Genomic DNA, 56,791 nt, shown 5'->3' on the forward strand with positions numbered 1-56,791 from the left:
TTCGTCGCGTTGATCTTCTGGTACGCGAAGAGAATGGATGGCATCGACCGCGAGTTTGATGTCCACGAAGAGTGAGGGGAGGAAACAGCATGTCACTGAATGCCTGGATTTGGCTGATCGTCGGGCTTTCGTTCGCGCTCTATATCGGGATCGCGATCTGGGCCCGCGCTGGTAGCACTTCGGAGTTTTACGCAGCAGGGGGTGGGGTTCCGCCGGTGATGAACGGGATGGCGACCGCTGCCGACTGGATGAGTGCCGCGTCGTTCATCTCGATGGCTGGCCTCATTTCGAACTTGGGTTACGGCGGTGGCGTCTTCCTGATGGGATGGACGGGGGGTTACGTCCTTCTGGCGATGACACTTGCACCGTACCTGCGCAAATTCGGTAAATTCACCGTGCCGCAGTTCATCGGGGATCGGTATTACTCCAAAACCGCTGCGGTCGTCGCGGTGCTTTGCCTCTTGATCGCGTCGATCACCTACATCATCGGGCAGATGACCGGTGTTGGCGTGGCGTTCTCCCGCTTTCTCGGGGTCCCCAAAGAGATGGGGATCTACATCGGGATGGCGATCGTCTTCATGTACGCAGTTTTCGGCGGCATGAAGGGGATCACCTACACGCAGGTGGCGCAATACATCGTGTTGATCGTGGCCTATACGATCCCGGCGATCTTCATCTCCGCAATGCTCACCGGCAACCCGCTTCCGCAGTTGGCGTTGGGCTCCACCTTGAAGGGCTCAGACGTCTACCTGCTGGAGCGCCTGGATCAGATCGTCACCGAGCTGGGTTTCGGGAAATATACGACGACCACGGTGGGGAGCACCCTCAACATGTTCGTCTATACCCTGAGCCTGATGATCGGCACCGCCGGCTTGCCGCACGTGATCATGCGCTTCTTCACCGTGCCGCGCGTGAAAGACGCGCGCGCTTCAGCAGGCTGGGCGCTCGTCTTCATCGCGATCCTCTACACCACGGCGCCGGCGGTCGGGGCGATGGCGCGCTACAACCTTTTGGCCACGGTTTATCCCGCTGCGCTCGAGAACAAGCCGATGGTGACCGCTGACCAAGGGATCCGCTACGAAGAGCGCCCCGATTGGATGAAGCGTTGGGAAGTGACGGGTCTGCTCATATTCTCCGACAAGAACGGAGACGGCCGCATCCAGTACTACAACGACAAGACCAAAGACGAAGCCGCGAAGCAGAAGTTCGAACAAGCCGGCTGGAAAGGCAACGAATTGACGGTGGACGCCGATATCATCGTGTTGGCGAACCCGGAGATCGCGATGCTTCCGAACTGGGTGATCGGCTTGATCGCAGCAGGGGGTCTGGCGGCTGCGCTCTCGACCGCTGCGGGGCTTTTGATGGCGATTGCGGCAGCGATTTCGCATGACCTGGTGAAAGGGGTGTTTGCGCCGAACATCAGTGAGAAAGGTGAGCTGATGGCGGGCCGAATTGCGATGGCGATCTCGATCCTCGTTGCCGGCTACCTGGGGCTCAACCCGCCGGGCTTCGCAGCAGGGACCGTCGCACTGGCGTTCGGTTTGGCCGCCTCTTCGCTCTTCCCGGCGATCATGATGGGGATCTTCTCGAAGAAGATGAACAAAGAGGGGGTGATTGCCGGGATGATCGCCGGTATTGTCGTGACCCTCTTCTACGTCTTCGCACACAAGGGGATCTTCTTCATCAAGGGCACCGAGTATCTCGACCTGATCGGCGGGCCGAACAGCTTCTTCGGGATCACGCCTGAGGCGTTCGGTGCGGTGGGGGCAGCGGTGAACTTCATCGTTGCGTTCCTCGTCGATAAGTTCACACCGGAACCCCCGGCGCACATCCAGGCGTTGGTGGAAAGCGTCCGCGTGCCGCGCGGTGCCAAAGCGGTGGATGGCGCACACGTCCACTGATCGTCCGGTTTGGTCCCTGCCTCAGTTGGCCCGAGGCAGACAGGCCAGACCACTTGCCGGAACTCCGGTATAATGCGCAGGCCGCCAACTTCGGTTGGCGGCTTGTTTTCTGAGGATACGACCTATGGAAAGCATCCATTTGACCGTCTCGCTTGCGATCAATTGGATCCTCTTTTTGGCACTTTTTCCAGTAACCTTCGTCTGGTTACGCCGCGCGTTTCGTATCATCGTCCAGCGCGACTACTCCGAAGTGGCATTGAAAGGGGGAGAGCCGCCGCCCGATCCGGAACGGTGGGCGCCGTACACCGCGGCAATCAATCTCGTTGCCGGTGCGGTCACCGCGTATGTGATCTATGGTGTGATCGTCTTGGCACTATCGTTCGATACCTGGACCGCGATTGCGGGAACGACGATCTGGTTGAAATTGATCCTGGATTTTGCGCTCAGTCGACACGCCCATTGGCGGGCGAAGCAGGCGCTGAAAGCTGAGCGCGCGCAGAACGCGCCCAACGATTGACCAGCACGGCGTAGCCGGTTGCCAATACGGTAAAGAGTACGAGTGAAAAAAACGAGAGATTGAGGAAGCTGAGTGGAATGCCCCAGAGGGTGATCCGGCTCATCGGCTCGGCCCACCAGACGATCGCGAAGTTGTAGAGGAGCCAGACAACGAGTTCTGCCCATGTCAAGCAACGCGTGCGTTGCCAAAACGCTTTGCGGATCGTTTCCGCCCGCGCGTTGCGTTCGTCGTGGGTCAGCATTGGCATCGTGACCGCGCCTCAGCCCGAGAGAAAGCAGCCAAAAGAAAAGGGCGCTTGGTTGCGCCCCTTTCGCGGCTACGGCATGGCTTCGTAGAGCGGCAACGTCAGGAATTCGGGGAATTCCGGATCCAATGCGATCTTCTCGAAGATTTGCGCCGCTTGTTCATACGTTTCCAGCGGTTCGCCTTGGGCGGCGACCACCGCTTTCACCTTGTCGAGCTCTTCCGGGATCAGGGAGCGGACGAGCTCTGCGGTGACCTTGCGTCCGTCGGTCAAGATCCCTTTTGGGCTATAGACCCATTGCCACACTTGCGAGCGCGCGATCTCTGCGGTTGCGGCATCTTCCATCAGGTTGTGGATCGCGACGGCGCCGTTGCCGTTGAGCCATGCGCCCAGGTAGTGGATCGCCACGTTGATGTTGTTGCGCAGCCCCGCTTCGGTGATCGGCTGTTCCGGACGGAAATCGAGTAGCTCCTTCGCCGTGAAGGTTTCCGTACGCTGTTTTTCCCACTGGTTGGGTTTGTCGCCGAGCACCGCGACGAACTCTTCCATCGCGATCGGCACCAAACCGGGGTGGGCGACCCAGCCGCCGTCGAAGCCGTCGTTCGCGTCGCGCCGCTTGTCTTTGCGCACACCTTCGAGCGCACGCGCGTTCGCTTCCGGGTCGTTTTTGATCGGGATCAGCGCGCTCATGCCGCCGATCGCCGGGGCGCCGCGCTTATGGCACGCTTTGACGACCGAAAGGGCGTAGGCACGCATGAAGGGAACTTCCATGGTGATCAAATTGCGGTCGGCCAGGCAGAAGTCTTTGTTTTTCTTGAACTTTTTGATGCAGGAGAAGATGTAGTCCCAGCGCCCTGCGTTGAGACCTGCCGAGTGGTCACGCAGTTCATAGAGGATTTCTTCCATCTCGAACGCGGCCAGGATCGTTTCGATCAGAACAGTCGCTTTGATCGTGCCCCGCGGCAGTCCCAATTCGTCTTCGGCGAAATGGAAGACGTCGTTCCACAACCGCGCTTCGAGATGGTTTTCGAGCTTCGGCAGGTAGTAGAAGGGGCCGGCGCCGCGCGCGATCTGCTCTTTGGCGTTGTGGAAAAAGGCCAAGCCGAAATCGAAAAGCCCACCAGAGACGCGTTGCCCGTCGACAAGAACGTGTTTTTCGTCCAGGTGCCAGCCGCGCGGACGGATTTGCAGCACCGCGATTTTCTCATTCAGTTTGTATTCCTTGCCGTTTTCGGCAACGAAATCGATCTGACGGCGAATCGCGTCATAGACGTTGATCTGCCCTTGGATCTGGTTGAACCAGTTGGGACTGTTCGCGTCTTCGAAATCGGTCATGTAGCTGTCCGCGCCGGAGTTGAACGCGTTGATCACCATCTTGCGATCCGACGCAGGGCCTGTGATTTCGACGCGGCGGCATTCCAACGCTTTGGGCACCGGTGCGATCTTCCAGTCGCCTTCGCGAATGTGCGCCGTTTCGGGAAGGAAATTGGGCATTTCCCCTGCGTCGATGCGCGCTTGCCGTTCGACGCGCGCGCGCAGGAGTTCTTGCCGCCGTGGTTCGAATTTCCGGTGCAGTTTGGCTACGAATGACAGCGCCTCTGGTGTCAGAATCTCGTCGAAGCGTGGGTGCATCGGGGCGTTGATCGTCACGCCGTCAGGTAGTGCAGACATCGTTTTTGTCTCCCTAAGTCACAATGAACGGATTTTTCCGCAACGAGTTGCGTTACGCGGCTCCATAGACGGAAACGAAATAATAGCAGGTGAGCGCGGTTCCGACGAAGAGGACGAAGGTGCGAAGCCACTTCGCGGGTAAGCGTCGCGCGACGCGACCAGCGAGATATCCCCCGACGCTGGCGCTCATCGCGGTGACCACGAGGTGGGGCCAGCTCACCGCACCGCCGATAACGAAGGTCGCCGCTGCTACCGTATAGATCGCCGCTGAGAGCAGGTTTTTGAGGGCTTGGATTTCATGGATGTCTTCGATGCGTTGCAGCGCAATCGCCGCGATCATTACGATCCCCATCCCTGCGCCAAAGAAGCCGCCGTAGATCGCGACGAAGAACTGGAACAGACGCGCACCCGGGTGGGCAATGCTGCTGCCGGGGGGCGCTATGACGGTATCGTTTCGTTTTGCGGCGCGCAAATGGGGCGAGAGGGCAGCCGCAGCGATCTCCCGCTCTGTCGCAAGCCAGCGGTTGATACGTGGTGCTGCGGCAAAAAGGAGCGTTGCAATGAGCAAAAGCCAAGGAATGAGTGTTGCGAAAGTTCGGTTGGGGGTGAAAAGCAAAAGCACAGCACCCAGCGCGCCTCCGATCAACGCAATCACGACCATTACGACAAGGTGGTGGGCATAGCGGCGCAATTCGTGCCGGTACGCCCAAGCGGTGAAGAGGCTCGCTGGCCAGAGCGCCACCGAATTGGTGGCATTGGCGACAACCGGGGGCAAACCGGCTGCGAGCAGTGCCGGAAAGGAGAAGAAGGTGCCGCCGCCAGCGAGCGCATTCATCGCCCCCGCGGCGGCACCGCCCAGAATCACACCGAACCACGCGGTGAATGGGGTGTCGAGAAATTCCATGAGGCGCGTACGAGCGTCAGACCGCTGCGCCCAGGAGGTAGTCCCTCATTTTGAGATCTTCCTGGATCACATGGTGGATCAACCAGTCGCGCAACAGTTGTAACAGCGCTTCTTTATTTTCCTTGGGTAGACTATCGGCTGAGGTTTGTTGGGAGTGGGCCAGCAGGATCTTTTCGGTCAGGTCGTTGAGGCGCCGGACGAGCGTTTCGTGGGCTTGCGCGTGCTTGTGAAAGTGGGGGTAGTCAATTTTTCGCATGACCGACTCTTCACGCGCAAAGTGATCACGCGTGTAGTCGTGAAGCGCGTCGAGTGCAAGCGTAAGCACCCCCATCGAGGCATGCGTGACAAAGAGGGATTGCACCTCGTTGATGAGTTCGATCAACCGCTTGTGGTCTTCGTCGATCTTTTCATGACCCACCGCGAGTTGCGGACGCCACTCTAAGGGCGTAAAACCGGATTTGTCGTTGGCCATGGAACGCGCACGGTAGCAAAGATGGATATACAGAGATTATACTGATCGCTGCGCGTTGTCAGCAGGTCGTTTGCGATGCCTCCACCTTGTCCCTTGTGTGCGTCAGAAGTGTTGCCCATCGTTTGGCAAAACCGAATGTGTCGTGTCGTTTGGGTGCAAGACCCTGAGTATCCGGGATATCTCCGTGTGATCTGGCAGCGGCACGTCGAGGAGATGACCGATCTTTCCTGGGCTGAGGCGAACCATCTGTGGCGGATTTTATGGGGCGTCGAGCGTGCCCTCCGCGCGGAGGCGCAACCCGACAAGGTCAATCTGGCTGCGTTCGGGAACGTGGTGCCGCACCTGCATTGGCATGTGATCCCTCGTTACCGAGACGATCCCCATTTTCCTGAGCCCTACTGGGGGCGACGCGTCCGCAATCGCCCGTCCGTTCGGGCCGTTGCGACATGCGAAACGATGCGTGCCGCGCTGACTGCCGAATTGGGGCGCGGCGAAGATGTCGCGTTGGTGTGAGGTTTTACGGTACAATTGCGCCCGATCGGAGGCGTGGCCGAGTGGTTTAAGGCAGCGGTCTTGAAAACCGCCAGGGGTTTGCGCCCCTCGTGAGTTCGAATCTCACCGCCTCCGCCATCCCTTGCATACCGACGATCTGTTTTCGTGCCAAGGAACGCTGAAGGGGTTCAAAACTTCTCCGGTCGTAACACGCCCACTTCGAACGTATAAGCCACCACGGCGTAATGGCGGAAGTAGTGGGTCAGAACGTGATCGAGAATCGCGTCGGCAACTTCCGGCGAACAGAGTACCTCGATGCGGACCGTTTTCGCGGCTTCCCATTCGCCGCTGCGGGAACCGCGGGAGCCCTGACCGCGGACTTCACAGACGCTGTAACCATGGGCACCCAGGCGCATCACGTCGGTAGTGAGCAGCCCTTCGATCGCTTCTTCGGCAATGATCACGACGAGTTGTCGGGTAGCGCGCGTTTTCATCTCGTTATCCAATGATCTGTTGGGATACGAAATAATACAGCGGGATGCCAACCAGAATGTTGAAGGGGAAGGTGACCACGAGCGATGCGCCGATCGAGAGCGCCGGGTTGGCTTCGGGCACGGCGATACGCATCGCGGCCGGGGCGGCGATGTACGAGGCGCTTGCGGCGAGCGTCGCCAAGAGCATCGCGCCGCCTGCGGAAAGGCCGGCGATTGCCGCGGCGATGAATCCTAGGGTAGCAGAGATGAGCGGCATCACGACACCGAAAACCGTCAGAAATACCCCGGCACGCTTCAGCGCGTCGATCTGCCCGGCCGCGACGAGCCCCATTTCCAAGAGAAAGAGCGATAGCGCTCCTTTGAAGCCGACGAAATAGAACGGTTCGAGCGGGGCGATCTTTTCGGGGCCGGCGAGCCAACCCACGACGAGTCCCCCTGCCAAGAGCACGATACTTTTCCCTAAAAGGACCTCGTGCGCGAGTGGTCCCCAGCGGACGGTTTGGAGGTTACCCATCCGCGCCAGAAGAATCCCGACGATGATCCCGGGGATCTCAAGAAGGACGAGGAAAAGCGGCGCGTACGCTTCGAATGGGACGTTTTTGGCGCGGAGAAAGTCGAGCGCGACCGCAAACGTCACCGCGCTCACCGAACCGTAATGACCGGCGATCGACGCGGCGTCGGGCCGCGGCAGTCGACCCAAACGGGTGAGGATGGGAAACGCAACGAGCGGGATGAGCACGCCCAAGAGGAACGTTACCCCTGCTTTGGGTGCGACTTCGAAGAAAGGCTCTTTGGCAAGTTCCACACCGCCTTTGAGACCGATCGCCAGGAGCAGATAGATCGAAAGGGCTTCGTAGAGTTGTCCGGGGATTTTGAGGTCAGAACGCGCGAGTCGCGCCAGAAAACCCAGTACGAAGAAGAGCGGAACCGGATCGAATGCCATGATTGCTTCCGACGAAATGATTGTAATTCATAATTATAACGCCGTGCGCGCCGCATAGCTGTCACGCGAGTGCGCAATGCGCACCCCTACGGCGCGGGCGTTTGGGTAAAAATCTGGTTTGGCAAGCGTCACCTCGACCCAATCGATTTTCGGATCGTGGCGAAAGAGGTGGTCGATGAGTTCGGTGGCGAGCGATTCCAGGAGATCGACGTGGGGCTCCGTGTGCCAAGCGGTGATGCGGTCGACGGCGAGCGAATAGTCGATGCACGCGCTGAGGTCATGCGGACGGATCGGCAGCGCGCCGCGTGCGCGAACGGAGACGAGTAAGCGTTGCGGGGCCAGCCGTTCGTGCGGGCAGAGCCCCACCGGGACGACCACTTCCATCTCGTCGATGAACACTTCGTACATAGGCATTCGTCTTCAGGCGTATCGGCGCGATTGTAGCGGCATTGTTTGAGAAGGCAAAAAACGGGGCGGCGCAAATCGAGCGAGCCGCGGTCGGCAGAAATCGAAGCGGTCGATATGGGCTTTGTTGTGCGAAAATCCTAGGGTCACGGTGAGAGCGAGGGAAGATGTCACCGCACACAGTCGATATCGTCGTTCTGGCTGCGGGAAAAGGGACGCGGATGCGTTCGGCGCGGCCGAAGGTGTTGCAGCCGCTTGCGGGGCGGCCACTTCTTTTTCACGTGCTCGATACCGCAGAAGCGCTCGCTCCCGCGCAAGGCGTGGTGGTGGTCGGTCATGAAGCGGCGCAGGTAACCGCTGCGCTCGCGGCGTGGTATTCGCGCCAGAGGGTGTCTGCAAGCAATGGGAACGGGCCGACTGCGCCACAGAAGGCGCCCGAGCAAACCGGTTCAGACATCTGGCGCACGGTGGCGCAGACGCCGCAGCTTGGCACCGGCCATGCGTTACAGGTAGCGCTACCGGCGCTCGCCGATTCGCCAGCACGATGGGTTCTGGTCCTCTACGGTGACGTTCCGCTCATTCGGCCGTCGACGCTCGTGCGGCTCGTCGCCGCGGCAACCGCGTGCGACGGGGTCGCGCTGCTTACGGTGACCCTCGAAAATCCGAGCGGGTACGGGCGAATCGTGCGCGATGGCGCAGGTGGTGTTGCCGCAATCGTCGAAGAGAAAGATGCAGACGCAGCCACACGTGCGGTTCGCGAAGTCAATACCGGTGTGATGGTCTTGCCGAAAGCGCGTTTGGCTGCGTGGCTCGCCGCGCTTACCCCCAACAACGTGCAAGGGGAGTATTACCTCACCGACGTGGTGGCGCGTGCGGTGGCCGAGGGGGTGCCGGTGGTTGCGGTGCAACCGGAGACGGTGGAAGAGACGCTCGGGGTCAATGACAAGCGGCAGCTTGCGGAATTGGAACGGATTTTCCAACGGCAGACGGCGGAACAGCTTCTGGCGGCGGGGGTGACCCTGCTCGACCCAGCGCGGTTCGACGTGCGCGGGGAGCTTACCTGCGGGCGTGACGTGACGATCGACGTCGGTTGCCTCTTCCTGGGCGAGGTGGTGTTGCACGACGATGTGGTGGTGGGCGCGCACTGTGTGCTGCAGGACTGTGTCGTTGGGCCGGGGACGCGCATCGAGCCCTTTTCTCATATCGTTGGTGCGCGGATTGGCGCAAACGCAGTGATCGGCCCCTATGCCCGCATTCGGCCCACGACGGTGCTCGCCGATGGTGTGCATATCGGCAACTTCGTTGAGGTCAAGAATTGCGAAATCGGGGAAGGGAGCAAAGCCAACCACCTGAGTTACCTGGGGGACGCAACGGTGGGGGCGCGGGTCAATATCGGAGCGGGAACGATCACCTGCAACTACGATGGGGCGAACAAACACCGGACGGTGATCGAGGACGATGCGTTCATCGGTAGCGACACGCAACTGGTTGCGCCGGTGCGGGTCGGGCGCGGCGCAACGTTGGGAGCGGGCACGACGCTCACCAAAGATGCGCCGCCCGAGGCGCTCACCCTATCGCGGGCGCCGCAACGGTCGATCGTGGGCTGGAAACGGCCCCAGAAGAAACGATGAGCGGTTGGCGTGCGCATGCGGCGTGGCGTGGTCCGGCGGGGGTAGCGAGCGCGGCCGATGGTAACGAACGACAAACTGAGGAGGGCAAAGCACGATGTGTGGGATCGTTGCGGCAGTAGATGCTCGCGGAAGTGTGGTCGATTTCTTGCTCGATGGGCTCACGCGGCTCGAATATCGCGGGTACGACTCGGCGGGCATCGCGGTGGTCGATGATGCCGGGACGCTTCGGCGCGCACGGGGAACGAGCCGGGTTGCTGCATTGGCAGAGTCGGTGCGCCGCCAGGGGCTCAGCGGGCGGGTGGGCATCGCCCATACCCGTTGGGCGACCCACGGGGCACCGACGGAAGCGAACGCCCACCCCCATGTGGTGGGGAGCGTTGCGCTCGTTCATAACGGGATCATCGAAAACGCCAACGCGTTGCGCGCCGAATTGTGCGCGAACGGGGCGGTTTTCGCGTCCGAGACCGATACCGAAGTGATCGTCCACCTCGTGGCGCAGGCACGCGCTTCGGGAGCGCCGCTTTTTGTTGCGGTGCAGCAGACGGTGGCGCGGCTTCATGGTGCTTTCGCGATCGCGGTGCTCGACGCCGACGATCCGCAGCGGCTGGTCGTGGCGCGTCGCGGTTCCCCGTTGGTGCTGGGGGTGGGTGAGGGGGCGAACTACGCCGCGTCCGACGTTTCGGCGTTGGTCTCCCGCACGCGCCAGGTGATCTGGTTGGAAGAGGGGGATGTCGCCGAATTGACCCCGTCGTCGATCGCGGTCGTTTCCGCTGACGGGGCGTCGGTGGAGCGCCCCATTCGTACCACGGCGCTCACCGCGGACGCGGTGGCGTTGGGGGGGTATCGCCACTACATGCAGAAAGAGATCTTCGAGCAGCCGCAGGCGATCGCCAACACCGTCGGTGCGATCGGCGGTGGGGTGGCGCTGGGGCCCGCGCTTTTTGGCGCGGCCGAGCCGTGGCTTGGCGAGGTCGACCGGGTGCTGATCTTGGCGTGTGGCACCAGCTACCACGCTGGAATGGTGGCGCGCTACTGGCTCGAAGCGGTGGCGGGAATCCCAACGGTGGTGGAGATCGCGAGCGAATTCCGTTACCGCGTCAGTGTCCCCGATCCGGCAACGCTCGTGGTGGCGATTTCGCAATCGGGCGAAACCGCCGATACGCTCGCAGCGCTCGAACACGCGCATCAACTGGGGATGACGAAGAGCCTGGCGATTTGTAACGTCCCCGAGTCCGCGTTGACTCGCACCGCTGCGGCCACTTTCCTTACCCATGCCGGACCAGAAATTGGTGTGGCATCGACGAAAGCCTTCACGACCCAGTTGGTGGCGTTGGCGCTCCTTACCTTGACGATGGCGAAGCTGCGTGGCCGGCTCACTCCCGAAGCGGAAGCCGAGCATCTGGCGCGGTTACGCCATGTGCCGGTGGCGTTGCAAGCAGTGTTGGCGAAGGAAGCGGAGATCGCTGCGTGGGCGGCCCATTTCGCCGATAAAGCGCATACGCTCTTTCTGGGGCGTGGGGTTCATTGGCCGATCGCGATGGAAGGGGCGTTGAAACTCAAAGAGATCAGTTACATCCATGCGGAGGCCTATCCCGCGGGCGAACTGAAGCATGGGCCGCTTGCGCTCGTCGATGCTCGCATGCCGGTTGTTGCGGTGGCGCCGAACGATCAGTTGCTCGACAAGCTCATGTCCAACCTGGAAGAGGTGCGCGCACGCGGCGGCGAACTCTACGTCTTCGCCGACCAGGGGGTGAGCATACCGCAGGTGCCGCACCTGCACGCGATCCAGCTGCCCGAACACTACGGGCTCTTTTCCCCGATCGTCCATGTGGTGCCGTTACAACTTTTGGCGTATCACGTGGCACTCGTGCGGGGAACCGATGTCGACAAGCCTCGGAACCTGGCAAAGAGCGTGACGGTGGAGTGAGCGCAGCAACGCGCTTTTCGCCCGTGCCCGGTGCGCGGGCACCCCTGCCCTGAAGGAACAGACGCGAGAAGGGCTTAAGGGATCAAGAAGACATGCACCCGCCGCGGTCCGTGGGCGCCCAACTGGATCGTCTGCTCGACGTCTCCGGTCCGTGAGGGGCCGGCGACGAAGTTGATGGTGCGCGGCAGCCGTTCGCGCCAATCGGTTGCATCGTCGCCCAGTTCGTCGCGCAGCAGCGCCCAGAACTCCTCGAAATGGGCGACGATGCGCGACTGCGACAGCAGCACGAGGTGATTGTCGGGCACGAACCGGTGGGTGATGGGATGCACGGGGGCGGAGAGGAAGACAAGACTGCCCACTTCGGCAACGCCAGCGTACGCTTCGCTCACCGCGGTTTCGGTGGTGACGGTCGCCGGTTCGCAACGCAGTTGCCACGCAGCGGGCCAAGAGAGGTTGAGGAGGGTGCCGCTTGCGTGCGTGGGCGGTGCAGCCCCCACTTCGGCACACCACGCCGCGACCGCTTCGGGAAGGGCGTCGCGGGAAGGAAGTTCACATACCGTTCCGGCGCGTGCGGTCCACAGTCGCTGCCACCGTTCCGTGATGGGTTCGGAAAACGCCAGCCGCGGGTGGGGCGCGCGCGGGGTGATCGCATTGGCGCGTGCAGCGGGATCGGCAGTCTCAGCCGTGCCGCTTTTGCCCAACGCGGTGCGGATCGCCGTCAGAATGCGTTCGCGGTTGTTCATCGCTCGACTCCGTCGGGATGGTTACGTTTGGCGTGCCAGAGCTCGAGGAACGTCCGCCCCGGTGGCGCAGGAAGGTCACGAACCGCAAACCAGCCGCGCGCGAAGGGAAACCAGCGGAGGGTTTTGCGCCCTCGCGCCCATGCGGCGAGTAGCCTGACTTGGATCCGCTCTGCGGCATGGTAGAGCGCCGGGCGCGTAGCGAGCCAGCGCCAAAGGGTGAGCGCACGCCCTTCGAGCGCGGGACGAAGCCCCGCTTTGTGCTGTTCATGGCGCAGGCGGCGCAGCAGGTCCGGCAAGGGGATTTTCACGGGGCACACTTCTGCGCAACGACCGTTTAGCGTGCACGCGTTGGGAAGATCGCGCGCATTGTCGAGGCCAGTAAAGAGCGGGGTCAATACCGACCCCATCGGTCCAGGGTAGACCCAACCGTACGCATGTCCGCCAATCGCACCATAGACCGGGCAATGGTTCATGCACGCGCCGCAGCGGATGCAGCGCAACATCGGGCGGAACGGGCCGTTGAGCATCCGGCTGCGTCCGTTGTCGACGAGTACGACGTGAAACGCCTCAGGGCCATCTTGGTCGCCCGGGCGACGCGGGCCAACGGAGTAGGTGGTGTAGGTTTCGCTGTCTTGTCCCGTCGCGGAGCGTGCCAGCAAGCGCAGAAAGAGCGCCACATCCTCGAGCGTGCCGACCACCCGCTCGATTCCGGCGGTGACGATATGGATGCGCGCAAGCGTCTGGGTGAGGTCGCCGTTCCCTTCGTTGGTGACGATGAGCGTCTGTCCCGTCTCGGCTACGAGGAAGTTCGCGCCGGTGATGCCGACGTCTGCTTGGAAGTACTTTTGTCGCAGCTGCAACCGCGCCTCGGTGACCAGCCCTTCGACGGTCGTTTGCCGCGGCGTGCCATGCGCGGCTTCGAAAAGGTCGGAGATCTGCTCTTTGGTTTTGTGGACCGCGGGGGCGATGATGTGGGAAGGGGCTTCCCCAGCCAGCTGGATGATGTATTCGCCGAGATCGGTTTCGACGATTTCGTACCCCGCTGCCTCCAGCGCCTCGTTGAGCCCGATCTCTTCGGAGACCATCGATTTGCCCTTGGTGATCACGCGGGCATTCGCTGCGGCGCAGATCTCCAAGATGATGCGGCGCGCGGTGTCGGCATCGGGCGCCCAATGGACGACACCGCCGTGGCGGGTGACCTCGGCTTCGAACGCGGTGAGGTAGGTATCGAGGTCGGCCAAGATTTCATCTTTGCGCCGGGCGCCCGCTTCGCGTAACTGCTCAAATTCGGGGACGAGCGCAACCGCTTTCGCGCGTTTGCCGATGAAGCCATCCGCGGCACGGGATAGCGCCGCCTGGAGATGAGGTTCATGGAGCGCAAAGACGGCTTGTTCGCGAAAGCGGCGCGGTGAGCGGGGTTGAGCCGGTTGGCAGGATCGTGCGGTTTGTCCAGTCATAGGGTACACTCCGAATGCTAACCCACCAAACCCGGTCCCGTCGCGAGTCCCGCCACGACTTCCAGCGTGTGGTAGACCCGGACCGGGGCATGGATGCGGGCAAGCCGCCCGGCAATGTTCATCAGACAACCCAGGTCGCCGCCTAGGAGCACCTGCGCGCCGCTCTTCAAGATGTTTTGGACCTTGCGTTCGACCATCGCCTCGGAGAGTTCGGGATATTTGACGCAGAAGGTGCCGCCGAACCCGCAACACACCTCGGCCTCCGCCATCTCCACGAGTGTCAGCCCTTCGATACGGGCAAGGAGTTGGCGCGGTTGTCCCTTGATCCCCAGGCTGCGCAAGCCGGAACAGGAGTCGTGGTAGGTGACGCGATAGGGGAACCGGACCCGTGGGAGTTGTTCCAATGGAACCTGTTGGGCGAAGTAGCTCAGCGCTTCCCACGACTTGGCTGCGAGCCGTTGCGCACGTTCCCGCCATTCGGGATCGTCTTTGAGCAGTTCCGGATAGTCGTGGCGAATCGTCGCCAGGCACGAGCCCGAAGGGGCGATGAGATAATCGTACGGTTCGAACGCGGTGATGGTTTGCTTCGCAAGCGCGCGGGCGGCATCCCAGTCCCCTGCGTTGTAGCCGGGCTGCCCGCAGCAGGTTTGCGCGAACGGGACTTCGACGCGGTGCCCCGTGGCTTCCAAGAGTTGCGCAAGCGCCATCGCGATGTTGGGGCGAATGGTATTGACCAGGCAGGTGACGAAAAGGCCGACGCGGGGTTGGGTAGCCATAGTACGAAAACACGAGCGGGAAGACCCGCCCATTATACTGAGCAGGAGGCGCACTTGTCGATCGGGAACAGAAATTGGGTGCGACGCAAGCAATGGGGAATCGTGTGGCGCCTAGCGCTGCTCTGCGGTTGGTTGGGCCTTGCGCAGGCGCAACCGGTGGCTGAGGACGAAACGGCGCAAGCGTGCGAGCCAGCCAGTTCTATCGAGGCGATCTGGCGGCCGTGGCAAGCGGTGGTGGCGCCGTTGGTGCGCGAAGCTCCCGCGAAAGTGGTTGCGCGCGAGTCGGCAACCGTCGCGCCGGAAGTCGCTGGTCGAATCGAAAAACTCCCCGTGCGCGTGGGGGACCGGGTGGCGGCAGGCGATGTGGTCGCGGAGCTTGACGCGTCGCTGTTGCGCTTGGCGCACGACGAAGCGGCGGCGGCCTATGCCGCGGCGCAAACGCGGGTGGCGCAGGCGAAACGGTTACTTGCCCAAGCAGAGCGGTTGCTCGCCGAACGGGTGGGCAACCGCGACAACGTGGCGGCTGCCGAAGAGCAGCTGCGGATCGCCGAACGGGAAGCGGCCGCGCGGGCGGCGCAACGTGCGCAAGCCGAATGGCGCTTGACGCACGCGGTGGTACGCGCGCCGTTTGCCGGTGTGGTCACCGCGCGCTTGGCGCAGGAGGGAAACTGGGTTGCTGCCGGACAGGGGATCGCGGTGGTGACCTCGGCCGAGCACGAAGTGGTCGCGCAGGTGGGGGACGATCAGGCAGCGGAGCTTGCCCATGCTGCCGCGTCACCTCGCTTCGTACCGTTCGTAACCGGACATTCATCCGCGCTCACCTCCGATCCCTCTTCCGATCCGGCCGCGGAAATCGCGCTCACCTGGGTCGCAACCAATGCGGTGCGTGACGCGCCAGGGCAGCGCACAACGGTGCGATTTCGCGTCACGCACCCCCATCCGTTGACCGCTGGAACCGTGGGGCGGATTCGCTGGCAATCGTCGGCGCGCATCGCGCCGCCAGAAGCGGTCACGACCTTCGACGGGCGCGTCGGGGTCTGGGTGCGACGTAACCCCACTGCGCCGCCCCATTTTCTGGCGCTACCGGACGCCCTTCCGGGGCGCAGCGCCGTGGTGGCGTTACCGTCTGGGTGGCTGCCTGAGGAGACGCAGATTGCGGTGGGTCGCCAGGGGGTCCTTGCGTGGGCAGAGGTGGGTGCGCGTGCGCCCCGATCCAAAAGCGGCGCGGCGTGCCAGCGGTGAGAGGGTTCATGCGCACATTGCTGGGCAATGGGCCGCTGGCGAACCTTGCGTTTTTGCTGGTCGTCGCGCTCGGGGTCGCTGGTTACTTGACGATGCCCCGGGCGCGCGACCCCGAAATCAATTTCAACTGGGTCAATGTCTGGACGGTCTACCCGGGGGCGAGCGCCGAGGATGTGGCAAGAGAGATTACCGAGCCGCTTGAAGAGGCGCTACGCACCGTCTCCCATATCCGCTATCTGGTGTCGACCTCGCGGGAGGGGCTTTCATCGATCCTGGTCCGTTTCGAGCGTCTGGATGATGCCACCTTTGCGCGCCGCGTCGAAGAGGTGCGGCGTGAGGTGCTCAACAAAGCGAACGACCTGCCGGAGACCGCGAAAACCCCGCGAGTGATGGAGATCACGACCTCGAACGGTTTCCCGACTGCGATGCTCGCGTTGTACGGACCGGTGGGCGGGGAGACGCTGCGGGCGACCGCGGAGCGGATCAAACGGGACCTTGAGCGCCTTTCGGGGGTGGATCGCGCGTTGGTCTTCGGCTTTCGCGAACCGGAGCTGCAGATACGTTTCGACCCGATCGCATTGGCGGCGCTGGGCGTTGCCCCTGTGACGCTCGCGGATCAAGTGCGCGCCTGGTTCCGCGATCTGGCTGCTGGGCGGGTGCGGATCGCTGGCGAAGAGTGGCTCGCGCGGGTACAGGGCGAAACGGTTTCTGCCGAGGCGCTCGCCCAGTTACCGATCCAAGTGGCGCGTACCAACGACCCGGTACCGGCGCTGCTGCCACTTTCCCATCTTGCCGAGGTTCAGGAAGGGGCGGAGCGCGCCCGTCAACTCGTCCGTTTCCACGGTCATCCGGCGCTCCTTGTTTCGATCACCAAAAAGGCGAAGGCGAACACCCTTCAGCTTTTGGACGCGCTCAACCGCTATATCGACGAGCACAATTCGGGGCTCGAAGCGCTGGGGCTGCGGCTTGCGCTCGTCGACGACCAAACGCCAGAGACCCGTGCGGCAATCGGTGTGATGGAGCAGAACGCGCTGGTGGGCCTTGCGCTGGTGCTGGTGATGGTCGGGTTTTTTCTCGGTCGCCGCTTGGCGCTCTTGGTTGCCTCTGGGATGGTCTTTGCCCTGGCCGGAACGATGGCCGTATTGGCCGTGGGTGGCAGCACCCTCAATTTGACGGTGCTCTTGGGGGTGGTGATCGCGCTGGGGATGCTGGTCGATGATGCGGTGGTGATCGTTGAAGCGATTCACGACAAGATCGTGCAGGGGTTACCGACGCAGCAGGCGGTCTTCGCCGGATTGCGCGAAGTGGCCGCGCCCGTGGCAAGCGCCGTGCTCACCACGGTGGCGGCGTTTTTGCCGCTCATGCTGCTGCCCGGTATTCTCGGCGATTTTTTGCGGATCGTTCCGGTCGTCGTCACCGTGGCGCTGGCGATGAGTCTCATCGAGGCCTATTGGATGCTTCCCGCGCACATTCTGGCGATGCGCGCCGCGTTCGATCGGCCGCGTTCGCGTTGGGGGGTATGGCGTGCGCGCTTTCAGCGCCGCTTGCGCAATCGTTATGGTCGGTGGTTGGTGTGGGCGCTACGCCGACCGAAACGGGCGGCGATGCTTGCGTTCCTGGCGTTCGCCGCTGCGGTGGCGTTGGTGGCAAGTGGCGCCGTTCGGGTGCAGTTTTTTGCGTTCGAAACGATTCGACTTTTCTACATCCATGCCGATTTACCGGTTGGAACGCCGCTTTCGGAGACGCTTGCGGTTGCGGACCGGATGCGGCAGGCGGTGGAAGCGACACTGCCTGCCGAAGAGCTGCGCGCGGCGGTGGCGATGGCGGGCGTGAAATTCACCGATACCGAACCCCTCTATGCCGACCACCATGCCCAAGTGATCGTTTCGCTCAACCCTCGGCAAGCAGACGGACGAACCACCGAAGCGGTGATCGAGGCGCTGCGCGACGCGGTGACCGCCGCAGCAAAACCCTACACGGCGTCGTTCCTGATCGTCAAAGGGGGGCCGCCCGCGCAGCGCCCGGTGAGCGTCAAGGTGCGCTCCGACGACGACGCATCGCGCAACGCCGTGGTGGCGCTCGTCAAAGGGTGGCTTCGCGACATCCCGGGGGTGAAGGACATTCAGGATGATCAGGCGGCCGGGCGCCCCACCGTCGAATTGCGTTGGCGCGCTGAGGCATTGGCCGACGCGAACCTCGACGTCGCCACTGCGACCCGAACCGCGGCGCTTCTTGCCGACGGCGAATACGTGGGGGAGACGCGCCGTGGCGGTGAGACCTGGCGCGTGCTCGTCCAGGCAAAGCCGGCGCAATGGCCCAGCGTCTCCTCGTGGCTCGAGCTGCCGATCGTGACGCCTTCGGGTGGTGCGGTGCCGTTATCGGCGTTGGCCGACGTGACGGTGCGCGAAACTGCGGGCGTGGTACGCCGCTACCAATACACCCGTTCGGTGACGGTGGAAGCGGAACTCGACCGCGCGGTTGCCGAGACCCAAGCGGTGAACGCAGAGCTGCTGCAACGCTGGCAGGCGGTCGCAGCGCACTATCCCAACGTCACGCTCGACTTCACCGGCGAACTCGACGACATCAAGGAGAGCCTTGCGGCGTTGCAGAAAATCTTCCTAGTTGGGGTAGGGTTGATCTACCTCATTTTGGCCACCCAGTTTCGCAGCTACGTGCAGCCATTGCTGATCCTGGTGACGGTGCCGTTGGCGTTCACCGGCGTGGTCTTCGGTTTGGCCGCGTCCGGGTTGCCGCTCTCGCTCTATACGATGTACGGGGTGGTGGCGCTCACCGGCATCGCGGTCAATAGTGCGATCGTTCTCGTTGCCGCGGTGAACGACCGCCGCAGCGCCGGCATGAGCCCGATCCACGCCGTGGTGACTGCGGCGCGGCGGCGGATCGTACCGATCCTCATCACGTCGGGCACGACCATCGGGGGGCTCTTTTCTCTGGCGACGGGTCTGGCCGGACACTCGCTCCTCTGGGGACCGGTGGCTTCGAGTATCGTCTGGGGGCTGGGCGTTTCGACGATCCTCACCCTTTTCGTGGTGCCGCTCCTGTTGCTCGCGCTGTTGCGGGTTCAAGCGAAACGGGCCGCAAGGTCCTGAATGGTGGGCGATGGCTTTCTGACTCGAAAGTCGTTACAATCCTGCGCGAATCACGAGTCGCACCGATGAGCCCACCCACGATCCTCCCCCAACAGGCCAATCCGAACCCAGCGCCGTTCCTGCCGATGAGTCGCGCCGAAATGGACGCGCTCGGGTGGGACGCCTGTGACGTCATCTTGGTCACGGGCGATGCGTACGTCGACCACCCCAGCTTTGGCATGGCGCTCGTGGGGCGGCTGTTGGAAGCGCACGGCTTGCGCGTCGGGATCATCAGCCAGCCGGATTGGCACAGCGCCGAACCGTTTCGCGCGCTGGGACGGCCCCGCCTCTTTTTCGGGGTTACCGCCGGGAACATGGATTCGATGGTGAACCACTATACGTCGGATCGCCGCATCCGCAGTGACGATGCCTACACCCCGGGGGGCGTGGCGGGCAAACGCCCCGACCGCGCGGTGATCGTCTATACCCAGCGGTGCCGCGAAGCCTTTTCCGGTGTGCCGGTGGTGATCGGCGGGATCGAAGCGAGTTTGCGCCGCATCGCCCAGTACGACCATTGGAGCGAAAAGGTGCGGCGCTCGATCCTGCTCGACGCGAAAGCCGATTTGCTGCTCTACGGCAATGCCGAGCGCGCGCTGGTTGCGCTCATTACCCGGTTGCAAGCAGGCGAACCGCTTGAGTCGATCCGTGACCTGCGGGGGTCGGCGTTTGCGGTGAAGCCAGGTTGGCTGCCCGGTCCCGAATGGGTGGAGCTTGACGCCACCGACCCCGATCGCCCGGTCGAGCAGCCCAAAGGGGCGGCGCGTGAACGCACGGTGATCCGGCTGCCGTCGTTCGAAACGGTGGCAGCAAACCCGTTGACCTATGCGCACGCGTCGCGCCTCCTCCATCTGGAATCGAACCCATTCAACGCGCGCGCGTTGGTGCAACGGCACGGGGTTGGGCCGGGGGCGCGCGATCTGTGGGTCAATCCGCCGCCATTACCGCTTACCACGGAAGAGATGGACTTCCTCTACGAACTCCCCTACGCGCGCCGCCCTCATCCCAGCTACGGCAACGCACGCATTCCCGCGTGGGAGATGATCCGTTTTTCGGTGAGCATCATGCGCGGCTGTTTCGGTGGGTGCACGTTTTGCTCGATCACCGAACACGAAGGGCGGATTATTCAAAACCGCTCGCACGAATCGATTGTGCGCGAAATCGCCGCGATTCGCGACAAGACGCCCGGTTTTTCCGGCCACATCACCGATCTGGGTGGCCCCACGGCCAACATGTACCGGATGCGGTGCAAGGACCCTGCGATCGAATCGCGCTGCCGACGCCTCTCGTGCGTCTATCCGGACGTTTGCGAAAACCTGGGCGGGACTGACCACCGGCCACTCATCGCGCTCTATCGTGCGGCACGGCAGGTGCCTGGCGTCAAGCTGGTGACGATCGGTTCCGGCGTGCGCTACGACCTGGCGGTGAAAAGTCCCGAATACGTCAAAGAGCTGGTGCAGCACCATGTGAGCGGGCGGTTGAAGATCGCACCGGAGCACACCGAACCGGAGCCGCTCGCGCACATGATGAAACCGGGGGTCGATACCTACTTCCGCTTCCGCGCGCTCTTCGAACGTTACTCGAAAGCCGCTGGAAAACGGCAACAGCTGATCCCGTACTTCATCGCGGCGCACCCTGGAACCACCGACGAGGCGATGGTGAACCTAGCGCTTTGGCTGAAGCGAAACGGCTTCAAACCCGACCAAGTTCAAACCTTTTTGCCAACCCCCATGGCGTTGGCGACCGCGATGTACCATTCCGGACGCAACCCACTGAAACGGTTGGCAAACGGGGGGGTACCGGTCACCGTCGTGCGCAAAGGGCGGCAACGGCGGCTGCACAAAGCCCTCCTGCGCTGGCACGACCCCGCCAATTGGCCGCTCATTCGGGAAGCGTTGCGCGCGCTGGGGCGGCGTGACCTCATCGGGTATGGATCCAATGCGCTGGTGCCGCCGGTCGATCCCCCTGCGCGGCGCCAAAGAACGGGCGCTGGGCAGCCCGCCAAACGATCGCCCAAGCGCGCATCAGCACCACAAAAACAGGGAGTGAACCGTCCGTGAGCAGAGAACCTCGACGCGCTGCGCCTGAGGAACCGGCGTGGCGCGAAGCGTTGCGTTTGATGATGCCGTTGTCGCTTGGCTTGATCCCGTGGTCGATCGCCACGGGGCTTGCGATGCGCGCCTACGGGTTGAGCGAAGGGGAAGCGGCGGCGATGAACCTCTTCGTCTATGCGGCAACGGCGCAATTGGGTACGTTGCCGTTGATCGTTGCCGGCGCCCCGATCGCGATCGTCTGGCTTACCGCCGCTGTGCTCAATTTGCGCTTCGTGATCTACAGTGCAGCGATCTCGCCAGCGTTTCACCAGCAATCGTGGGCACGGCGTGCGTTGGGCAGTTACTGGCTAGTCGATGCGCTCTTCATTGTTCTGGGGCCGCGCCTCAATGCCGAGCCCGACCCGGAACGGCGTTGGCGCCTCTTTTTCGCAGCCGGCCTCTGGTGTTGGGGGCTGTGGCAGCTTTTCGGGCTGATCGGGATTTTTGGCGCGGAATGGTTGCCGCGTGACTGGCCGCTCACCTTCATGGGCACGATCGCGCTCTTGGTGCTCTTGGTGCCGCTCGTCAAGGAGGCGGCGATGCGCGTCACCGCGCTCACTTCGGCAACGGTGGCGATCCTGGCGTATGACCTGCCGCTCAAAAGCGGCGTGGTGATTGCGGTGCTCGCCGGGCTGGCGGCTGGAGGCGCGTGGACCTCTTGGCAAGCGCGTCGCCAAGGAGCGTGAGTATGGCAGATGGACACGGCGCTTGGGGATGGGGGTATCTACCCATTTTTTTGCTCCTCTTTTGGGCCACCTGGCTGACCCGCGGCGCTTTTTTGCTGTTCGGGGAAAAGGTGCGATTGCCGCAATCGGTGCAGACGTGGTTGCGCTATGCGCCTGCGGCAGCGCTCGGCGCGCTGGTGGCGCCGGACCTGTTTCTGGCCGGTGGGGCGGTCACGTTCAAACCGGAACTGGTTGCGGCGGTGGTGGTGATGGTCACTGCGGCGTTCTGGCGCAACCCATGGGCCCCTTTCGCGTTGGGGATGCTCACGCTCGTGGCGTTGCAAAACGCGTTCGGTGGATAGCGCCATGCCGGAATTGCCCGAGGTCGAAACGGTCAAACGGGGGCTCCTGCCGCTCATCGGTCAGCGATGGCGGCATGTAACCGTTCGCCGGGCAGATCTTCGCCGTCCGCTCGATGCTTCGGCGTTTTCGCCGTGGCGCGATGCCACGGTCTGCGCCGTGACCCGGCGCGCCAAAGTGGTGGCGCTGGAACTGGTGCGCGCTGACGGTGCGCGCGCCTATTTGCGCTTTCACCTAGGGATGAGTGGGCGGCTCTACTTCACGGATCCCGCGTCTGAATGGCTGCCCCACGAACATCTGGAGCTCGCTTTTTCTGCGTCGGTCCTGCGCTTTCGCGATCCGCGCCGCTTCGGCTGGTGTGACCTGTTGCCAGCCGACGACTATGCCAGTTGGTCCGCAACCCTCGCGCCGGAACCTTTTTCGCCCGAATTGACCCCGGAATGGGCGATGCGCCGCGCCGGACGTTCCAGCATCAAAGCGGTGCTGCTCTCCGGCCGGGTTGTCGTGGGCGTGGGCAACATCTATGCGTGTGAAGCGCTCTACCGTGCCGGGATCGCACCGCAGCGCCTAGCGGCAACGCTTTCCGCGGAAGAATGGGCGAAGCTGATCGCTGCGGTGCGTGCGGTGCTCGAGGCCGCGATCGCTGCCGGCGGGACCAGTTTGCGCGACTACGTCACCGTCGATGGCGCGCCGGGGTGGTTTCAAGTGCAGCTGGCGGTCTATGGGCGGGCGGGACAACCGTGCGTGCGCTGTGGGACGCCGATCGAACGGATCGTCCAGCAAGGGCGCAGCACCTGGTGGTGCCCGCGCTGCCAGGCGGGGTGATCGGTCGAATCCACGATTTTGTGCTACTCTTTTTACTTTCCAGAGCGTTTTGAGTGGAAATGGCACTGGGTCAATACCTCATCGATTTCGACACATGGCGGGGGGCGGTTCGCGCAGCGCTCCTCGACCTGCAGCAGGCGCTTACCGATGCCGGAGTGGCAGGGCGTGAGCGCGTGCGCACCCGGTTGCTCGAAGCGTTCGACGCTGTGGATACCCAACGGCTGCGGGTCGCGTTCCTGGCCGAATTCTCCCGCGGCAAAACCGAACTGATCAACGCGCTCTTTTTTGCCAACCATGGCGAACGGGTGTTGCCGTCGCGAACCGGCCGCACCACGATGTGTCCCACCGAGCTCGAATGGTTCGACGGCGCCACACCCGAAGTGCTCCTCCTGCCGATTGCGGCGGCGCGCGATCTTACCTTGCGCGACGCGCGCATGCACCCGGAGCTGTGGACGCGGCGGCCGTTCGACCCGCACGAGACGCAGAGCGTCCTTGCCGCTACCCAAGGGGTTTCCGCAGTCGAACAGGTTTCGGTCGATGAGGCGGAGTCGCTCGGGTTTCGGATCGACCCAAGCGGCGAAAACGGCCTTGAGCCGCAACCCGACGGAAGCGTACTGGTTCCTGCGTGGCGCCATGCGATCATCCGCTATCCCCATCCGCTTCTTGCCGCGGGGCTCGTGATCGTCGATACCCCCGGACTCAACGCGATCGGAGCGGAGATCGACCTCACCCTGTCGCTCTTGCCCGAATGTCAAGCGATCGTCTTCGTGCTGGGCATCGATACCGGGGTGACGCGCAGCGACATCGCGGTTTGGCGCCGGTTCATCCACAGCGGTGGCGACCGCTCTGCCGCAACCTTGGTGGTGCTCAACAAGATCGACGCGCTCGAAGATGGACTGCGCTCAGGTGCCGAGATCGAGCGCGAAATCGACGAACGGGTTGCCGATGTGGCGCACCATTTGGGCGTGTCGCCCACGCAGATCTTTCCGCTTTCGGCGCAACGCGCTCTGGTGGGGCGCATTCGGGACGATGAGGCGCTCGTGGCGCAGTCGCGGATCACCGAATTCGAAGCGGCGCTCTCCGAAGTGCTCGTCGATCGTCGTCTGGAGATCAGCGAAATTCACCTCAACGCCGCGTTGGAGGGGCTCCTTGCCGCAACCGGGATCGAAGCCAAATTGGCGCAACTCCACGCGCAACTGGAGGAGCTTGAGGGGCTGCGCAGCAAAAACCGGGCGCGCATGCTCTATCTCCTCAAAAAGGTGCAGAGTGAAAAAGAGGAGCTCGATGCGCTTGCCGAACGGAGCAAAGCGGCAAAAACCCTCTTTGCCCGTGATGCGAAGGCGCTCCTCGAGCTCATCGGTCGTCGGCGGATTCGCGCCGAGGTCGAGCGGGTGGTCGCGGCGCTCCAGCAGGCGACCTTCTCAGCGCAGATGCGCACCGAAATCGAACGCTTTTTCGACCGCATCTCAGAGTGGCTCGAGGAGGGCAACCGAAAACTTGCCGAACTGAAAACGATGGTAGACAAACTCTACCACCGCTTTGAAACGGAGTATGGGCTGACCTGCGATCCCCCGTCGGAACCACCGCAGTACGAGCCGTTTATCGCGAGTATCCAAGATGTTCGCCAAGTGGCGCTCGAACAGGTGGCGGGGTGGGGGTTTCTTTTGGGGCATGGCAAAAAGCGGGTGATCGAGCAGTTTGCGTCGCTGGTTGGGCGGGAGATCGAAGCCCGGTGGGAGCGCCACTACCGTCAGTTCCTGGCGTGGGTCCGGGTGGTGATGGTGCCGATGGACGAGGCGTTGGCCGAACAAGCCGAAGCGCTGGAGAAGCGGATGCAAGGGCTGGAGCGCATCCGCGATTCCGTCGACACCCTAGAACCCCAAATTGCGGCGCTGGAAGCGGAATGCCAAACCTGGCAGAAGCACCGCGACCGCATCGCCGCTGCGATCGACGCGGTGCGTGCTGCGGCGGGGCTTTGAGCGCTTCGGCACCAACCCAGCGCAGCGGTTGCCGCAACCCCTTCAAGCCCAATTCACGACGCCGCTTTCAACCAGGATTCGACTTGTGCGCGTGTGGGAATGCCGCCCGCATGGACCACTTTTCCGTCAATGACCACGCCTGGTGTGCTCATCACCCCGTAGCGCATGATCTCGGGCAGTGACTCCACTTTTTCGAGTCGAATCGACACGCCCATTGCTTTGGCCACCGATTCGATCAGCTGCACCGTATTCTTACAATTCGCACACCCCGTTCCCAAGACTTTGACTTCCATCGCATGCTCCTTTCACCAAACGATCAGGTGAGCAGAAAGTTGAAGAGATAACCGACGAACAAAATCCCCATGGCCACGACGCCAGCGAACGTCGCGATCAGGGGCAATTTCAAAACGTTACGCAGAATGAGCATCTCCGGTAGCGAGAGCGCGATCACGCTCATCATGAACGCCAACGTCGTGCCCAGTGCGGCCCCTTTGGTGATGAGCGCTTCGACCACCGGGATGATCCCCGCTGCGTTGGTGTACATCGGCACACCCAATGCCACCGCAGCGGGAAGCGCCCACCAAGGTGCCTCTTTGCCAAGGAGCTTCACCATCAGCTCCTCTGGGACATAGCCGTGGATTCCGGCGCCGACTCCGATCCCAATGAGGACGTAAGGCCACACTTTGCCCACGATTTCCCGGACATGGCGCAGCCCTGCGGCAAGACGGTCGTTCCACGTCAGTGTGTTCCCTGTGGGCAGCGCAGCTTGCCCCATGTGAATCTCGCGCACCCAATCCTGGAGAAAGCGCTCCATCTTGAGCTTGCCGATCACAAGCCCTGCGACGATCGCAATCATAAGCCCGGTCACCAGGTAGAGCGCGGCCACTTTCCAGCCAAAGAGGCCAAAGAGCAGCGCCAACGCCACTTCATTGACCATCGGCGCAGAGATGAGGAACGAAAAGGTGACCCCCAATGGGACGCCCGCGGAGAGGAAACCGATGAAGAGCGGTACTGCCGAGCAGGAGCAAAACGGGGTGACGATGCCCAGAAGCGCCGCGAGAAAATTGCCAATGCCCAGCCGCTTGCCCGAAAGAAGCGCCCGGGTGCGCTCCGGGGCAAAAAAGGTTTGCGCCACGCCCATCACGAAAACGATGCCCAAGAGCAAAAGGAGCACTTTGGGCGCGTCATAAGCGAAAAAGTGTACCGCCTCACCCAGGTGGGTCTCGCGGCTCAAACCGAGCGTTGCGACAACCCAATCGGCCCATTCGGTGAGGTGCGAATAGGCCAACCACCACACCAACGCAGCGGTCGGGATGCCGACGAACCAGCCAAGATGCGTCGGCGGTGCCGGGTTGGGGGCTGTTGTGTTCGAGGAAGCAGTCATCGTTTTCTCCTTTCTCTGCGGGGTTGGGGGTGTTTTCGTGTTCAAAGCGCAGCGTTTTCGCGGGCATGCCGGGCTTCGTACCACGCGCGGGTGCGGTTCACGATCGCCACCACCGTGAGCATCACCGGTACTTCGATCAAGACGCCCACCACCGTGGCGAGCGCTGCGCCCGACTCGAAGCCGAAGAGGGCGATCGCCGCGGCAACGGCCAATTCGAAAAAGTTGGACGCCCCGATGAGTGCCGAGGGTTGCCGTTACAGAGCCGACTCCAGACGAAGACCATCGCCGTGCACGGTGCAGCGGCAAGCAGGATCAAGCCGGCAACGTAGGCGTCGTGCTGCTCGGTGGAGAGCAATTCCGCGAACAGATGCCGGACGAACAGCCAAGCCAAAAGCGCCATCGAAAAGGGCTTGACCGCCCAATTGACGAAGAGCGTCACCGCAATGCCGCGCCAATGGGCGGTGACGCCGCCCAATGCGGCAAAGTCGATCTTGATGAGCATCGGGATGATCATCACCCAGATGAGGAGACCGACCGGCAAATTGACCTGCACCACTTCCAGACGGCCGATCGTCTGAAAGAAACCTGGAACCACTTTTCCCAGAACGATCCCGGCGACGATGCACAGCGCCACCCAAAGGGTCAAGTAGCGTTCGAAAAAACCGAGGGGCGCGCCTGCCGCGCGCCGCGCCGTGACGTCACATTGTGCGCTCATCACGCGCTCTCCTGAGGGAAGGGAATGGCCAGTGCCTGGGCAACCGCAGGAACCAACTGGGCCCGGATCGCGTCCCGCACCGCTTCGAACGCGGCGAGCGGCTGGCCGTGGGGATCGGGAAAGGCCATGTGCAACGTGGGGATGGGGCGGGGGAAGACCGGACACGCTTCGCGGGCGTGGTCGCACACCGTGACCACGAGATCAAACGGTTCGTCGAGAAACTGCATGACATCTTTTGGCGTGAGCCCATCGGTGGGGAGTCCCACGCGCCGCAGCGCTTCGAGCGCGTTGGGCGCCACTTCAGGTTGCGGCGCAACGCCCGCCGAGAACGCCCGTACGAACGGGGCAAGGTCGTGATTGAGGATCGCCTCGGCCATTTGCGATCGGCACGAATTGCCGGTGCAGAGCACCAAAACCCGTTTCATGACGAACACGACTCTTCAGAGAACTGAAACCAACGGTCATCGACGCCCGACTCAGCACGCAACGTCGCGCAAACCTCCCGCTGTCCTGCGCAACACTCTTCCGTGAGATAAGCAATCAATGCGTGCATTCGGGGAATCGCGGCGCGGTAGCGGACGAAACGCCCTTCGGGGGTGCTGAGTACGAGCCCAGCGCGTTCGAGCGTTTTCGCGTGGAACGTGACCTGGCTGGGACTCATCGCGAGCCGTTCGGCGATTTCGCCGGCAACCAACCCCGTCGGCTCCTCGCGAACCAAGAGCCGAAAGAGCGCGAGTCGCGGTGCCGAAGCCAGTGCGGAAAGGGCGTCGATCGCTTCGTTGGCATTCATTTTGATTTTTCGAAAATTGTTGAAATGTTGTATCCAAAAAAACCAACCACGCAGGTTGGTTAGATTGGTTGCGGGGGCAGGATTTGAACCTGCGACCTTCGGGTTATGAGCCCGACGAGCTACCGGACTGCTCCACCCCGCGTCACGTGAGACGAATTATAGCGTGTTGCAGCGCAGCGTCAACCCATTTGTGCGTAGGGTTATTGCGCGTGCTGTGGCAACCGTGGGTAAGCCGGACTGTGAGGCATCGGACAGCGCACCGCAGCGAAATCTGGGATAATCGCAACGAAATCGTATCGGGACCGTGGCGTGTTTCCTCCCCGTTTTCATACCCCGCAAGCCCGTTCGTGGCAGCGCGCGCCGTCAACGCCTTGGGAGCTACCGCCCGAGGTTGCTCATCACGCGCTGGTGCGGCGTGTCCTGCCGGGCAACGCCATTCGCCTGTTCGACGGCGCAGGGCGGGAGTGGGAGGGGATCGTCGTCGCGGTCGGCCGCCGCACCGTGACGGTAGAGGCGTTGCAGCCGGTCACGCCGCTGCCCGAACCCCCGACGCCGCGGGTGCTCGCCACCGCACTCCTTCCTGCGGAGCGGCTCGATTGGGTGGTGCAGAAGGGCACGGAACTTGGAATGACCCATTGGGTGCCGCTCGTCACGGCGCGCAGCCAGGTTGGGTTCGATGCCGCGCGCGCGGAGAAGAAACGGCAACACTGGCAACAGGTGGCGGCAAACGCCTGCGCGCAGTGCGGTCGGGCAACCGTGCCGGAAATCCTCCCGGTGACGCCCCTTGCGGCCTTGGCGGAACGCCTGGCCGCATGGATTGCGCCACCGATTACCTGGTTCTGGTTGCAGCCGGGGGGTGCGTCGGTGGCGAAGCGCGCGCCGCCCGTGGGCGGTGTCGTGCTCCTCGTCGGGCCGGAAGGGGGGTGGCACCCCGAAGAGAAGCGCTACTTTGCGCAACACGAGGCGGTCCCGTTGGGGCTCGCGCCGTGGGTGTTGCGGGCCGAGACGGCAGCGGTTGCGGCGCTCGCGCAAACGGCGGTGTGGTGGTCGCAATGAAAGGGATGCACAACGGATGAGAGCAAGAGCTGCGGCGCGCAAGCAAGGGACAGAAACGCCGGAGGCGATGGTGCCGATCGCGCTTGAGGACAGCAAAGCGGTCGCGCAGTTCGTTGCGTGGCTGCGCCATTCAGCGCCCTACATCCACGCGTTTGGCGGCAAAACCTTCGTCGTGGCGTTCGACGGTGAAGTGGCGCAGGGGGAGCGGATGCAGCGGCTGGCCTACGACTGCAACCTCCTGGCTGCGCTTGGGATCCGTCTGGTGTTGGTCCATGGGGCGAGACCCCAAATCGACGCGGAGATGGCGCGGCGGGGGCTGATGCCGCAGTTTCACCACGGTCGGCGCGTCACCGACGCCAAAGCGTTGGAATGCGTGAAAGCGGCGCAGATGGTCACGCGGCTCGAGATCGAAGCCAAGCTCTCGCAGGGGCTGCCGAACACCCCGATGGCGGGAAGCTTCATGCGCATCACCGGAGGCAACTACCTGGTGGCGCGCCCCCTTGGGGTGATCGATGGGGTCGATTACCTCTACACCGGCGCGGTGCGCAAGGTGATCGCAGACGAAATCGAAGCCGACCTGGAACAAGAGAACGTCGTGCTGATCTCCCCCATCGCCGCATCCCCGTCGGGCGAAATCTTCAACCTGAGCATGGAAGAGGTGGCTGCCGAAGTCGCGGTGGCGCTGCACGCTGAAAAACTGATCTTTCTCTGCGATGCGCCGGGTATCCCTGCGCCGGAAGGGGAAGGGGTGATGGCGTCGGTGACGGTGACCGAAGCGCAGCAGCGGCTGGACGAAGCGGGCACGACCTTTACCGAAGATCTGCGCGCCTACCTGCCGTACGCGATCGACGCAGTACGGCGCGGCGTTCGGCGCGCGCACCTCATCGCGCGGGACCTCGACGGTGCGATCTTGCTCGAATGCTTCACCCACTCGGGGGTGGGCACGATGATCACCCGCAACCCCGTCTTTCGCTATCGCGACGCGACCACTGAAGACGTCCCGGCACTCATCGCGCTGATTGCGCCGATGGAAGCCGACGGCACGCTGGTGCGGCGCAACCGTGAGCTCTTGGAACAAGAGATCACCCGCTTCATCCTGGTCGAACACGACGGCGTGGTGGTGGGTTCTGCGGCGCTCTACCCCTTTTCGGAAGAGCGGGCAGGGGAATTGGCGTGCCTTGCGGTCGCGCCCGAATACCGCCGTGCCGGGATCGGCGAGGAGCTGCTGCGCCGGATCGAAGCGCGAGCGCGCGCGGCCGGTTTGGAAAAACTCTACGTCCTCACGACCCGAACCGCCCACTGGTTTCTGGAGCGGGGGTTCGTGGAAGTGGGCGTCGACGCCCTTCCGAAACAGAAGCGAGAACTTTACAATTACCAACGGCGCAGCAAAGTCTTTGTCAAAACGCTCACTCAGTAGGATCAGTCCATGACACGAACCGTTTTTTGTGTGAAGTTACAGAAAGAGGCCGAAGGGCTCGAACGTCCGCCGCTGCCAGGGGCGCTGGGAAAGAGGATCTATGAGCAGATTTCGAAAGCGGCGTGGCAAGAGTGGCAGCGCTACCAGACGATGCTCATCAACGAGTACCGCTTGAACCTTCTGGATCCGCAGGCGCGTAAATTCCTGCAAGAGAAAATGGAGCAGTTCCTCTTCGGCACGGACGCGGGTCCCGAAGCGATCCCGAACTACGTCCCGCCGCAAAACTGATTCCTGCCCAGCGATGCGGCCCATCCAACCCAATGGCTCGCGGCGCTGGCTCAAGGGCCGCGTCGTGCGCACGCTGGGGGCGGCATTGGGGGGGTGTGGCGTGATCTTGGGGGCGATCGGCGCCCATGCGCGGCCGAGGCTTACGCTTCGGATTGTGGAGTCGGGGAGCCGCGGTAGCGCACGTCCTTGCCCTCCACCACGTAGATCACGTGTTCGACGATGTTCTTCGCGTGGTCGCCCACGCGTTCGAGCGCTTTCGCGATGAAGACCAATTCGATCGATTGCGAGATCGTGCGCGGGTCTTCCATCATATAGGTGATCAGCTCGCGCAGGATCCCTTTGAACATGCGGTCTACCTCTTTGTCGCGCGCCAGGATTTCGCCAGCTTGGTCGTCTTCGAGCCGCGCGTAGAGGTCGAGCGCTGCATGGAGCATCTCCACGCCGGTACGGGTGATCAGATCGAGCTCGACGCTGGGCGTGAAAGCGGGTTGCCGTTCCAGCAGGCGCAAGCCCGCTTTCGCGATCTTTTTCGCCTCGTCGCCAATCCGTTCCAGGTCTGTCGCGATCTGCATCGTCGCAAGCGCCAGCCGCAGGTCGCTTGCGGTGGGCGCATTGCGCACGATGAGATGCACGGTTCTATCGAACACTTCGCGGTCTTCGGCGTTGATCTCTTTTTCTTTTGAACGAACCGCTTCCAGCAAATCGGCGTTGCCGGTCCGCACCCCTTCGACCGCGCGCTGCACCTGCGCTTCCACCTCCCGCCCCATGGTGAGTACCAAGGTGCGCAACTCGTTGATCTCTTTGTCAAAGAGGGAAAGGGTGTGCGGCTTCAGGTTCATCAGCGGTTCTCCCATAGAACGTGCCGGCAATCTTAGCATGGGATTGTGACGGTTTGGTGACAACGCGAAAACCGCATGCCGTCAGGGTCGTACGAACCGCTCGACCCCGTTGGGGGTACCCAAAAGGAGCACATGCGCCGCCTGCATCGCGAAGATGCCGTTCGTGACCACGCCGGGAATGTCGTTGAGCCGCCGCTCCCACGCGAGCGGATCGTCGATCCTCAGCCCATGCACGTCCAGGATCTGGTTGCCATTGTCGGTGGTGAACCCTTCGCGCAGCTTCGGGTCGCCCCCCAACGCGCGGAGTTGTCGCGCCACGAACGCCCGCGCCATCGGGATCACCTCGACGGGCAGGGGAAAACGGCCCAACACCGCGACGCGTTTGGTCGCGTCGCAGATGCAGACGAAGCGTTCGCTCATCGCCGCGACGATCTTTTCGCGCGTAAGCGCCCCCCCGCCCCCTTTGATCATGCAGAAGTTGGGGTCGATCTCGTCTGCGCCGTCGATATAGAGCGCAAGCGATTCAACCGCATTGGCGTCCAACACCGGCACGCCGATCGCTTTGAGGCGCGCGGTGGTCGCTTCCGAGCTCGAAACGGCGCCCGCGAGCTTCTTGCCGCTTCTGCCCAACGCGTCGATGAAACAGTTCACCGTCGAGCCGGTGCCGACACCGATCACTGCGCCATCGGGGATCTCCTGCACGGCCGCTTCGCCAACGAGTTGTTTGAGGGTGTTTGGGTCCATTGGAGCTCCTTTGTGAAGTAGGGCGAAAACCAGTCGATCGATCGTTTCGATGGTGATATTAGCACGTAGTGAAAAAGGCGTGGGGCTGCAAGGTTGTGGTGCGGGGGATCCCGTACAAAATCGGGCATAATGGATCGAATGGCGTGGACAGCTTGACAAGGGGGAGGGGAAACCCGATGTGGCCGGCGCGATCAGAAATCAAAAAACGCATCGATCAGGTACAGGCGCTTTATTTTCGCCTCGTCTTGCTGGTAGGCAGAGCGCAAACCGGTAAAACCGCTGTGCTTCAAGCGATTGCGGCAGAATTTTCGACGCCGCTCATCAACGTCAATCTGGAACTCTCCCGCCGCATGTTGGACCTGACCGAACGTCAACGGGCTCTGCTGACGCAAAAACTCCTGGACGAAATCGTCCGTGCAGTTCCAGGTGAACTGGTTTTGCTCGACAACATCGAGATTCTTTTTGATGTCCACTTGCAGCACGATCCTATGCGTCTGCTTCAGGGATTGTCCCGGAATAAGAGCGTTGTCGCGGCATGGAATGGCTCGATAGCGGGTGGGGATATCATTTATGCTGCTTTAGGCCATCCCGAATATCGACGCTACCCAATTCGCGATTTTCTGGTGATCACTCCAGATGCCAATACGGATAGACCTGAGAGGTAAAGAATGAAATACCGTGACCTGATCCATTTCGAGCCGATCGAGTCCGTAGTGCAGCTACGGGATGCCGATGAAGCCGCTGCTGCCCAGCAGCTGGTGAGCACCTACGTCATCTCCGACGAGATGGCTGAGAAATTGTCTGACCTCGTGATTCCCCAACTCCAGTTCGACCAGCCCATCGATAACAAAGGACTGCTTGTCGTGGGCAACTACGGTACCGGTAAGTCACACCTGATGTCGGTGATCTCCGCTGTCTGCGAGTATTCGGAGCTGCGAACTTCGCTGAGCCATTCACAGGTGGCTCAAGCAGCCAGCGCAATCGCGGGCAAGTTCAAGGTGGTTCGTACCGAGATCGGGGCCACCACCATGTCGTTGCGGGAGATCCTGGTTGCCGCGTTAGAGGAAGCGCTCGCCGCGATGGGGGTGGCTTACACCTTTCCGGGTGCTAGCCAGGTCTCCAACAACAAGCGGGCCTTCGAGGAGATGATGGCCGCGTTTCACCAGGTCTATCCAGACTACGGACTCCTTCTGGTTGTAGATGAGCTGCTCGACTATCTCCGCACCCGCAAGGACCAGGAATTGATCCTCGACCTCAATTTTCTCCGTGAGGTGGGTGAGGTCTGCCGAAGCTTGCGCTTCCGCTTCATCGCGGGTGTTCAGGAGGCTATCTTCGACAACCCCCGTTTTGCCTTCGTGGCCGACAGCATCCGCCGGGTCAAGGATCGGTTCGAACAGATTCTCATCGCCCGCAAGGACGTGAAGTTCGTCGTCGCCAAGCGTCTGCTCAAGAAGAACGCAGAACAGCAGGCCAAGATCCGCGAGTACCTTACCCCGTTCGCCAAGTTCTACGGCAACATGAACGAGCGGATGGACGAGTTCGTCCGCCTTTTTCCGGTTCATCCCGACTACATCGACACCTTCGAACGCGTCACAGCGGTGGAGAAGCGCGAGGTGCTCAAAACCCTGTCGCTGGCGATGAAAAAACTCCTTGACCAAGAGGTGCCGCAGGACCGGCCCGGTCTCATCGCCTACGACAGCTACTGGACAAATCTGCGTGAGAACCCCTCCTTCCGCGCTGTCCCAGAAATCAAAGCGGTGATCGATTGCAGCCAGGTGCTGGAGTCCCGTATCACACAGGCCTTCACCCGGCCGGTGTACAAGCCGATGGCGCTGCGCATCATCCACGCGCTCTCGGTCCACCGGCTGACGACCGGAGACATCTACGTCCCCTTAGGCGCCACGGCTGAAGAGTTGCGCGACGCGCTCTGTCTCTACCAGCCCGGCATCGAGGACCTGGGGGGCGATCCAGCAGAGGATCTACTGACCCTCGTAGAAACGGTCTTGAAGGAGATCCACAAGACCGTGAGCGGCCAGTTCATTTCCTCCAACCCAGATAACCGTCAGTACTACCTGGATCTCAAGAAGACCGACGACTACGACGCGCTTATCGAGAAGCGTGCCGAAAGCCTCGATGCATCCCAGCTCGACCGCTACTACTACGAGGCTCTGAAACGGGTCATGGAGTGCACCGACCAGACCTACGTTACCGGCTATCGCATCTGGCAGCACGAACTGGAATGGCTGGAGCACAAGGCGTCAAGGCAAGGCTATCTCTTCTTTGGCGCGCCCAACGAGCGCTCGACGGCGGTACCGCCCCGTGATTTCTACCTCTACTTCATCCAGCCGTTCAATCCACCGCACTTCAAGGACGAGAAGAGGGCCGATGAGGTATTCTTCCGCCTAAAGGGCAGGGATGATGCGTTCGATCAGAAACTACGCTTTTATGCAGCCGCTTTGGATCTTGCCTCCACCTCGAGCGGCCACGCCAAAACCACCTATGAGTCGAAAGCCGCTGGGTTTCTGCGGGAATTGGTGGGGTGGTTACAGAAGCATGTCGCAGATGCTTTTGAAGTCACCTATCAGGGACGTACCCGGCTGCTCATCGAATGGGTTAAGGGCAAACCTATCCGCGAACGCCTCGGCATCGCCGATCATGAGCGGATCAACTTCCGCGACCTAGTGAACACCGTCGCTGGGATGATCCTTGCTGCCCACTTTCAGGACCAAGCGCCTGAGTATCCTAATTTTTCGGTGCTCATTACGAGCCAAAACCGTGAACAGGCAGCCCAGGACGCCCTGCGCGCCATCGCCGGACAGAACGCTACCCGCCAGGCGAGTGCCGTGCTCGACGCCCTGGAGCTCCTCGACGGCGAGCGGCTCGCTCCAAACCGCTCCAGGTACGCTGGGCACATCCTGAATATCCTGAAGAAGAAGGGGCATGGCCAGGTGGTCAACCGCTCGGAGCTGATCCAGGAAGTCTACGGCGTCGAGTACTTCGCACCGGACAAGGGCTACCGTCTGGAGCCCGAATGGGCTGTCGTGGTCCTGGCCGCGCTCGTCTACTCCGGTGACCTGGTGCTTGCGATTCCGGGGAAGAAGTTCGACGCTACCGGGCTGCCGCAGCTGGCCGCGGCGACCATCGACGAACTGGTCCACTTCAAGCACATCGAACGGTCCAAAGAGTGGAATCTGCCCGCCATCAAAGCACTCTTCGAGCTGCTCGAGCTTACGCCGGGTTTGGCGCAGCTTGTCACCCTGGGCAAGGAAGAGCCGGTCCAGCAGCTCCAGAAAGCCATCGGCCAGGTGGTAGAGAAACTGGTCTTGGCCCAACAAAGCCTGCAAAGCGGCTTGTCGTTCTGGGGCAGGCATCTGCTCGCTGAGGAGGAAGCAGCCCAGCTGCGCGACCGGCTCAACCAGACCAAGACCTTCCTGGAATCCCTCCAAGCCTACTCCTCGCCCGGTAAATTCAGGAACTTCCGCTATGACGTCCAGGAGGTGACGCGTCACGAAGACGGCCTGAGGAACCTTTCGGAGATCGAGTCCCTGCAGGAGCTGGTGCGCGACCTGGGCCCGGTGGCCTCCTACCTCTCCACTGCCGAGGCCGTGCTGCCCACGGATCACGAGTGGGTTGAGCGGATGAAAGCGACGCGAGATGCGGTACTCGCGCAGGTGTCGGACCCGGCTCAGCGCACGTCCAGCGCTTTCCGTCAGCAAACCCTGCGTAAGCTCACTGACCTCAAGAAGGCCTACGTGCAAGCCTATCTCGCCATGCACACCCGAGCACGACTGGGCGTGAACGAGGACAAGCGCAAGCGTGCGCTTTTGCAGGACGAACGGCTCAAGAAACTCCAGCAGCTCTCTACGGTTGATCTGATGCCGCGCCAGCACCTGACTGATTTTCAGAACCGCTTGGCCAGCCTGAAGAGCTGCTTCGCACTCACCGAACAGGACCTCGTTACTGCGCCGATCTGCCCGCATTGCGGCTTCCGGCCTAGCACGGAAGGCATGGGCGCACCTGCTGTGACTGTGCTCGAGCAGCTGGACACGGAACTGGACAGGCTCCTCGAGGACTGGACCCAGACGCTGCTCACCAACCTGGAGGACCCGACCACCCGCGGCAACCTCGACCTGCTCAAGCCCGAGCCCAGGAAGCTGGTTGATGCCTTCCTTGAACGACGCAAGCTGCCGGAGGAGCTCAGCCAAGAGTTTATTCAGGCCCTCAAAGAGGTGCTCTCAGGGTTGGTCAAGGTTGCCGTGAAAACCGAGGATCTGCGCGCAGCTCTGCTCAAGGGCGGTGTGCCAGCAACGCCCGCGGAGATGAAGAAACGCTTTGAGGAATACCTGGATGAACTCACTAAGGGCAACGAGCCCGGCAAAGTCCGAATCGTACTGGAGTGAAATTACAAGTGGGCGCAAATGAAAACAAAATGAGATTGTGATGAAAGATCTCGACGAGATTCGCTCTCTCCTTGACGAGCTAGAAAGTCAGCCGGCGGATGCCCTTGAAGGGCAGGATCTCGATTTCAAGGAATGGAACACCCGCAGCATTCAGGATGCTGTGGCTCTGGTCGTGGAAATGGCGGTCTGCATGGCCAATGGCGGCGGGGGCACCGTCATTTTCGGTGTTAACGACAAGGCGGTAGGACGATCCAATGCCATCCTGGGCGTGCCACCAGAAATCGATATCAATCGGCTGAAAAAGGCGGTTTACGACTCCACAGATCCTAAATTGACTCCCGTGTTCCAGGAGCTTTCGGTTTCAGAGGGGACTGGACGACTCATTGTCATGCAGATTTATCCCGGTCTGCCACCCTACACGGACACGCAGGGACGCGGCAAGATCCGAATTGGCAAGGATTGTCAGCCACTTACGGGCACCTTGCGCCGTCGCATCATGGTGGAGACCGGCGAAACCGATTTTACCGCCACTCCGGTTTCCGGCATGCCTGAATCCCTGGTCTCTGCAGCGGCGATGGAACGTCTCCGCGAGGCCGCTCGTCGCGAGAATGCTCCCGACGATCTCCTGCGTCGTCCCGATCGGGAACTGCTTGCTACGCTTGGGCTCATCCGGGACGGACGCTTGCTGAGATCGGGGGTATTGCTGACCGGAACGGAGCGTGCCATTCGGAAACATTTCCCCGGCTACGTCTGGACGCATCTGCGCATGGTATCGGACACGGGCTATTCCGATCGCGCAGATGGATACGATGCACTTCCCATTGCTTTGGATCGTATCCTTGACCGGATCATGGCTGACAACCCGATTACCACCGTTCCCCAGGGCCTGTTCCATTTCGAAATCCGGACCTATCCTGAAATCGCCTTGCGGGAGGCACTGCTCAATGCCTTCGTTCATGCCGATTACCGGATTCACGGCCCCATTCTGGTCAAGCAATTTCAAGATCGTCTTGAAATCAGCAATCCCGGCGGGCTACCAGGCGGCATCACGCCGCAGAACATCCTGCGCCATGAACCGGTTCCTCGAAACCCTGCCCTGGTGGATGCCCTGACACGCTTGCGTCTTGTCAACCGCAGCAACCTGGGGGTACGCCGGATGTACCAGGCTTTGCTCATCGAGGGCAAGGAGCCTCCCGAGATCATCGATGAAGGCGAAGCGGTCCGGGTTATCTTCCGCGCCAGCGATTTGTCTGTTCCCTTTCGGCTCTTCGTGGCACAAGAGGCCGACAAGGGTCGTATCCTGTCAGTCGAGGAGCTTCTGACCCTGCAGTATCTCTTGAGGCATCCCGAAATCGACACATCCACGGCAGCCCGTATTACCCAGCAGACGGAAAGCGACGCCAAGGAAACCCTGAGCCGCATGGAGCTCGATCTGGGCTATCTGGAGCGTGGCGGCACGGGCCGGGGCACCTACTGGCGTCTGCGTGCCGACCTGCACCGGCGCCTCTCGGCTCCCGGTCATCCCGAGCGAGACCGCCGCATTGATTGGGAAGCCGCGAAGACTCGAGTGTTGAGCATTCTTAAGCAGCGCGCTGAACGAGGAGAGTCTGGATTGAGTAACGCGGAGATTCGCCAGATTACTCATTTGGACAGGAATCAGGTGGCCAGGTTGATGCGAGAGTTACGGCAAGAGAACCCGCAAATACAGGAACCGGGGCGAGGACGCTGGGCGCGTTATGAATGGGCAAAGCAATAATGCTGCTCATTGAATGTTGCATTGAAAGCCATCTAATGCGCACTTTAATGCGCAGTGCGTATTGGAGCGCATTGCATGATGGCAATAAGACGGCTCCATTCCGCCCCATCCAGTCAAAAGGAGTAAAAGGAGTAAAGTTCGCATGAACCACCAAAACAACCTTTTTGAAAACCAGGATCTCAAAACCAGGAACCAGGAACCGGTCGAATGTCTTGGCCAGACATTCGCCTCCGACGAAGCGCGGCGGGAACACTTCCTCCGCATCTTGCGCGAAGGGCTGGAGGAACTCCACGCCAAGCTTGGCGGTGTGCCCTTCACCTCGGTGAAAGACGCCGTGGAACGGATGAAGTCGATCGAGAAATGGCCGATGGGAGATGACGCGCGTCTGCGTGAGCTCGCCGAGCGCATGCGCCATGCGGACTCAAGCAAGGACCTGCTCCAGCGCTGGAAGGACGAGGTCGGCTTCCCGCAGGGGAGGATCGAGGACATCCTGAACCTCTCCGATCCACCCTATTACACGGCGTGCCCGAACCCCTTCATCGCGGACTTCATCACGCACTACGGCAAACCCTACGACCCGCAGACCGACGACTACCGGCGGGAGCCGTTTGCAGCAGACGTGAGCGAAGGCAAGAACGACCCCATCTACAATGCGCACTCCTACCATACGAAGGTGCCGCACAAGGCCATCATGCGGTACATCCTCCATTACACCGAACCGGGGGATGTTGTCTTTGACGGCTTCTGTGGCACGGGGATGACCGGCGTGGCCGCACAACTCTGCGGCGACCGGACGACGGTGGAGTCGCTGGGCTACAAGGTGGATGATGCAGGCACCATCTACCAGCCGGAACAGGACGAAAGCGGCAAAACGGTCTGGAAGCCGTTCTCGAAGCTCGGCGCGCGGCGCGCCGTCCTCAACGACCTCTCGCCGGCGGCGACCTTTATCGCCTACAACTACAACACACCGGTGGACGTGCGCGCCTTCGAGCGCGAAGCCAACCGGATACTGAAGGAGGTGGAGGCCGAATGCGGCTGGATGTACGCCACGCTCACCACCACCGCTGCGAACGAGGTGACGACGTGGGCCGAGCGCCTGCGCGCATGCCGCACGGCCGACGAGGCGCGGGCGCTGATCGCGTCGATCCCACACCGCGGCACGATCAACTACACTGTCTGGTCTGATGTGTTCGTCTGCCCGGACTGCACCGAGGAGGTGGTCTTCTGGGAAGCGGCGGTGGACAAGGAAGCGGGCAAGGTCAGAGACGAATTTCCCTGCCCCCACTGCGGCGCGAGTCTCACCAAGCGCACGATGGACCGTGCTTGGGTGACCAAATACGACAAAGCTATCGGCCAAACCATCCGCCAGACCAAGCAAGTGCCGGTGCTGATCAACTACAGCGTCGGTAGCAAGCGGTATGAAAAGACGCCCGACGCCTTCGATCTGGCGCTGATCGAGAAGATCGAAGCGCTGGACATTCCCTACTGGGTTCCGACCGACCGGATGCCGGAGGGTGAGGAGTCGCGGCGTAACGATGACATTGGCCTCACCCACGTGCATCATTTCTACACGAAGCGGAATTTGTGGGTGTTATCGACCCTAACTGATAAAGCGGCTAAACATTCACATCAACGCCTAAAGGTGTTTCTTCGATTTCTGTTTGAACAGTGGGTCATTGGTTTCTCGTTATTGAATAGATATTCGCCGCACCATTATTCCCAGAACAACAGGAACTTGAGCGGAACATTATATGTGGGCTCCCAGATTTCCGAGGTATCTCCGAAATACGCTTTTCCAGAGAAAATTAAGCGATTAGTACGAGCCTTTGGTGAGTATATGCCAACTTCTATAAGCCTCGTAACTACTCTAGATACATCGATATTGATGGCAGGACCGCAATCTGTTGATTACATCTTCACCGACCCACCTTTTGGTAGCAACCTGATGTATTCCGAACTTAACTTCCTCTGGGAAGCGTGGCTGAAGGTCTTCACCAACAACAAGCCTGAAGCGATCGAAAACAAGGTACAAGGCAAGGGGCTGGCGGAATACCAGCACCTGATGACCGAATGCTTCAAGGAGTACTACCGGGTACTCAAGCCGGGGCGCTGGATGACGGTCGAGTTTCACAACTCGAAGAACGCCGTCTGGAACGCGATCCAGGAGGCGTTACAAGCGGCCGGCTTCGTCATCGCCGACGTGCGCACGTTGGATAAGAAGCAGGGCTCGTTCAAGCAGGTGACCAGCGCCAATGCCGTCAAACAGGACCTGGTCATTTCGTGCTACAAGCCGAATGGGGGGCTGGAAGAGCGCTTCAAGCGCGAAGCCGGCACCGAGGAAGGTGTCTGGGACTTCGTCCGCACCCATCTGAAGCAACTGCCGGTGTTCGTCGCCAGGGACGGCAAGGTGGAAGTCATCGCGGAGCGGCAGAACTACTTGCTCTTCGACCGCATGGTGGCTTTCCATGTCCAGCGTGGCGTGATGGTGCCGCTTTCTGCGGCGGAGTTCTACGCCGGTCTCACCCAGCGCTTCCCGGAGCGTGACGGGATGTACTTCCTGCCCGAGCAGGTCGCTGAGTACGACAACAAGCGCATGAAGGTGAAGGAGGTCCTTCAGCTTACGCTCTTTGTCACCGACGAGGCCTCCGCGATCCAATGGCTCAAGCAGCAGCTCACCAGGAAGCCGCAGACCTTCCAGGAGCTCCATCCGCAGTTCCTCAAGGAGATCGGCGGCTGGCAGAAGCACGAAAAGCAGCTCGAGCTCTCCGAGCTTTTGGAACAAAACTTCCTTCGCTACGACGGCAAGGGCCCGATTCCAGCCCAACTTGTCTCCTGGATGAAGCAAAGCGCCGACCTCCGCAAAATCATTCAGGAAGAGCTGGCTTCCGGCCGTGCGGCGGAGGAGAACGGCCAACTCAGCACTCAGTCCTCAGTCCTCATCACTCGCGCCAAAGACCGCTGGTACGTTCCGGATCCGAACAAGGCTGGCGACCTGGAGAAGCTCCGTGAGCGGGCACTGCTGCGCGAGTTCGAGGAATACCGCGAGTCCAAGCAGAAGCGCCTGAAGGTGTTCCGCCTCGAAGCCGTCCGCGCTGGCTTCAAGAAAGCTTGGCAGGAACGGGACTACGCGACCATCATCGCCATGGCCCGCAAAATCCCCGAGAACATCCTCCAGGAGGACCCTAAGCTCCTCATGTGGTACGACCAGGCGCTCACTCGTTCTGGGGAGGCGGGATAACGCTATGAGCTATGAGTAATGGGAGGAAAGGCATGAACGATACAGATCTCATGGCGGAGGCGCTGATCATACTGTCGATGGCCATGTAAAAATGACCCACGTTGGCCATCGAAATTGACCCACCTTCGTTACCCTGCCTCTGATGATGTTCAGGTCCTTGAAGGAGGAAAGGACGCTTTTGAGATGCGGAGAAGGAAATATGGCTTTTGAAAGGCGGATAACGAGAGTCTTTCGTTGATGGGAGAAGTCGAACAACGATGACCCCGTCGGTGGAAAACAACAACTGGTACTACAGCCCCGAGCACGGGGAACTCTGCCGGGTCATCGAGACCCAGACGCTCTGGGGCGAGACCGTCTGCCGTGTCTGGCTTCCGGGCAAAGATACCGTCGTGCGGTTGCCTGCCACGCGCCTTCGGCCCGTGCAGGAGGCAAGTCTCGGCACCGTGGACGGGATCGCTTATCTCGCCGCAGCGGCGCGGGTTGCCGATGCGCTGACCCAGGACGTCCTGCTCGCGCCCATCGAATCGTCCGTCATCCCGCTGCCGCATCAGATTCGAGCGCTCTCCAGGGCCATTTCCAATGACCGCGTGCGCTATCTCCTGGCAGACGAGGTGGGCCTGGGCAAGACCATCGAGGCAGGTCTCATCATGCGGGAGCTCAAGCTCCGGGGCCTGGTGAGGCGGACGCTGGTCATCGCCCCGAAGGGCCTGGTGACCCAATGGGTGGCGGAAATGCGCACCCACTTCGGGGAGGAGTTCCGCCTGCTCATCCCGAGCGACTTCTCCGCCTACCGCCGCATCGCTCAAGAAGACAACCTCTGGCAGAGCCATCCACAGGTGGTCTGTCCCATGGACTCGGTGAAGCCCCTGGACGGCCGTCGCGGCTGGTCGAAAAAACAGGTGGCCGAGTACAACCGGGAGCGCTTCGAGGATCTGATCTCCGCCGGCTGGGACCTGGTGATCGTGGACGAGGCCCATCGTCTGGGTGGGAGCACGGACCAGGTGGCCCGTTACAAGCTCGGCCAGGCGCTGGCCGAAGCCGCGCCCTACCTGCTCCTGCTCTCTGCCACGCCGCACCAGGGGAAGACGGATCATTTTAGGCGGCTTCTCTCTTTACTGGATCCAGAAGCGTTTCCCGATGAGGAAAGCATTTCCAAGGAGCGGGTACAGCCCTACGTCATCCGAACAGAAAAGCGCCGGGCCATCGACGCGCAGGGTAAGCCGCTTTTCAAACCCCGGCGTACGGAGCTCGCTCCGGTCTCCTGGGAGGATCGCCACCGGGATCAACGGCTGCTCTACGAGGCGGTGACCGAATACGTGCGCGAGGGCTACAACCAGGCTATCGCTGAGAAGCGCAGTGCCATCGGATTCCTCATGATTCTGATGCAGCGCCTGGTGGTCTCCAGCACCCGCGCCATCCGTACCGCTCTGGAGCGGCGCCTCGAAGCGCTTGAGGCTCCGCAGGAACAGCTCATACTCTTTTCGCAGCTCAGCGAGGAGGACTGGGCCGATCTGGACGGCCAGGAGCTGATGAACACGCTGCTCAAGACCCGGCTCAAGGCCCTGAAGAATGAACGGGCCGAGGTGAAGCGGCTCCTGGAAGCGGCGAAGCGCTGCGAAGCCCAAGGCCCGGACGCTAAGGCCGAAGCGCTCCTGGAGTGGATCTACCGTCTTCAGGCCGAGGAAGGCGACCCGGATCTCAAGGTGCTGGTGTTCACCGAGTTCGTGCCGACCCAGGAGATGTTGTACGAGTTCCTGAGCGAGCGTGGCTTTACGGTGGTGTGCCTCAATGGCTCCATGGACATGGAGGCGCGCAAGCGGGTCCAGGACGCATTCGCCAAGGATGCCCGCATCCTCATCTCGACGGACGCCGGTGGTGAGGGTCTCAACCTCCAGTTCTGTCATGTGGTCATCAACTACGACATTCCCTGGAACCCGATGCGCCTGGAACAACGCATCGGCAGGGTGGATCGCATCGGCCAGACCCACACGGTGCGCGCCATCAACTTCGTGTTCGAGGACTCGGTTGAACACCGTGTCCGCGAGGTTCTGGAGGAAAAACTGGCGGTCATCTTCGAGGAGTTCGGTATCGACAAGACCGGTGACGTGCTCGACTCTGCTCAGGCGGGGCGCATTTTCGATGACCTGTATGTGGAGGCCATCCTCAATCCTGAGGCAGCGGAAACGAAAATCAATGAAGTGGTGCAGAGCATTGAGGAGCAGGCCCGCGAGTCTCGGCAAAGCGCCTCGGTGCTCGGTTCTGTTGAATACCTAGATCCCGGTGAAGCGCAGCGGCTGCTGGCCCATCCGCTCCCACATTGGGTGGAGCGCATGACGGTGAGCTACCTGCAGGCGCATGGCGGCAAAGCTGATAGAAAGAACGGAGCCTGGGAGCTTACTTGGCCCAGCGGCGAGCGACTGACCCATGTCGTCTTCACCAGAGAGGCAGAAGCGAACCCTGTGAGCTACCACTTGACGCTGGAAGATCCCAAGGTGCGTGGGCTGGTCATGCGCCTGCCTCCCTTTGCCCCGGGACAACCAATCCCGGTCATCACGCTACCTGGTCTTTCCCCAGAGGTCAGGGGTTTTTGGTCGCTTTGGCAGATTTCAGTCACGTGTGGTGCGTTGCGGCGAACGAATCTTTCCGACACACAAGAGCGACTCGACCCGGAAACTGAGACGCGGCGAAGACGCATCATGCCTTTGTTCCTCGCCGACGACGGTCGGGTGTTTGCGCCGACTGCCCGGCACATCTGGGATCAACTACTGACTACTCCGCCCACGATCCTCCGGCATTTGGACGTCGAGACCTCGCATCAAGCCTTCGAGCGACTTTGGGATACGGCGGAGCGCCAGGGGAAGATGATCTACGACGAGCTGGTAGCCGCTCACCAGGAGCACCTTGCACAGGAGCGCGAAAAGAGCGAATACGCCTTCGCTGCGCGACGCAGAGCCATCGAGCGCATCGGACTGCCCCAGGTCCGGAAGCATCGCCTGAGTCTCTTGGAACAGGAGGAAGAACGCTTAAGGGAAGAACTCGAGCGAAGGGGCCAGATCTTGCCGAAAATGGTACCTTTGCTTCTCGTCCGCGTGGAGGGAGGAGCCCATGGGTAGTTGGCGTGACCAAATCCTGAGTGCGTTCACACCCCAGATCGCCCGGCTCACCTTGGTCGCGGATCCGGATGCTCTGCTCCTTGAAGAAGGTGTCCTCGAAGGGATCCGGGAGCGGGGCTTTGAGCTGATCCCGTTCGAAGATCATGTTTCTTTTCGCTATGTCTACGAATCCAAGTTCCGCTCTCGCTGGGACCGTGGCGAGAAAACCGATCTGGTGGTGGTGCTGAGATCGGCCTCACACGATCTCGATGCCTTACCCTACGACCTGCTGCAGGCATGCCGCAAGCTCTCGTTCTCCTTAAGCGATCTCTTCCCGAATCTCAGCTACCCCGTGGTTGCGGCGCTCGACCGGGCTGATCTCGACGCGTTGTTCGATGCGCAATTGAGGCATGCGCCGGGGCAGCTCGGCGACAACGCTACGAAAGACTTCATCCTGCGTCATGTGTTTGAGATCGCGCCGGAACTCATCAAAGAGCCTCAGGATCTGCTCCGAGTTTTGCTGCGCCGCCATTACCGTGGACAACGAATTCCGGCCATTCTCGATGAGCGCTTGATCCAAATGCTTCGTCAAAACGGCCGGTTCGAGGATTGGCCTCTAGAGGCCATCATTCCGGATCGGCAAGCATTTTTTGCGTTCCTGCAGGAGCGCTGGCCGGTGTTCCTCGACCAAGTCGCAGCTCAAATGCTCGGCGAAAAGTGCAAGGTGCGCGAGGTGGAAGCGCACTATGTCCTAAGCACCCCGCACCTGCCGTTCGACCACCCCGATGTCCGCATTTACCTCGATAATCTTTTCTTTGAGGGCTTGCTCCAGCCGGTTCCGCATGAGCAATCGCAGATGCTTGCCAAGACCTGGGTGGCTTACGGGATCGAAGTCTCCTCCGAGGAGAACCGACGCCGCCGCATGGAGGGGCTGCTGGATGCCCTCGAAAAGACGATCCCCACGGTGGAGGTGCGTCATGGGGCGTGGCTGCAGTTTGCTTACCGTTGGGCGGAACTCGTCGCGTTGGAGTTGGAGCCCGACACTATCCTGCCGGAAGGATACCGGGAGCGCCTTCAAGCTCTGAGATCCCGGATCGATTCCGCGCTCACCGATTGGGTGGTGAAGCGCTACGGGAGTCTGATCAACCTGCCGCCCACACCGCCGGTAATGCTGCATCACATCCCGCGGTTCCTCGCCCGAAGTCTCGGAGACGACCGACGCTCGAAAATCGCTTTTCTGTTGGTGGATGGCCTCGCCCTGGACCAATGGATCGCCTTGCGTGAGGTACTCAGCGAGCAGGATTCGTCTCTGCGGTTCCGTGAGAACGCCGTTTTCGCTTGGATTCCCACCGTCACTTCGGTTTCTCGGCAAGCCGCTTTTGCCGGCAAGCCACCGATCTTTTTCCCGGCGAGTATCCATACCACAGACAAAGAGCGAGCCCTTTGGACGCAGTTCTGGGTCGATCAGGGGCTTAACGCAAATGAGGTGGCTTACGCCAAGGGGCTGGGCGAAGGGGATTTGGACAAAGTTTCTGAGCTTATCTCTCAGCCCAAATTACGTGTCGTCGGGCTGGTCATCGATAAGGTCGACCAGATTCTGCACGGCATGGCGTTGGGTGCAGCGGGTATGCACAACCAGGTTCGCCTTTGGACTAAGCAGGGATTCCTGCGGGATCTTCTCGGTATCCTACATACCAAAGGTTTCCAGGTGTACCTGGCTTCGGACCACGGCAACGTTGAGGCGCAAGGGGTGGGGCGACCTGCCGAAGGGGCGGTTGCGGACGTGCGCGGCGAGCGCGTGCGTGTCTATTCGGATTCCAGATTGCGGGCGCAAATTAAAGAGCGTTTCCCGGAGTCGTTGGAATGGCCGCCGATCGGTTTGCCAGAAGATTATTTGGCGCTAATCGCACCGTACCGAACCGCTTTTGTGCGCGAAGGCGAAACCATTGTGGGGCATGGCGGTATCAGCGTTGAAGAGCTGATCGTGCCTTTCGTCCAAATTGAGAGACAAAACCGATGAAATCATCGCGACAGAGCCAAATCGGCCTTGATCGGATTGTGCGTCTGAAATGGCTAGACTACACTGCCGGTTTGGTTCTTGCTGGAATGCAAACACCAGCGGTGAAAATGGCGCTCTATACTGAGCTTCAAAGCGCGTTTCAGTCCGTGAATACCGCTGCCCGCGGATCGTTAGATAAGACGGTGACGATCTTGATGAGAATCTGGGTTCGCCCTCCGCTTGAACTGCGCCCTCTGCAACAAGATGGGCTCAAATTCCTTGTCGAACTGCCGCGCGAGTGCCGTGTTGCCGTTCACTGGGGCATGACTATGGCGGTTTATCCGTTCTGGGGTGCGGTAGCGACCAACGTTGGGAGACTCCTCAGGCTTCAAGGCACGGTGACGGCCAGTCAAGTACAACGCCGGTTGCGCGAGCAATATGGAGAGCGAGAAACGGTTTCTCGTAGGGTCCGTTATGTACTACGCAGTTTCGTGGATTGGGGCGTGCTTGTGGAGACCGATGAGCAGGGCCTGTATCGCTCTGCTTCCTCGGTTGCGGTCGATCAAGCAGCACTGATCGCGTGGTTGACCGAGGCCTATTTGCGCGCCCAAGCGACCACAGGACAGGCGTTGTCCGTCGTCATGGGGTCGCCAAGTTTTTTCCCGTTTTCATTCGCTCCCGTTTCTGCAGCCCATCTTGCCGACTGTTCTAGCCGGTTGCACTATTTCCGTCATGGACTGGACGAAGCGCTGATCATGTTGCGCGAATAGCCTGTTTCCTGTCCATCAAAACACCGCCGCAAACGGCAGGAACTCGACCGTGGTGCCAGCGGGCAGGTCGCCCGCCGCTTCCGGCAGGACGATGAAGCCAGTGGCGCGGGTCATCGAGCTGAGGATGCCCGAACCCTGGGCACCGGCGACGCGCGCCACCAGCGCGCCGTTTTCGCGCTCGAGTGTGCCGCGCAGGTACTCTTGCCGCCCCGGTTTTTTGCGGATCGGGTGCGCGAGGGTGACCGGGATCGATTCCGCTGGTGCGACCGGGTCTTCTCCTTGCAGGGAGCGCAACGCGTCGCGCGCAAACGCGGCGAAAGCCACCAACGAGGCAACGGGGTTACCGGGTAGCCCAAAGAGCCACGCGTTTTTGATGCGGCCGAACGCAAGCGGTCGTCCGGGTTTGATCGCCAGTTGCCAGAAGTGGACGGCGCCGAGTTCGCTCATCAGTTGGCGGATGAAGTCGGCTTCGCCCACCGAGACGCCGCCAGAGGTAAGCACCACGTCGGCGGTTTGCGCCGCGTCGGTGAAACGCGCACGCAGTTGTTGGGGGTCGTCGCGTACGATCCCGAAATCGAGCACCTCGCACCCCAGGCGCTTGAGCGCGGCGGTGAGGGTGTGGCGGTTGCTGTCGTAGATCTGTCCCGGGGCGAGCGGTTCGCCGATTGCGGCGATCTCATCGCCGGTGGAGAGGACGACGCAGCGCAGCCGTCGGTAAACGCGCACCGACCCGATGCCGAGCGACCCGATGAGTCCCAGTTCGGCTACACCCAGGCGGCGGCCTGGTGCAAGCGCGACGCTGCCAGCGGCAAGGTCTTCGCCGGCGCGGCGCAGGTGTTGCCCAGCCTTTTGACCGGCAGGGATGGTGACAGTGTGGTCGTGCGCGGTGCAAAGTTCTTGTGGGACGATGGTGTCCGCGCCGTGGGGGATCTCGGCGCCGGTCATGATCCGGATCGCCGAGCCGGGGGTGAGCGCGCCGGTGAAGGGATGCCCGGCAAAGGCGCTGCCGATCACGGTGAGCGTGGTGGGTTGGTCGGGGGTGAGGTCTGCAGCGCGTACCGCGTAGCCATCCATGGCGGCGTTGTCGTGGGCCGGGACGTTGAACGGCGCGCGGATCGGTTCGGCTAGGATCCGGTTGAGCGCTTCGCTAAGCGGGACGAGCTCCCATGTTGTCAAAGGTTGCAGTGCGGCACGGATCGCGGATTGGGCGTCGGCAACCGAAAGCATCGGGCTCCTCCTCTCTGCGGATGGTGACTGTGCGTGCTGTGGTGTGGTGGGCACGCCTTTGATGGAATTGTAGCGCGGGCAGCGGGGGTTGTGCGGCATAATCGAGCGTTTGGTTTGGGAGCGCCCACAAGGGAAACGATGCGGGTGGATGCAAAGCATTGCTTCGAGGTGGAACCTTCGAAGCGTTCGGTGCATGAAGCGGCGTTTCGGGTGCTGATGACCGCTGAACCGGCGGCGAAGTGCGCGGGCGCGCGGCAGTTGTGGGAGGCGTGGCAGTCAGGCGCGTTTCGCGTCGAACCGGAACGGCCGCTTCCGCCGCCACTGCTGCAGCCAGGGCGGCCGGCGCGGCCGGTGTTGTTACCGCCTGCGGCAATGCCGAAGCGCAAGGTAGGCACGCGCGAAGGCCATGCGGCGCTTCTTCATGCGGTGGCGCATATCGAGTTCAACGCGATCGACCTGGCGCTCGATTGTGTTTGGCGTTTTGCCGCGATGCCGGCGGCGTTTCATGCCGATTGGCTCAGGATCGCTGCGGAGGAGGCGTACCACTTCGGTTTGGTGTGTGCGCGGCTCGAGGCGTTGGGGTTTTCCTATGGCGATTTCCCTGCCCATAATGGGTTGTGGGAGATGGCGGTGAAGACGATGGACGATCCGCTGGCGCGCATGGCGCTGGTGCCGCGGGTGTTGGAGGCGCGCGGGTTGGACGCAACGCCGGTGATTCAGGAGAAGTTGCGGCAAATCAGGGATACGGCGTCGCTGGCGGTGCTCGAGGTGATTCTGCGCGACGAAATCGGCCATGTGGCGGCAGGAGATCGCTGGTTCCGCTGGTTGTGCGTCGAACGGGGGGTGCCGCCAGAGCCCACTTACCAAGCGCTGGTGGCGCGCTTTCGCGCACCGCTTCCGCATCCACCCGTCAATTGGGCAGCGCGGGAGCAGGCGGGATTTTCGCGGGCGGAGGTAGAGGCGCTCTTGGCCCTACGCGCCCGGTGACCGCAAGAGGGTTCAGCGCAGGCCGGCGATGTAATCGGCAACGGCCGCCATTTCGCTGTCGGTCATGGCATTGGCGGCCATGCGCATCATCGCTTCGGGGTCGTTGGCGCGCTGCTGTTCGCGGAACGCTTTGAGTTGCGCTGCGGTGTATTGCGCGTGTTGCCCCTTGAGCATCGGGAATTGGACGGGAATCCCGCTACCCGACGGGCCATGGCACGCCGCGCACGCCGGAACCCCTTTGCTTGCGATCCCGGCGCGCCAGATTTTTTGCCCCAGCGCCAAGGTGGCTGCGTTTTGCGCCGCGTTTTCTGCCGGTTTTTGTTGGCTGAAATATTCAGCGAGCGCCTTCATCTCTTCTTTGCTGAGGGTGGCGACCATGCCGTTCATGATCGCGTTTTCCCGCTTGGGGGGTTCCCCGTTCCAACTCTTGAATTCCACCAACTGTTTGTAGAGGTATTCGGCGTGTTGTCCGGCCAGTTTTGGGTATTCGGCAACGGCGCTGTTGCCGTCGGTGCCGTGGCACGCGGCGCAGAGGGTGGTGACGATCTCCTGGACGCGGGCCGGCTCGACAGCGTGCGCGGCACCAGCAACGAGAAGCAGCGAGCTAGCGACGACGAGTGGTTTCATAACAGTTCCCCAAGACAAAGCGACGCAATGTTGCTATTCTAACGGAAGTCATCATTTTCGCGGAAGTGCAAGCGTTTGATGCATCTCAACCATGACGGTTTTTTTCGTGGTACGGCGTTCGTGACCTCGATCGCGAAGCCTGCGGGTTTGCCGCCGGCGGCAGGGCCGGAGGTGGCGTTCGTCGGGCGCTCGAACGCGGGGAAATCGAGTGCGATCAACACGCTCACAGGCCACAAACGGCTGGCGTACGTCTCGCGGACGCCAGGACGGACGCAACTGCTCAACGTTTTTCGGACGCCTGCGGGGTGTTATCTGATCGATCTGCCCGGTTTTGGCTACGCCAAGGTTCCGGAGGCGATCCGGCGGCAGTGGGTCGGTTTGATCGAACACTATCTGATGCACCGCGACGCGCTGATCGGCCTGGTGCACGTGATGGATGCCCGCCACCCGCTGACACCGCTCGATTGGCAGCTGCTTGAGTGGTTCGCGCCGCGCGGTTTGCCGGTTCATATTCTGCTCAGTAAAACCGATAAATTGTCGCGTGGCAAAGCGGCGGCGACGCTTGCCGAGGTTCGGCGCACGTTGGCGCCCCGCGGCTGGCAGGTCTCAGTGCAACTCTTTTCCGCGTTGCAGCGCACAGGGGTCGAGGAAGTAGAAGCGGTGGTCGGTAACTGGTTCGCCGCGGCGCAGCAGCAGTCCCTGGCGGAGGCGTCGGTTGCCGAAAACGGGGAACCTTGACGCGAACGCCCCACAAAAAAAGACGCCCAGACGGGTTTGTCCGGGCGTTCAATCCCGCTCAGGGAGGAGGGCGGGAGGAGGAGGGAGGATGAAATGCCATGGCTGCTGTTGCCACGCTGTAGTTGGTCTGACCGACGCGCGGCGGAAAAGTTCCCGACTTTTTTACTCGAAAATTTTCCCTGGGTTGAGAATCCCGAGCGGGTCGAGCGCTTGCTTGACTGCGCGCATGGCTGCAACGGCGGTTTCGCCCGCTTCTTGGCGGAGAAACGCCTTCTTACCCAACCCGATCCCGTGTTCGCCGGTGCACGTGCCCTCGAGCGCGAGCGCGGCAGTGACGATCGCTTCGTTGAGTGCTTCGGCACGGGCGATTTCGTCGGGGTCGTCGGGGTTGACGAGGATCAGGGTGTGGAAGTTTCCATCGCCCACGTGCCCCAGGATCGGGGCGATGAAGCCAGAGGCGTCGATGAGGCGGCGCGCCGCTTCCACCGCTTCGGCTAGGCGGGCGATGGGGACGCAGACGTCGGTGGTGATGCCGCGGCAACCGGGGCGCAACGCCAGGCAGGCGAAATAAGCTTTGTGCCGCGCGTCCCACAGCCGGGATCGCTCTTCCGGGCGGTTTGCCCAGAGGAACGGCCCGCCGTTTGCCTCTTCGGTAAGCGTTTTGATGAGCGCGATCTCTTCGGCGACGGCGCTCTCCGAGCCGTGGAATTCGAAGAAGAGGGTGGGCGTTTCAGGGTATTCGGTGTGGCTGTAGCGGTTGATCGCAGCGACCGCGCGTTCGTCGAGGAATTCGACGCGCGCCAGGGGAACGCCCATCTGGATCGCGGCGATCACGGTATGTACTGCAGCGCCGATCGTCGGGAAGGGGCAGACCGCGGCGGCGACTGCCTCCGGTAACGGGTGGAGGCGCACGGTGATCGCGGTAAAGAGAGCGAGTGTCCCTTCGGAGCCGACCAGCAGGCGGGTGAGATCGTAACCCGCGCTCGATTTGCGCGCCTTGGTGCCGGTGTGGATCGGTTCGCCGTTGGCCAGTACCGCGTCGATCGCCAGGACGTTTTCGCGCATCGTGCCGTAGCGCACTGCGTTGGTGCCGGAAGCGCGGGTGGCGGTCATGCCCCCGATCGTCGCGTCGGCCCCGGGGTCGATCGGGAAGAAGAGCCCGGTCTCTTTGAGCGCGGCGTTGAGTTGGGTGCGGGTGACACCCGGTTCGACAGTGGCGAGCATGTTTTCCGGTTCGATGGCCAGGATGCGGTTCATCTGGGTAAAGTCGACCGCAACGCCCCCCAACGGAGCCAAGACGTGCCCTTCGAGTGAGCTGCCGGCGGCGAATGGGATGAGGGGGACGCGATGCCGTGCTGCGGCGCGCACGAGCGCTTGCACTTCGGCTGCCGAAGTGACGAATGCGACCGCTTGCGGCGGGGCGTCGGGAAAGTGCGATTCGTCGTGGCCGTGTTGTGCGCAGATCGTCGGGTTTTGCGTGAACCGTTCGCCCAAGAGTGCGTGCAGTTCGGCAACCAACGGTTCGGGAAGCGCCGGCAAGGGGGTTGGAGGGTTGGGTTCTCGGGTCTGGGTATCGACGGCGTGGGTCATGGTGGGCTCCTGAGTATTCGCTGTTGCCGATGATAGCGCGGGATGCGGGTGCGCGAAAGGAAAGCTCATGGGGTCTATAATCGGATGATCGTGGACCAGTACAAGGAGCCGTGCGATGGTTGTTCCCATGGGGGCGTTTCCCGCGGTGCGGATGCGGCGGATGCGGCGCGACGCGTTTTCGCGCCGCTTGATGCGTGAGCACACGCTTACCGTCGATGATCTGATCTGGCCCGTTTTCGTGTTGGAAGGGCAGGGACGCAGCGAATCGGTGGCGTCGATGCCTGGGGTGGAGCGGGTGACGCTCGACCGATTGCTGCCGTTGGCGGAGCGGGCGGCGAAACTGGGCATTCCCGCGATCGCGCTCTTTCCGGTGGTGCCGCCGGAAAAGAAGAGTTGGGGTGCGGAAGAGGCGTGGAACCCCGACGGGTTGGTGCCCCGAGTGGTCGCGGCGCTCAAACGCGCGGTGCCGGAATTGGGCGTGATCACCGACGTGGCGCTCGATCCCTATACCGCACACGGGCAGGATGGTTTGATCGCGCGCGACGACCCCACCGGCTACGTGTTGAACGACGAAACGGTGGCGGCACTCACCAAACAGGCGCTGGCTCATGCCGCTGCCGGTGCGGACGTGGTGGCGCCGTCGGACATGATGGATGGGCGCGTCGGTGCGATCCGCCAAGCGCTCGACGCTGCGGGGTATAGCCACGTGCGGATTCTTGCGTATGCCGCGAAGTATGCTTCCAGCTTCTATGGGCCGTTCCGCGACGCGGTGGGGTCGGCGGCGAATCTGGGCAAAGGGAACAAATATACCTACCAAATGGACCCCGCCAATTCGGACGAAGCGCTGCGAGAAGTGGCGCTCGACCTCGAAGAGGGGGCCGACATGGTGATGGTCAAGCCCGGTATGCCCTACCTCGATATCGTGCGGCGGGTGAAAGAGACCTTCGGCGTGCCAACGTTCGCCTACCAGGTGAGCGGCGAGTACGCGATGCTGGTTGCCGCGGCGCAAAACGGGTGGTTGGACCGCCGCGCGTGTGTCCTCGAGGCGCTCCTAGGGTTCAAGCGCGCTGGCGCGGACGCGGTACTCACTTACTTCGCGCTGGAAGTGGCCGAATGGCTGCGAGAAGGGGGATAAAGAGCGGCGGCTCTTGTGAGAAGTTGCGGCAAGCAGCCCGTGTTGCCTTGGTAGGGGCGAGAGATAAGGGAACGGTCAGGGGCGTGGTGACCGAACGCCCCACCGCCCCAACACTTTCGGAAGATCGGTGACGGTGGCGATCTTCCAGTCGACGTAGGGGGGCAGGCCGCGCGCGCGGGTGACCCAGACGGTGGTCATCCCGAGCTGCTTCGCGGGCGCTAGGTTTTCGGCGCTGTCTTCGACGAGGATGCAGCGCGAAGGGGCGACCTTCATCGTGTGGAGCACCGCGACGTAGGCGCGGCGGCGCGGTTTGGGGTGGTAATCGAGATCCTCGATCGCAAAAAGGCGCGCGAAGTGGCGGTGAATCCCGAGCTGTTCGACGACGGCGCGGGCGTATTCGCGAGGCCCGTTGGTGAAGAGGACCTTTGCTCCGGGCAATTTCGCCAGCGTTGCCGCAAGCCCCTTCGGGGCGTGAATGTGTGCGGCCAGATTGTCGAAGTGGTGGGTTTCGCGCAGGAAGTGGCGCGGGTTGATGCGGTGGTGGCGAATCAGCCCGACGAGTGTTGCGCCGTAGGCGCGCCAGTAGCGCACCCGCAGCGCGTTCGCTTCCGCTTCGTCGAGCGCCAGGTGGCGCATCAAATAGGCGGTCATCTGGCGGTTGAGGTGGGGAAAGATCGCGGCGCTGGCGTGGTGCAGCGTGTTGTCGAGATCGAAAATCCAGATCGGCGTGGTCATTGCGGTGTCTAACGGTTCTGAGGCGTTCCGGGGTCCTGAGGCTTTCCGGGGCGGGGTTGCCAGACGATAGGGCGCGGCGCACGAGGGTCTTGGCGCGGCGGCTTAGGACGGGTGACGCGCCACGCGTGCCCGAAGACGAGCTCCACCGTCACGGTGAAAGGGAATGCGATCGCACGGAGGCGCTCCGTTGCCGCCTCTCCCAACCAGGGCCCCCAATCCGCAAGCAGCGCTGCGCTCCGTTCATAGCGCACCGTGAGCATCTGCATGTCCATCACCGGTTCGGCGTAGCGCAACCGTACCAGGATGTCCCCGAGGTCGTGCATGTCCCAAAACGGCGGCCAGGGCAGGGGTGCGTCGCGGTGCGCCAATGCCGCTTTGAGCTCTTTCAGGGTGTCAGGGCCCAATGTCACGAAGAATAGCGCTGCGTTTTCGGCAAGGAGCGGCTGCCATGCGGCGAGAAGCGGTTCTGGGTCTTGCGTGCGGTAGAGCAGCAAATTGCTCAACAAGAGGTCGATCCCCCCCGGTGCTTCGGGCAGGTGCAGCGGGTTGGCGGTGCGAAAAGGCACAGTGGCGCTTTTCCGCTTGCCTTGCGCGAACCGTTTTTTCAGTCGTGCCAGGAACGTCTTACTGCAAGCGGTTTGTGCGGGGGAAGTTGGAGTGCCACCGGTCGCGGGTTCGTCGGGCCGATAGCCGCAGCACGCGGCGTTGGGGTAGCGCGCAGCGAGCGAATCGGTCCAGTCAGTACCTTCCCCCACCCAGACGATGCGCGAAGGCGTGTGGCGTAGATACTCCAGCCGCTCAACGAGGCGTTCGCCCGCCTCTGTGCCGAGCCATCCGGGGGGGCGAAGGGCAAAGAGCGCGGGATGGGTCGTTGCATTGTTAGAATGAGCAGTCATGGAAAAATGATAGCACCCTTATGGGGGGCAATGTCGGCAAAGGGGAATTGCGCAGTGAGTCAAGAGAGCACGAATATCGAGCGTTGGGATCTGGCAAAGCGCCATCTCTGGGCGCCGCTGGGGTGGGACGCGCACGACGTTTCGCGGGTGTTACAGGAGATCGCCAGCCACGCGGTGGATGATGCCGACCTCTACTTCCAGTACCGCCATGCGGAGTCGTGGTCGCTGGAAGAGGGGATCGTCAAAGCGGGCAGCTTTTCGATCGACGCAGGGGTCGGCGCCCGCGCGATCCACGGCGAAAAGCAGGCGCTTGCCTACACCGATGTCCTCGAACCCGACGCGGTGCGTGACGCGGCGCGAACCGTGCGGGCAATCGCCGCGCAGGGGCAGGCGGGCGTCACCGCGGTGCCGCTTGCGCGTGCAGCGGCGGTTGCGCCGCAATACCCAACGGTCGATCCGGTGCACACTTTGGCAGCCACCGACAAGGTGGCGCTTCTGCGGCGTTTGGAAGCCAAGGCGCGGGCGTTGGAACCCAGGCTCGACCAGGTGATGGCCCATCTCGTTGCGGTGTGGGAAGCGGTGATCGTCGCGCGGCTCGATGGGACGCTGGCGTGCGACATCCGACCGCTCGTGTGCTTGTCGCTCACCGTGATCGCGCACGACAACGGGCGGCGCGAAGTGGGGTCTGCCGGAATCGGTGGGCGCTATGGGCTGGAACGGTTCGACGAAGCGGTGCTCAATCGGCTCGCCGAACAGGCGGTGCGCCAGGCGCAGGTGAACCTCGAAGCGCGCCCGGCGCCAGCCGGCGAAATGGCTGTGGTGCTGGCTTCCGGCTGGCCGGGGGTATTGTTGCACGAAGCGGTGGGGCACGGGCTTGAAGGCGATTTCAACCGCAAAGGGGTTTCCGCATACAGCGGACGGCTGGGCGAACAGGTGGCGGCGAAAGGGGTGACGGTGGTGGACAACGGGGCGATGCCGGAACGGCGCGGGTCGCTTACCGTCGATGACGAAGGAACCCCTACCGGTGAAACGGTGTTGATCGAAGATGGGGTGCTTGTTGGGTACCTCCACGACCGGTTGAATGCACGCTTGATGGGGATGCGTCCCACCGGAAACGGCCGACGCGAATCCTATGCCCATTTGACGCTGCCGCGCATGACCAATACCTACCTGCGCCCCGGCCCTTACACGCCGCAAGAGGTGGTGGCAAGCCTCGATCGCGGCATCTATGCGGTGCAATTCGGCGGCGGGCAGGTCGATATCACCTCCGGTAAGTTCGTTTTCGAGATGAGCGAGGCCTACTGGGTGGAAAACGGTCGAATCCAGTACCCGGTGAAAGGGGCGACGCTGATCGGCGACGGGCCGGAGGTGATGCGGCAGGTGACGATGATCGCGAATGACTGGGCTTTGGACCCAGGAATCGGCACCTGTGGCAAAGAGGGGCAGAGTGTGCCCGTAGGGGTGGGGCAGCCGACGCTTCGAAT

At 62.0% G+C, this 56,791-nt stretch carries 48 protein-coding genes, 2 tRNA genes and 1 pseudogene (2 of these 51 running past the window's edge); 28 read left to right on the top strand and 23 right to left on the bottom strand.

Going from position 1 to position 56,791, the window contains the following annotated elements; genetic code table 11:
- The 3 genes from KUL93_RS04445 to KUL93_RS04455 all read left to right on the top strand — a co-directional run.
- Positions 1 to 75 carry the end of a DUF4212 domain-containing protein gene (locus KUL93_RS04445; protein WP_217125893.1) on the top strand. It extends 180 nt beyond the left edge of the window, so 75 of the gene's 255 nt are visible here — the last part of the coding sequence; the start codon falls outside the window, past its left edge; it ends in the stop codon at positions 73 to 75.
- A 14-nt stretch (positions 76 to 89) separates the two neighbouring features.
- Positions 90 to 1,901 carry a sodium:solute symporter family protein gene (locus KUL93_RS04450; protein WP_217125894.1) on the top strand — a complete coding sequence of 604 codons (1,812 nt, stop codon included), beginning with the start codon at positions 90 to 92 and terminating at the stop codon, positions 1,899 to 1,901.
- Between the two features lie 124 nt (positions 1,902 to 2,025).
- Positions 2,026 to 2,418: a hypothetical protein gene (locus KUL93_RS04455; RefSeq protein ID WP_217125895.1), complete on the top strand. Its 393-nt coding sequence runs from the start codon at positions 2,026 to 2,028 to the stop codon at positions 2,416 to 2,418.
- On the opposite strand, the gene KUL93_RS04460 is transcribed toward KUL93_RS04455, so the two are convergent.
- The 4 genes from KUL93_RS04460 to KUL93_RS04475 all read right to left on the bottom strand — a co-directional run bounded on the left by KUL93_RS04460 (position 2,345) and on the right by KUL93_RS04475 (position 5,709).
- On the bottom strand, positions 2,345 to 2,665 hold the full coding sequence (locus KUL93_RS04460) for a DUF4212 domain-containing protein (protein WP_217125896.1): 321 nt from the start codon (positions 2,663 to 2,665) through the stop codon (positions 2,345 to 2,347). The genes KUL93_RS04455 and KUL93_RS04460 overlap by 74 nt on opposite strands.
- Positions 2,666 to 2,734: 69 nt before the next feature.
- Entirely contained in the window at positions 2,735 to 4,333 is a 1,599-nt protein-coding gene (aceB, locus tag KUL93_RS04465) for a malate synthase A (RefSeq protein ID WP_119335642.1), read from the bottom strand.
- A 52-nt stretch (positions 4,334 to 4,385) separates the two neighbouring features.
- Positions 4,386 to 5,237, bottom strand: coding sequence for a sulfite exporter TauE/SafE family protein (locus tag KUL93_RS04470; RefSeq protein ID WP_217125897.1), 852 nt, complete (start codon positions 5,235 to 5,237; stop codon positions 4,386 to 4,388).
- A gap of 16 nt (positions 5,238 to 5,253) precedes the next feature.
- The gene (locus tag KUL93_RS04475; RefSeq protein ID WP_217125898.1) at positions 5,254 to 5,709 is read right to left on the bottom strand and encodes a bacteriohemerythrin; all 456 of its coding nucleotides are present in this window, start codon (positions 5,707 to 5,709) and stop codon (positions 5,254 to 5,256) included.
- Positions 5,710 to 5,784: 75 nt separating this feature from the next.
- On the opposite strand from KUL93_RS04475, the gene KUL93_RS04480 reads away from it, so the two are divergent.
- Together KUL93_RS04480 and KUL93_RS04485 are read left to right on the top strand one after the other, a co-directional pair.
- Entirely contained in the window at positions 5,785 to 6,222 is a 438-nt protein-coding gene (locus tag KUL93_RS04480; protein WP_119335639.1) for an HIT family protein, read from the top strand.
- Between the two features lie 27 nt (positions 6,223 to 6,249).
- Positions 6,250 to 6,339 (top strand) — tRNA-Ser (locus KUL93_RS04485).
- Positions 6,340 to 6,389: 50 nt separating this feature from the next.
- Here the strand turns inward: KUL93_RS04485 and KUL93_RS04490 are convergent.
- From KUL93_RS04490 to KUL93_RS04500, 3 genes are read right to left on the bottom strand one after another with little or no spacing between them, the layout of a single operon-like run.
- On the bottom strand, positions 6,390 to 6,695 hold the full coding sequence (locus KUL93_RS04490) for a P-II family nitrogen regulator (RefSeq protein ID WP_055424392.1): 306 nt from the start codon (positions 6,693 to 6,695) through the stop codon (positions 6,390 to 6,392).
- Positions 6,696 to 6,699: 4 nt separating this feature from the next.
- A complete protein-coding gene (locus KUL93_RS04495) occupies positions 6,700 to 7,638 on the bottom strand; it encodes a sodium-dependent bicarbonate transport family permease (RefSeq protein ID WP_217125899.1) in 939 nt (312 codons plus the stop codon).
- 33 nt (positions 7,639 to 7,671) lie between these two features.
- On the bottom strand, positions 7,672 to 8,046 hold the full coding sequence (locus KUL93_RS04500) for a dihydroneopterin aldolase (protein ID WP_217125900.1): 375 nt from the start codon (positions 8,044 to 8,046) through the stop codon (positions 7,672 to 7,674).
- Between the two features lie 164 nt (positions 8,047 to 8,210).
- Between KUL93_RS04500 and glmU the strand changes: the two genes are divergently transcribed.
- Positions 8,211 to 9,674: a bifunctional UDP-N-acetylglucosamine diphosphorylase/glucosamine-1-phosphate N-acetyltransferase GlmU gene (glmU, locus tag KUL93_RS04505; protein WP_217125901.1), complete on the top strand. Its 1,464-nt coding sequence runs from the start codon at positions 8,211 to 8,213 to the stop codon at positions 9,672 to 9,674.
- A 94-nt stretch (positions 9,675 to 9,768) separates the two neighbouring features.
- Positions 9,769 to 11,601, top strand: a complete 1,833-nt coding sequence (gene glmS / locus KUL93_RS04510) for a glutamine--fructose-6-phosphate transaminase (isomerizing) (protein ID WP_217125902.1) — start codon at positions 9,769 to 9,771, stop codon at positions 11,599 to 11,601.
- A 74-nt stretch (positions 11,602 to 11,675) separates the two neighbouring features.
- On the opposite strand, the gene KUL93_RS04515 is transcribed toward glmS, so the two are convergent.
- The 3 genes from KUL93_RS04515 to KUL93_RS04525 are packed head-to-tail and all read right to left on the bottom strand — an operon-like array spanning position 11,676 to position 14,577.
- Positions 11,676 to 12,344 carry a LutC/YkgG family protein gene (locus KUL93_RS04515; RefSeq protein WP_217125903.1) on the bottom strand — a complete coding sequence of 223 codons (669 nt, stop codon included), beginning with the start codon at positions 12,342 to 12,344 and terminating at the stop codon, positions 11,676 to 11,678.
- Complete coding sequence (locus tag KUL93_RS04520; protein WP_217125904.1) at positions 12,341 to 13,801, bottom strand: LutB/LldF family L-lactate oxidation iron-sulfur protein; 1,461 nt, start codon at positions 13,799 to 13,801, stop codon at positions 12,341 to 12,343. Before KUL93_RS04520 ends, KUL93_RS04515 begins: the two co-directional genes overlap by 4 nt.
- A gap of 17 nt (positions 13,802 to 13,818) precedes the next feature.
- The gene (locus tag KUL93_RS04525) at positions 13,819 to 14,577 is read right to left on the bottom strand and encodes a (Fe-S)-binding protein (protein WP_217125905.1); all 759 of its coding nucleotides are present in this window, start codon (positions 14,575 to 14,577) and stop codon (positions 13,819 to 13,821) included.
- 78 nt (positions 14,578 to 14,655) lie between these two features.
- Here KUL93_RS04525 and KUL93_RS04530 point away from each other — a divergent pair, with 78 nt between their 5' ends.
- The 7 genes from KUL93_RS04530 to KUL93_RS04560 all read left to right on the top strand — a co-directional run bounded on the left by KUL93_RS04530 (position 14,656) and on the right by KUL93_RS04560 (position 24,884).
- Positions 14,656 to 15,819, top strand: coding sequence for an efflux RND transporter periplasmic adaptor subunit (locus KUL93_RS04530; protein ID WP_217125906.1), 1,164 nt, complete (start codon positions 14,656 to 14,658; stop codon positions 15,817 to 15,819).
- Positions 15,820 to 15,827: 8 nt separating this feature from the next.
- Positions 15,828 to 18,926, top strand: coding sequence for an efflux RND transporter permease subunit (locus KUL93_RS04535; RefSeq protein ID WP_217125907.1), 3,099 nt, complete (start codon positions 15,828 to 15,830; stop codon positions 18,924 to 18,926).
- 65 nt (positions 18,927 to 18,991) lie between these two features.
- A complete protein-coding gene (locus KUL93_RS04540) occupies positions 18,992 to 21,022 on the top strand; it encodes a YgiQ family radical SAM protein (RefSeq protein WP_217125908.1) in 2,031 nt (676 codons plus the stop codon).
- Positions 21,019 to 21,741: an AzlC family ABC transporter permease gene (locus KUL93_RS04545; RefSeq protein ID WP_217125909.1), complete on the top strand. Its 723-nt coding sequence runs from the start codon at positions 21,019 to 21,021 to the stop codon at positions 21,739 to 21,741. The genes KUL93_RS04540 and KUL93_RS04545 overlap by 4 nt, the downstream gene beginning before the upstream one ends.
- Before the next feature lie 2 nt (positions 21,742 to 21,743).
- Positions 21,744 to 22,082 carry an AzlD domain-containing protein gene (locus KUL93_RS04550; protein WP_217125910.1) on the top strand — a complete coding sequence of 113 codons (339 nt, stop codon included), beginning with the start codon at positions 21,744 to 21,746 and terminating at the stop codon, positions 22,080 to 22,082.
- Positions 22,083 to 22,086: 4 nt separating this feature from the next.
- Positions 22,087 to 22,905 carry a bifunctional DNA-formamidopyrimidine glycosylase/DNA-(apurinic or apyrimidinic site) lyase gene (mutM, locus tag KUL93_RS04555; RefSeq protein ID WP_217125911.1) on the top strand — a complete coding sequence of 273 codons (819 nt, stop codon included), beginning with the start codon at positions 22,087 to 22,089 and terminating at the stop codon, positions 22,903 to 22,905.
- Between the two features lie 59 nt (positions 22,906 to 22,964).
- On the top strand, positions 22,965 to 24,884 hold the full coding sequence (locus KUL93_RS04560) for a dynamin family protein (protein ID WP_217125912.1): 1,920 nt from the start codon (positions 22,965 to 22,967) through the stop codon (positions 24,882 to 24,884).
- Positions 24,885 to 24,937: 53 nt separating this feature from the next.
- Here the strand turns inward: KUL93_RS04560 and KUL93_RS04565 are convergent, their stop codons facing one another.
- The 6 genes and pseudogenes from KUL93_RS04565 to KUL93_RS04590 all read right to left on the bottom strand — a co-directional run bounded on the left by KUL93_RS04565 (position 24,938) and on the right by KUL93_RS04590 (position 27,915).
- A complete protein-coding gene (locus KUL93_RS04565; RefSeq protein WP_217125913.1) occupies positions 24,938 to 25,177 on the bottom strand; it encodes a thioredoxin family protein in 240 nt (79 codons plus the stop codon).
- A 23-nt stretch (positions 25,178 to 25,200) separates the two neighbouring features.
- Complete coding sequence (locus tag KUL93_RS04570) at positions 25,201 to 26,268, bottom strand: permease (protein WP_217125914.1); 1,068 nt, start codon at positions 26,266 to 26,268, stop codon at positions 25,201 to 25,203.
- A gap of 41 nt (positions 26,269 to 26,309) precedes the next feature.
- Positions 26,310 to 26,983 (bottom strand): annotated as a pseudogene (locus KUL93_RS04575) (arsenic resistance protein).
- Entirely contained in the window at positions 26,983 to 27,408 is a 426-nt protein-coding gene (locus KUL93_RS04580) for an arsenate reductase ArsC (RefSeq protein WP_217125915.1), read from the bottom strand. The pseudogene KUL93_RS04575 and the gene KUL93_RS04580 overlap by 1 nt, the downstream one beginning before the upstream one ends.
- A complete protein-coding gene (locus tag KUL93_RS04585) occupies positions 27,405 to 27,773 on the bottom strand; it encodes an ArsR/SmtB family transcription factor (protein ID WP_217125916.1) in 369 nt (122 codons plus the stop codon). Before KUL93_RS04585 ends, KUL93_RS04580 begins: the two co-directional genes overlap by 4 nt.
- Before the next feature lie 65 nt (positions 27,774 to 27,838).
- Positions 27,839 to 27,915 (bottom strand) — tRNA-Met (locus KUL93_RS04590).
- Positions 27,916 to 28,082: 167 nt separating this feature from the next.
- On the opposite strand from KUL93_RS04590, the gene KUL93_RS04595 reads away from it, so the two are divergent.
- From KUL93_RS04595 to KUL93_RS04605, 3 genes are all read left to right on the top strand, one after another.
- Positions 28,083 to 28,829, top strand: coding sequence for a 16S rRNA (uracil(1498)-N(3))-methyltransferase (locus KUL93_RS04595; RefSeq protein WP_217125917.1), 747 nt, complete (start codon positions 28,083 to 28,085; stop codon positions 28,827 to 28,829).
- 67 nt (positions 28,830 to 28,896) lie between these two features.
- Positions 28,897 to 30,246, top strand: a complete 1,350-nt coding sequence (gene argA / locus KUL93_RS04600) for an amino-acid N-acetyltransferase (RefSeq protein WP_346731650.1) — start codon at positions 28,897 to 28,899, stop codon at positions 30,244 to 30,246.
- 9 nt (positions 30,247 to 30,255) lie between these two features.
- Entirely contained in the window at positions 30,256 to 30,534 is a 279-nt protein-coding gene (locus KUL93_RS04605; protein ID WP_217125919.1) for an oxidative damage protection protein, read from the top strand.
- Positions 30,535 to 30,674: 140 nt separating this feature from the next.
- On the opposite strand, the gene phoU is transcribed toward KUL93_RS04605, so the two are convergent.
- Entirely contained in the window at positions 30,675 to 31,373 is a 699-nt protein-coding gene (gene phoU / locus KUL93_RS04610; RefSeq protein ID WP_217125920.1) for a phosphate signaling complex protein PhoU, read from the bottom strand.
- A gap of 81 nt (positions 31,374 to 31,454) precedes the next feature.
- Positions 31,455 to 32,117, bottom strand: a complete 663-nt coding sequence (rpiA, locus tag KUL93_RS04615) for a ribose-5-phosphate isomerase RpiA (protein ID WP_217125921.1) — start codon at positions 32,115 to 32,117, stop codon at positions 31,455 to 31,457.
- A 176-nt stretch (positions 32,118 to 32,293) separates the two neighbouring features.
- Here rpiA and brxF point away from each other — a divergent pair, with 176 nt between their 5' ends.
- The 7 genes from brxF to KUL93_RS04650 all read left to right on the top strand — a co-directional run bounded on the left by brxF (position 32,294) and on the right by KUL93_RS04650 (position 47,372).
- Positions 32,294 to 32,782, top strand: a complete 489-nt coding sequence (gene brxF / locus KUL93_RS04620) for a BREX-3 system P-loop-containing protein BrxF (RefSeq protein ID WP_217125922.1) — start codon at positions 32,294 to 32,296, stop codon at positions 32,780 to 32,782.
- A 3-nt stretch (positions 32,783 to 32,785) separates the two neighbouring features.
- Positions 32,786 to 36,517: a DUF6079 family protein gene (locus KUL93_RS04625; protein ID WP_217125923.1), complete on the top strand. Its 3,732-nt coding sequence runs from the start codon at positions 32,786 to 32,788 to the stop codon at positions 36,515 to 36,517.
- 40 nt (positions 36,518 to 36,557) lie between these two features.
- The gene (locus tag KUL93_RS04630) at positions 36,558 to 38,273 is read left to right on the top strand and encodes an ATP-binding protein (RefSeq protein WP_217125924.1); all 1,716 of its coding nucleotides are present in this window, start codon (positions 36,558 to 36,560) and stop codon (positions 38,271 to 38,273) included.
- A gap of 142 nt (positions 38,274 to 38,415) precedes the next feature.
- Positions 38,416 to 41,511 (top strand): DNA methyltransferase, encoded by a 3,096-nt coding sequence (locus tag KUL93_RS04635; protein WP_217125925.1) that lies wholly within the window; start codon positions 38,416 to 38,418, stop codon positions 41,509 to 41,511.
- A 257-nt stretch (positions 41,512 to 41,768) separates the two neighbouring features.
- Positions 41,769 to 44,624, top strand: a complete 2,856-nt coding sequence (locus KUL93_RS04640) for a DEAD/DEAH box helicase (RefSeq protein WP_217125926.1) — start codon at positions 41,769 to 41,771, stop codon at positions 44,622 to 44,624.
- Positions 44,617 to 46,623, top strand: coding sequence for a BREX-3 system phosphatase PglZ (gene pglZ / locus KUL93_RS04645; protein ID WP_217125927.1), 2,007 nt, complete (start codon positions 44,617 to 44,619; stop codon positions 46,621 to 46,623). The genes KUL93_RS04640 and pglZ overlap by 8 nt, the downstream gene beginning before the upstream one ends.
- A complete protein-coding gene (locus KUL93_RS04650) occupies positions 46,620 to 47,372 on the top strand; it encodes a hypothetical protein (RefSeq protein WP_217125928.1) in 753 nt (250 codons plus the stop codon). Before pglZ ends, KUL93_RS04650 begins: the two co-directional genes overlap by 4 nt.
- 15 nt (positions 47,373 to 47,387) lie before the next feature.
- Here the strand turns inward: KUL93_RS04650 and moeA are convergent, their stop codons facing one another.
- Complete coding sequence (gene moeA / locus KUL93_RS04655; RefSeq protein ID WP_217125929.1) at positions 47,388 to 48,599, bottom strand: molybdopterin molybdotransferase MoeA; 1,212 nt, start codon at positions 48,597 to 48,599, stop codon at positions 47,388 to 47,390.
- Between the two features lie 138 nt (positions 48,600 to 48,737).
- Here moeA and KUL93_RS04660 point away from each other — a divergent pair, with 138 nt between their 5' ends.
- Positions 48,738 to 49,586 (top strand): ferritin-like domain-containing protein, encoded by an 849-nt coding sequence (locus KUL93_RS04660; RefSeq protein WP_430408200.1) that lies wholly within the window; start codon positions 48,738 to 48,740, stop codon positions 49,584 to 49,586.
- A 12-nt stretch (positions 49,587 to 49,598) separates the two neighbouring features.
- Here KUL93_RS04660 and KUL93_RS04665 read toward each other — a convergent pair whose 3' ends face one another.
- Positions 49,599 to 50,213, bottom strand: a complete 615-nt coding sequence (locus KUL93_RS04665; RefSeq protein WP_217125931.1) for a c-type cytochrome — start codon at positions 50,211 to 50,213, stop codon at positions 49,599 to 49,601.
- Between the two features lie 78 nt (positions 50,214 to 50,291).
- On the opposite strand from KUL93_RS04665, the gene yihA reads away from it, so the two are divergent.
- On the top strand, positions 50,292 to 50,951 hold the full coding sequence (gene yihA / locus KUL93_RS04670) for a ribosome biogenesis GTP-binding protein YihA/YsxC (RefSeq protein ID WP_217125932.1): 660 nt from the start codon (positions 50,292 to 50,294) through the stop codon (positions 50,949 to 50,951).
- Positions 50,952 to 51,113: 162 nt separating this feature from the next.
- On the opposite strand, the gene KUL93_RS04675 is transcribed toward yihA, so the two are convergent.
- Positions 51,114 to 52,541: an FAD-binding oxidoreductase gene (locus tag KUL93_RS04675; protein WP_217125933.1), complete on the bottom strand. Its 1,428-nt coding sequence runs from the start codon at positions 52,539 to 52,541 to the stop codon at positions 51,114 to 51,116.
- A 115-nt stretch (positions 52,542 to 52,656) separates the two neighbouring features.
- Between KUL93_RS04675 and hemB the strand changes: the two genes are divergently transcribed.
- Entirely contained in the window at positions 52,657 to 53,676 is a 1,020-nt protein-coding gene (hemB, locus tag KUL93_RS04680; protein ID WP_217125934.1) for a porphobilinogen synthase, read from the top strand.
- Positions 53,677 to 53,751: 75 nt separating this feature from the next.
- Here the strand turns inward: hemB and KUL93_RS04685 are convergent, their stop codons facing one another.
- Together KUL93_RS04685 and KUL93_RS04690 are read right to left on the bottom strand one after the other, a co-directional pair.
- Positions 53,752 to 54,411, bottom strand: a complete 660-nt coding sequence (locus KUL93_RS04685; protein WP_217125935.1) for a pyrimidine 5'-nucleotidase — start codon at positions 54,409 to 54,411, stop codon at positions 53,752 to 53,754.
- An 8-nt stretch (positions 54,412 to 54,419) separates the two neighbouring features.
- Positions 54,420 to 55,307, bottom strand: coding sequence for a hypothetical protein (locus KUL93_RS04690; RefSeq protein ID WP_217125936.1), 888 nt, complete (start codon positions 55,305 to 55,307; stop codon positions 54,420 to 54,422).
- Between the two features lie 30 nt (positions 55,308 to 55,337).
- Here KUL93_RS04690 and tldD point away from each other — a divergent pair, with 30 nt between their 5' ends.
- On the top strand, positions 55,338 to 56,791 hold the 5' portion of the coding sequence (gene tldD, locus KUL93_RS04695) for a metalloprotease TldD (protein ID WP_249419262.1). Its footprint extends 34 nt past the window's final position; only the first 1,454 of its 1,488 coding nucleotides appear in the window; it begins with the start codon at positions 55,338 to 55,340; its stop codon lies off the right edge, out of view.

Origin of the sequence: Hydrogenophilus thiooxidans, from assembly GCF_019049855.1 — a bacterium.
Lineage (GTDB): Bacteria > Pseudomonadota > Gammaproteobacteria > Burkholderiales > Rhodocyclaceae > Hydrogenophilus > Hydrogenophilus thiooxidans.

Coding starts and splice junctions, on each gene's coding strand:
- KUL93_RS04625 (WP_217125923.1), top strand. CDS start 32,786: ATGAAATACCGTGACCTGATCCATTTCGAGCCGATCGAGTCCGTAGTG.
- yihA (WP_217125932.1), top strand. CDS start 50,292: ATGCATCTCAACCATGACGGTTTTTTTCGTGGTACGGCGTTCGTGACC.
- KUL93_RS04565 (WP_217125913.1), bottom strand. CDS start 25,177: ATGGAAGTCAAAGTCTTGGGAACGGGGTGTGCGAATTGTAAGAATACG.
- KUL93_RS04525 (WP_217125905.1), bottom strand. CDS start 14,577: ATGGCTACCCAACCCCGCGTCGGCCTTTTCGTCACCTGCCTGGTCAAT.
- mutM (WP_217125911.1), top strand. CDS start 22,087: ATGCCGGAATTGCCCGAGGTCGAAACGGTCAAACGGGGGCTCCTGCCG.
- hemB (WP_217125934.1), top strand. CDS start 52,657: ATGGTTGTTCCCATGGGGGCGTTTCCCGCGGTGCGGATGCGGCGGATG.
- KUL93_RS04660 (WP_430408200.1), top strand. CDS start 48,738: ATGCGGGTGGATGCAAAGCATTGCTTCGAGGTGGAACCTTCGAAGCGT.
- KUL93_RS04500 (WP_217125900.1), bottom strand. CDS start 8,046: ATGTACGAAGTGTTCATCGACGAGATGGAAGTGGTCGTCCCGGTGGGG.
- glmU (WP_217125901.1), top strand. CDS start 8,211: ATGTCACCGCACACAGTCGATATCGTCGTTCTGGCTGCGGGAAAAGGG.
- phoU (WP_217125920.1), bottom strand. CDS start 31,373: ATGAACCTGAAGCCGCACACCCTTTCCCTCTTTGACAAAGAGATCAAC.
- KUL93_RS04455 (WP_217125895.1), top strand. CDS start 2,026: ATGGAAAGCATCCATTTGACCGTCTCGCTTGCGATCAATTGGATCCTC.
- glmS (WP_217125902.1), top strand. CDS start 9,769: ATGTGTGGGATCGTTGCGGCAGTAGATGCTCGCGGAAGTGTGGTCGAT.
- rpiA (WP_217125921.1), bottom strand. CDS start 32,117: ATGGACCCAAACACCCTCAAACAACTCGTTGGCGAAGCGGCCGTGCAG.
- KUL93_RS04515 (WP_217125903.1), bottom strand. CDS start 12,344: ATGAACAACCGCGAACGCATTCTGACGGCGATCCGCACCGCGTTGGGC.
- brxF (WP_217125922.1), top strand. CDS start 32,294: ATGTGGCCGGCGCGATCAGAAATCAAAAAACGCATCGATCAGGTACAG.
- argA (WP_346731650.1), top strand. CDS start 28,897: ATGGTGCCGATCGCGCTTGAGGACAGCAAAGCGGTCGCGCAGTTCGTT.
- KUL93_RS04450 (WP_217125894.1), top strand. CDS start 90: ATGTCACTGAATGCCTGGATTTGGCTGATCGTCGGGCTTTCGTTCGCG.
- KUL93_RS04480 (WP_119335639.1), top strand. CDS start 5,785: ATGCCTCCACCTTGTCCCTTGTGTGCGTCAGAAGTGTTGCCCATCGTT.
- KUL93_RS04585 (WP_217125916.1), bottom strand. CDS start 27,773: ATGAATGCCAACGAAGCGATCGACGCCCTTTCCGCACTGGCTTCGGCA.
- KUL93_RS04560 (WP_217125912.1), top strand. CDS start 22,965: ATGGCACTGGGTCAATACCTCATCGATTTCGACACATGGCGGGGGGCG.
- KUL93_RS04470 (WP_217125897.1), bottom strand. CDS start 5,237: ATGGAATTTCTCGACACCCCATTCACCGCGTGGTTCGGTGTGATTCTG.
- KUL93_RS04535 (WP_217125907.1), top strand. CDS start 15,828: ATGCGCACATTGCTGGGCAATGGGCCGCTGGCGAACCTTGCGTTTTTG.
- KUL93_RS04690 (WP_217125936.1), bottom strand. CDS start 55,307: ATGACTGCTCATTCTAACAATGCAACGACCCATCCCGCGCTCTTTGCC.
- KUL93_RS04630 (WP_217125924.1), top strand. CDS start 36,558: ATGAAAGATCTCGACGAGATTCGCTCTCTCCTTGACGAGCTAGAAAGT.
- KUL93_RS04650 (WP_217125928.1), top strand. CDS start 46,620: ATGAAATCATCGCGACAGAGCCAAATCGGCCTTGATCGGATTGTGCGT.
- KUL93_RS04490 (WP_055424392.1), bottom strand. CDS start 6,695: ATGAAAACGCGCGCTACCCGACAACTCGTCGTGATCATTGCCGAAGAA.
- KUL93_RS04580 (WP_217125915.1), bottom strand. CDS start 27,408: ATGAAACGGGTTTTGGTGCTCTGCACCGGCAATTCGTGCCGATCGCAA.
- KUL93_RS04685 (WP_217125935.1), bottom strand. CDS start 54,411: ATGACCACGCCGATCTGGATTTTCGATCTCGACAACACGCTGCACCAC.
- KUL93_RS04570 (WP_217125914.1), bottom strand. CDS start 26,268: ATGACTGCTTCCTCGAACACAACAGCCCCCAACCCGGCACCGCCGACG.
- KUL93_RS04635 (WP_217125925.1), top strand. CDS start 38,416: ATGAACCACCAAAACAACCTTTTTGAAAACCAGGATCTCAAAACCAGG.
- KUL93_RS04520 (WP_217125904.1), bottom strand. CDS start 13,801: ATGACTGGACAAACCGCACGATCCTGCCAACCGGCTCAACCCCGCTCA.
- KUL93_RS04475 (WP_217125898.1), bottom strand. CDS start 5,709: ATGGCCAACGACAAATCCGGTTTTACGCCCTTAGAGTGGCGTCCGCAA.
- moeA (WP_217125929.1), bottom strand. CDS start 48,599: ATGCTTTCGGTTGCCGACGCCCAATCCGCGATCCGTGCCGCACTGCAA.
- KUL93_RS04665 (WP_217125931.1), bottom strand. CDS start 50,213: ATGAAACCACTCGTCGTCGCTAGCTCGCTGCTTCTCGTTGCTGGTGCC.
- KUL93_RS04605 (WP_217125919.1), top strand. CDS start 30,256: ATGACACGAACCGTTTTTTGTGTGAAGTTACAGAAAGAGGCCGAAGGG.
- KUL93_RS04460 (WP_217125896.1), bottom strand. CDS start 2,665: ATGCCAATGCTGACCCACGACGAACGCAACGCGCGGGCGGAAACGATC.
- aceB (WP_119335642.1), bottom strand. CDS start 4,333: ATGTCTGCACTACCTGACGGCGTGACGATCAACGCCCCGATGCACCCA.
- KUL93_RS04540 (WP_217125908.1), top strand. CDS start 18,992: ATGAGCCCACCCACGATCCTCCCCCAACAGGCCAATCCGAACCCAGCG.
- pglZ (WP_217125927.1), top strand. CDS start 44,617: ATGGGTAGTTGGCGTGACCAAATCCTGAGTGCGTTCACACCCCAGATC.
- KUL93_RS04495 (WP_217125899.1), bottom strand. CDS start 7,638: ATGGCATTCGATCCGGTTCCGCTCTTCTTCGTACTGGGTTTTCTGGCG.
- KUL93_RS04640 (WP_217125926.1), top strand. CDS start 41,769: ATGACCCCGTCGGTGGAAAACAACAACTGGTACTACAGCCCCGAGCAC.
- KUL93_RS04550 (WP_217125910.1), top strand. CDS start 21,744: ATGGCAGATGGACACGGCGCTTGGGGATGGGGGTATCTACCCATTTTT.
- KUL93_RS04675 (WP_217125933.1), bottom strand. CDS start 52,541: ATGACCCACGCCGTCGATACCCAGACCCGAGAACCCAACCCTCCAACC.